The following is a 57,671-nucleotide window of genomic DNA, read 5'->3' on the forward strand; positions in this document are numbered from 1 at the left end:
CCAGACATGGGCCGTCTTGCTGATCTGCCCCAGGCCGGTCAGTTGCGCGAAGACGTTCGCGATGTCCTGGGTGATCTCCGGATTGCAGGTCATCAGCCCGAAATCCGTATAGAAGCGCGTGGTCTGGCTGTGATAGTTGCCGGTGCCGAGATGCGCATAGTGCCGCAGGCGGCCGCTCTCGCGCCGCACGACCAGCACCATCTTGGCGTGCGCCTTGTAGCCCACCACGCCATAGACAACATGGGCCCCGGCCTCTTCCAGCTGCGCCGCCCAGCCGATATTGGCTTCTTCATCAAACCGCGCCAGCAGCTCCACGACCGCGGTGACTTCCTTGCCTTTGCGCGCCGCTTCGGTCAGCGCTGACAGCAGCACCGAATCGTGCCCCGCCCGGTAGACGGTCTGGCGGATTGCCACGACATCCGGATCCTGCGCAGCCTGCCGGACAAAGTCCACCACGGGGGCAAACGACTGGAACGGGTGATGCAACAGGATGTCGCCGTCGCCGATGGCACGGAACATGTCGGATTGCTGCTGTAGGCACTTGGGCAAGCCGGGGCGGAAAGGCGGGTACTTGAGATCGGGCCGGTCGACCTGCTCGGGCACCTGCAGCATCCGCACCAGGTTGACGGGCCCGTTGACCGAGAACACCTCCGTCGCGGACAAGCCGAACTGCTGCTGCAGGAACAGGGTCACGGCAGGCGGGCAGTTGTCCGCCACCTCCAGCCGCAAGGCATCGCCAAAATGCCGCTGCGGTAGTTCGCCCTGCAGGGCTTCGCGCAGGTTCTTGATTTCTTCCTCGTCCACGAACAGTTCGCTGTTGCGCGTCACGCGGAACTGGTAGCAGCCACGCACGGTCATGCCGTTGAACAACTCGCACACGTGCGCATGCAGGATGGATGACAGGAAGACAAAACCGTGCCGGCAGCCCGCCACCTCCGGCGGCAAGGCAATGACGCGCGGCAAGGCGCGAGGCGCCTGGACGATGGCGTTGCCCGAGCGGCGGCCGAATGCGTCCTTGCCTTCGAGCTCCACGGCAAAATTCAGGCTCTTGTTGAGCACGCGCGGGAACGGGTGCGCCGGATCCAGCCCGATCGGCGTCAACACGGGCATCAGCTCATTGAAGAAATACTCGCGGATCCATTCCGCCTGCGCCGCGTTCCAGGACGGCCGCCGCAGGAAGCAGACCTGCTCGGCGGCGAGCGCGGGAATCAGGACGTCATTGAACATCTGGTACTGCAGCGCGACCAGTTCGCGGACCCTGGCGTTCACCAGGTCGTAGAGCGTCTGCGGGGAAAGGCCATCCGGTCCGCTGACCGGCGACTGGACCAGGCATTGCTCCTTCAGGCCCGCCACGCGGATCTCGTAGAACTCGTCCAGGTTGCTGCTGAAGATGCACAGGAAACGCAGGCGTTCCAGCAACGGCGTGTCGGGGTCGGCGGCCTGCATCAGCACGCGCCGGTTGAACTCGAGCTGGCTCAGCTCGCGATTGACGAACAAGGCGTTGCCGTTCGGTGATGCGGACAACGACTCCGGCGCCTGCGGCGCTTCGGCTTCAGACAATAGGGACAGCGTGCTCCGTGATGAAATCGAGTCGTCTTCCATTTGGCATCCGATCAGAAGTTTCGGCCGCACGCACGCCGTCCGCTGCTGGCTCTGGTACTAGGTTCGTCAAAAACTCTCACTCCACACGTGAGCGCCTGCCGGCGCGAGCCTGCCTGCAAATTCTAGTCCACCGTGCCTGAGAAATCGCATTCCCCTGCAGTCCCCGCAGTCTGCCAAATTATTCAAATATTTTGATTGACTGATTTCATTGCCCACCACCAATGACGGCATCAGCCCGCCTATTCTTCCATCAGTACTGGGAGGCAATGAATTCAATCAATTTCATGTAATCCCTGCGACCCCTATCTACTTTGGAGCATGCCATGACCCCCAGCATTTCCCGACTGTACCCCGCCGGCCGCGCCCTGCTCGGCGTCCTTTTCCTGATTTCCGGGATCCTCAAGATTGGTGGCTTCGCCGGCACTGCGGCCTGGATGGCGAGTGCCGGACTGCCGTTGGCCAGCGTCCTGCTCGTGCTGACCATCGTGATCGAGATCGGCGGCGGCCTGACCCTCATCACCGGCTGGAACGCCCGGTGGGGTGCACTGGCGCTGGCGGTGTTCCTGGTGCCGGTGAGCCTGGTCTTCCACGGCTTCTGGAGCGCGGATGCCGCAACGTTCCAGAATCAGCTCAACCACTTCCTGAAGAACATCTCGATCCTGGGCGGCATGCTGGTGGTGTTTGCGCTGGAGTCGGAGATTCGGGCAAGCCAGGCCAAGGCGCGGTAAGCGCATGGCGGCGGCCCGGCGCGCAGAAGAAAAAAGCCCGCGCTCCATGATGGAGCGCGGGCTTTTTCATGCACCGAGGCGGCCTTGCCTTTCCATCTGCCCGACAATGCCGCGGCGGGCTTCCGTCACGCTGCCCGACGTGCGCCTTCGCGATACTGCCCAAGCAGCGCCTCGCGACGGGCAGCCACTGCTTGCATATTGCCTTCCTTCACATGGCCGAAGCCGCGGATATCGTCGGGCAACGTCGCCAGCGCGATCGCGGTGTCAAGCCGGTCGTGGCTCAGCGACTGCGCGAACTCGCCGACCATCGCCAGGTAATCGGCGATCAGCTGCCGTTCGGCGCGGCGCTCGGCCGTGCGGCCGAACACGTCGAGCGCGGTGCCGCGCAGCCCCTTCAGCCGGGCCAGCAGGCGGAACGCCGACAGGGTGCGCGGGCCGAAGCGGCGCTTGAGCAGGCGACCCTTGTCGTCGCTCTTGGCCAGCAGCGGCGGCGCGAGCCAGAAGTTGAGCTGGTAGTCGCGGCCGGGCTCGCCTTCGAACTGCGCGCGCAGCTTGTCGAGGAAGGCGGGATCGGCGTAGAGACGGGCGACTTCGTACTCGTCCTTGTATGCCATGAGCTTGGCGAGGTTGCGCGCCACGGCCTCGGTCAGCGCCAGCTTGCGGCCGGCGCCGAGCTTCTGCTCCGCAGTGCGGATGCGTTCGACTGCGTCGCGGTAGCGGCCGGCATAGGCGGCGTTCTGGTAATCAGTCAGCATGGCTTCACCCTGGCGGATCAGGTTGTCGAGCGTCTGCGGCATGGCGACCACCTGCTCGCGCGGCGCGGACGGCAGCATTGCCCTGACGGCCGCTTCGCCATGATGGGCGAGATAGCGGCCCCATTCGAACGCGAGGCGGTTCTTTTCCACAGACACGCCGTTGAGTTCGATCGCGCGCAGCAGGCTGTCGCGCAGCAGCGGAACCCAGCCCTTCTGCCAGGCAAAGCCAAGCAGCAGCGGGTTGGAGTAAATCGCATCGGCCAGCAGCGTGACGGCCCAGGCGCTGGCATCGACGAAGGCGCAGGCATCGCCCGCGCTGGCGCGCAGGTCCTGTTCCGCGCTGGCGCCCGGGAACTTCCACTTCGGGTTCTTGATGAAGTCGGCGGTCGGCGTGTTGGCGCTGTTGACGACGGCCGCGGTCACGCCGTGGCGGACCTTGGACAGCACTTCCGCCGATGCCGAGACGATCGCGTCGCCGCCAATCACGAGCCGCGCGTCGCCGGTGGCGATGCGCGTCGCATGCAGCGCGGCCGGGCTCGGGGCGATCTGCACGTGGCTGATCACCGCTCCGCCCTTCTGCGCCAGGCCCGCCATGTCCAGCACCGTCACGCCCTTGCGTTCGAGATGCGCGGCCATGCCGAGCAGGCCGCCAATGGTGACCACACCGGTGCCGCCCACGCCGGTCACCAGCACGCCATAGGGTCGCTCCAGCGCCGGCAGCACGGGCAGCGGCAGCGCGTCGAAATCAGCGCCCGTGCCCTTGCCGCCCGCGGCGCCCGGCTTGCGCACCTGCGCACCCTCGGCCGTGACAAAGCTCGGGCAGAAGCCGTTGACGCACGAGAAGTCCTTGTTGCAGGAGGACTGGTTGATCCTGCGCTTGGTGCCCAGGTCGGTTTCCAGCGGTTCGACGGACAGGCAGTTCGACTTGGCCGAGCAATCGCCGCAGCCTTCGCAGACCGCGTCGTTGATGAACGCGCGCCGGGCCGGGTCCGGATAGGTGCCGCGCTTGCGGCGGCGGCGCTTTTCCGTGGCGCAGGTCTGGTCGTAGATCAGGACCGTGACGCCCGCGGTGTCGCGCAGATCGACCTGGACCTGATCGAGCTGGTCCCGGTGGAACACCGTCACGCCGGCCGGCAGCATGCCGCCATTGCCGTACTTCTCGGGCTCGTCGGTGACGACCACGAGCTTCTTCGCACCTTCGGCCAGGACCTGGTGGGCGATCTGCGGCACGGTCAGCACGCCGTCGATCGGCTGCCCGCCGGTCATCGCGACGGCGTCGTTGAACAGGATCTTGTAGGTGATATTGGCGCTGGCGGCAATCGACGCGCGAATGGCGAGCAGGCCCGAGTGGAAGTACGTGCCGTCGCCAAGGTTGGCGAACACGTGCTTGTCGTTCGTGAAGTGCATCTGGCCCGTCCACGCCACGCCTTCGCCGCCCATCTGGCTGAAGGTGTCGGTATTGCGGTCCATCCACAGCGTCATGTAGTGGCAGCCGATGCCAGCCAGCGCGCGCGAGCCTTCGGGCACGCGCGTGGAAGTGTTATGCGGGCAGCCCGAGCAGAACCACGGCTTGCGCTCGACGGCGAGCCGCGGCTGGGCGGCCTCGCGCTCCTTGGCCTCGATCAGCGCCACGCGCGCCGCGATGCGCGCGCGCACCTCTTCGGGCAGATCGAAGCGCTCCAGGCGCCGGGCGATGGCCTTGGCGATCAGCGCCGGCGACAGTTCATAGTGCGCGGGCAGCAGCCAGTTGCCGCGCGGCACCGACCACTCGCCGCCGTCGTTGCCGCGCTGGTCGAACTTGCCATAGACCTTTGGCCGCACGTCCTCGCGCCAGTTGTACAACTCTTCCTTGAGCGCGTATTCGAGGATCTGGCGCTTCTCTTCGACCACCAGGATCTCTTCGAGGCCGGTTGCGAACTCGCGCGCGCCGTGCGCCTCCAGCGGCCACACGCAGCCGACCTTGTAGACGCGGATGCCGATGCGCTGGCAGGTGTCGTCGTCGAGGCCGAGGTCGGCCAGCGCCTGGCGCACGTCCAGGTAGGCCTTGCCGGCGGTCATGATGCCGAAGCGCGCGTTGGGCGAATCCAGCACGACGCGGTTGAGCCGGTTGGCCCGCACATAGGCCAGCGCGGCATACCACTTGTGGTCGAGCAGGCGGGCTTCCTGCTGCAGCGGCGTATCGGGCCAGCGGATATTGAGGCCGCCCTCGGGCATCGCGAAATCGTCCGGCAGGACGATCTGCACGCGCTCGGGGTCGATATCGACCGAGGCCGTGGATTCCACCACGTCCGTCACGCACTTCATCGACACCCACAGGCCCGAGTAACGGCTCATGGCCCAGCCATGGAGCCCGTAGTCGAGGTATTCCTGCACGTTGGACGGGTACAGCACCGGAATGCCCGCGGACAGCAGCACGTGTTCCGACTGGTGCGCCACGGTGGACGACTTGGCCGCATGGTCGTCGCCGGCCAGCAGCAGCACGCCGCCATGACGCGACGAACCGGCCGAGTTGGCGTGCTTGAGCACGTCCATGGAACGGTCCACGCCCGGCCCCTTGCCGTACCACATCGAGAACACGCCGTCACGCGTGGCGCCCGGGAACAGGTTGACCTGCTGGCTGCCCCAGACCGCGGTAGCGGCCAGGTCTTCGTTGACCCCGGGCTGGAACACCACGTCGCTGGCGGCCAGGTGCGGCTTGGCCTTCCACAGCGCCTGGTCGACGCCGCCCAGCGGCGAGCCCCGGTAGCCAGAGATGAAGCCCGCCGTATTGAGGCCGGCGGCGCGGTCGCGCGCCTTCTGCAGCATGGGCAGGCGCACCAGCGCCTGGGTGCCGCTCAGGTAGACGCGGCCTTTTTCCAGGGTGTACTTGTCGTCCAGGCTGGCGTTGGCCAGGGCCTCACGCAAAGCTTGTGGCAGCGGGGCATTCATGGGTGTCTCTCTCCGGGGGATGTCGAAGTTATTCGAGGGAGTGTAGGAAGCGCCATCGCTATCGTAAAATCATGAAATCCGAGAGCTGATATCCGATAAACGAATACCGGGAGGACGACCATGGCAAAGGCACGCGAGACGCCGGAACGGCTGGCCAAGGAAATCACGTTGCGGCAGTTCCGCTACTTTGTCGCGGCGGCGGAAACAGGCCAGTTCTCGATGGCCGCGACCGCCGAGCATGTGTCGCAATCGGCCATTACCAACGCCGTGCTGACACTGGAGCAGCGGCTGGCGGTGCGGCTCTTTGACCGCCTGCCCCACGGCGTGGCGCTGACCGCCGAAGGCCACCTGTTCCACCAGCATGCGCGGCAGATCCTCGATTCGGTCGAGGACGCCCTGCGCGAGCCCAGGTTCCAGGTCCATGGGCTGAAAGGCAGCGTGCGGCTGGCGGCGTCCTATACGGTGCTGGGCTATTTCCTGCCCGGCCTGCTGGCGCGCTTTCGCACCAACTACCCCGACATCGACCTCGACCTGCAGGACATGGACCGCCCCGAGATCGAGCGGGCCGTGCTGTCGGGGGATATCGAACTCGGCATCGGGCTGCTCTCCAACCTGGAGCGGCCGCAGCGCTTTGCCCGTCACACGCTGATCCGCTCGCGGCGACAGCTATGGACCTCGGCCACGCACCCGCTGCTGGCCATCGAACGCCCTTCGCTGCGCGATATCGCGGCCTACCCGTACATCCTCATCACGGTGGACGAGGCCGAGTCGTCGACGCTGCGGTACTGGCGCAGCCGCAAGCTGGCGCCCAACATCGCGTTCCGCACCAGTTCGATGGAGGGGTTGCGCGGGCTGGTCGCGCATGGCTTCGGCGTCACGGTGCTGTCCGACATGGTGTACCGCCCGTGGTCGCTGGAAGGCCGGCAGATCGCCGCACGGCCGATCGCCGACGCGGTGCCGGACATGGAAGTCGGCATGCTGTGGCAGCCCGGGCGCAAACTGGAAAAGCCGGCCGATGCACTGCGGGAGTTCCTGATCCACGCGTGCGGAAGCTGACTGGCCGGCGGCCCGCAGCCTCCTCCCTTTGGCTGGGGCTCAACCTTTCGTCGCATACCGCACTCCGGGCCCCGAAACCCGTTTCATCAGGAGAATGGCGGCCCCCTTGCGCCTGATGAAATGGGTTCTAAGCCCTTCAGCCAATGTTCGTCTTCGTACAGAACGCGCTTAATGTGCCCACGGGCCGGCACCAGACCGGCAAGAACCTTGCAACGTCGGATACGGGGAGCGCGGGATGGAAATTTCCAGGACAGGTGGCAACAACCTGCTGTTGCGACAGCTTCCGGAATCGGAATGGGCGGCACTCAAGCCTTGTCTGGAAGCCGTGGCGCTGCGTAGCGGGCAATTGCTCTGCGATGCCGGCCAGCGCGTGCGGCACGTCTATTTTCCGAAAGAGGGCGTGGTTTCGCTGCTGTCGCTCCATGCCGACGGCTCCAGCGTGGAACTGGCGGCGGTCGGCAACGAAGGCCTGGTCGGCCTGCCCGCGCTGACCGGCGCGGAATCCATGCCGCAGCGGTGCGAAGTCAGCCATCCGGGCACGAGCTGGCGCATAGCCGCCGGCGACCTGCGCGAGCTCTACCCGCGGCTGCCGCAGATGCAACGGCTGGTCATGCGGTACATGCAGCTGCTGCTGACGCAAGTCGGCCAGACCGCGGCATGCATCTGCCACCGGACCCTGATGGAGCAGCTTTGCCGCTGGATCCTGCAGACGCTGGACCGGCTCCAGAGCAACGAGCTGCGCATCACGCAGCAGCGCATCGCCGAGATGCTCGGCGTGCGCCGCGAGGGCGTCACGGAAGCCATGGGCAAGCTGCAGAACCTGCGGCTGATCGAGCATACGCGCGGCCGGATCATCGTGATCGACAGGACCGGACTGGAGTCCATCTCCGGCGAGGCTTATACGATCGTCTCGACGGAAGTGCGGCGACTGGTCGGTGATGCCAGGGAGATGGCGCGCTGATCCGCTGATAGTTCCGGATGAGCACCGAGATTTCCGTTCTCCATCAGGCATTTTGCCGCCGCTCAGCAGTTCCTTATTGCGGCGGCCCAGCCCCTTTGGCTGCGGGAATTGCCCCTGAACTCTCTTTGGCCGAAAAGTCCAACATTTCCGGATGGTGGGGGCGGGATTGTTGCCCCCTAACCGGCTTGTATCAGAGCACGCCCTTCTTCTTGTAGAAGTCCTCGGTAGCCTGGGCGAGTGGGATTGGGCAACTGGACAAGCACTCGGGGTGTGTTCAGCGTCGGGCCGTAGTCGGCCAGTTTCCGCCAGTCGCCATCTCCATCGCACGGTCATTCGAGCGACTGCTCCGCTCTAACAGTGGCAGTTCACGGGCGGACCGCTTCAGGCTCTCATCGGCCATTTCCGACGGATCCCAACCTGCTCGTCTGCCTGTGCGCGCCCCAGTAGCCCATCATTCCATGTGAGCTTCGAGAATATCGATCATGCGTTGGGCTAGCGGTGAAAGATAGGCTCCCGCGCGCGACATCACACCTACGCATCGGCCCAGGTCGAGCGCATCCGTCTGCAATGCAATGGGACGCAGGCCCGCGCTGTCGCCGGTGGATCCTGCGATGCTAAGCATTTCGGTGCCGCGCACCAGCTCGAACAGTGACGTGTTACCGAAATCGGTCTCAACGCGGAGGATCGGTCTGGGTAGGCCGAGGTCGGCAAATGCAGCGTCGATCTGCTGGCGGATCGGCAAGTGGGCGCTCGGCAGGAGCCACTGCTGGCCAACGAGATCCTCCAGCGTGAGATTGTGCTGACGCTGCAGGGGATGGTTCTCGTCAGCCACCACCGCCGGCCTGTCAGTAAACAGTTCGCGTGATGCCAGCGCCGGATTCACCTGGCGCGGCAGAGGGGCGACGGCAAGGTCGAGTTCCCCCGCCTCGAGCAGGTCCATCAACTCGCGTGCCATGCGCATCGTCAGGCGCAGCCGCGCCACGGGCCGCTCGCGTATCAGTTGCCGGCACGCACCCAGCACCAGCGCGTTGGGCATCGATGGCGAATAGCCAAGCCGGAGCACGCCCTGTTCGCCGGTCTGGATGCCGCGCATTTCCTTGATCGCATCCTCGTACTCGAGCCGGATGCGGCGCGCCCTATCCAGAAAGACAGCGCCTGCCTGCGTGACGCGCATGCCAAGCGCGGTGCGTTCGAACAGCGGCACGCCCAGTTGCGCCTCCACGCGCTGCACCGCCTTGGTCAGTGCCGGCTGGCTCATGTCCAGCGCCTCCGCCGCTCGCCCGATGCCGCCGTGGGTGCTCACGGCCAGCACGTACTCTATATCGCGAGTCTCCATTACTCATTCCTGTTGGTTATGCCCAGATTCCTATTGCGACATTGTGGCGATGATTCGCATCTTACAGACTGGGCACACCACCACCAGACAGGTTTGCAAGGAGACATCCATGACGTTCGCCTATTTCCTCAGGCGCTCCGCCCGCTATTGGGGCAACCATCCAGCCGTGCTGTACCGGGACCGCGTGCTGACCTATCGTGAGCTCGATGAGCGTTCCACGCGGCTGGCCAACGCCCTGCTGGCGTTGGGATTGCGCACGGGAGACCGCGTGGCGATACAGTCGCGCAACTGCCCGGAAGTCGTGGAGATCGAATGCGCGCTGTACAAGGCCGGACTGGTCAAGGCCGCGCTGAATCCACGCTTCACGGCAAGCGAGGCATCCGATGTCGTCGAAAACTGCACCCCGCGCGTAATGATCGCGGGCCCCGGCTATACGGATTACTCGCGCGAATCGCGTGGATTTGGCTGCGTCGAGCACTTCTTTGCGATCTCGGGCGCGCCAGCCGGCTACGGGACCTACGAAGCGCTGATCGAGGGTGGCGCCACCACGGCCATCGACTACGTGCCAAAGCCTGATGACCTGGCCGTGCTTCACTTCTCGTCAGGTTCCACCGGCAAGATCAAGGCGGCGATGCAGAGCTACGGCAACAGGCTGGCATCGATGCGCAAGATGATCCTGAGCATGGACCATCCGGCACGGCCCGGCGACCGCCTGGCGCTGATCGGGCCGATCACGCATGCGTCCGGGATGCTGATGCAGCCGTACCTGTTTCTTGGTGCAACGCTGGTGCTGTTCGAGAAATTCGAGCCGGCCCACTTCCTGGCCGAGGTGCCGCGCCTGAGGCTGACCCACGTGTTCATGGTACCCGCCATGATCAACATGCTGCTGGCCGAGCCCGCGCTGGCCACGGCGGACCTGGGCAGCCTCAGGACGCTGGCCTACGGTGCCGCGCCGATGGCGCCCGCGCGCATTCGCGAAGCGTGGGAACGCATCGGCCCGATCCTCTCACAGGGCTATGGCGCCAGCGAATCCACATCGGGCGTCACGCGCTTGTCCACGGCCGACCACGCCGACGCCATCGCACGGCACCCCGGGCGGCTCGCGTCGTGCGGCCGTGCGCTGGGCGAAACCGAAGTACGCGTCGTCGACGAACGCGGCGAGGAAGTCAGCGGCGACGACATCGGCGAACTCGTGATTCGCGGTGCGGACGTCTTCCAGGGCTACTGGGGCGAACCCGATCTCACGCATGAGGTGCTGGTCGACGGCTGGCTGCGCACAGGCGACCTCGCGCGCGTGGATACCGACGGCTACCTGTACCTCGTCGATCGCAAGAAGGACATGATCATCTCGGGCGGCTTCAACGTGTATCCGACCGAAGTGGAAGCCACGCTGTACCAGCATCCCGACGTGATGGAGGCATGCGTGATCAGCGTGCCCGATGAAACCTGGGGCGAGAGCGTCAAGGCCGTGGTAGCGCTGCGGCCTGGCCGGAAAGCCAGCGCCGCCGAGCTGATCGGCCACTGCCGCGCGCGCATTGCCGACTACAAGTCGCCGCGCTCGGTGGACTTCGTCGCGGAGCTGCCCAAGAACGCCAGTGGCAAGGTCGCGCGCAAGCTTGTGCGCGAGCAGTACTGGCTGGGCGCCAGCCGACGCGTCAACTGAGGAGCCACCATGTTCGACCATCTGCCCAATCCTGTACTGATCGAGACGCGTGCGGCCATCCGGCGCTTTGTCGAAAACGAACTGCTGCCGATCGAACGCGAGCTGAACCTAGGCGCCGAAGACCCATGGCCACGCGAAGTGTTGCGCAAGGTCTGGCGCCGTTCCAGCGAACTCGGGCTCTATGCGGCCTGCCTGCCCGTGGAACTGGGCGGCAAGGGCCTCAATATCGCGGAACAATGTGCGCTGAAGGCCGACCTCGCCGCCAGCGGCGCGGTCCTGGCGCCGCATGTGCTTGGCGACCTCGGAGGGCCGCCGCGCGTGGGCAACATGCTCAAGTACGCGACGCCCGACCAGCTTGCGCGCTACTTCCAGCCCGTGATCCGCGGCGAGAAGTCGACGTGCTTCGCGCTGACCGAGCCGCATTCGGGCTCCGACGCGCAGAGCATCCGTACGAGTGCCGTTTCCGATGGCGACGACCTGATTGTCAACGGGCAGAAGCACTACATCAGCGGGGCACCGTTCGCCGACTTTGCCATCGTCATGTGCGTAACCGATGCCACCACCACGCCACCGTCGATCACGGCCGTGCTGGTCGATCTCGATCTGCCTGGCGTGACCGTCAGTACGGAATACGTGCCCATGTCAGGCCAGCATATCGACGGCGATATCCGCTTCGACAATGTACGCGTGCCACGCGCGAACATCTTCGGCGGCGAGGGCCAGGGCTTCAGGCTCGGCATGTCTCGCATCAACGTGAACCGCTTGCTGCATTGCCCTTCGATGCTCGGCCTCGCCATGCGTGCCTACCAGGCGTCGGTGGAATACGCAGGCATGCGCCGCCAGTTTGGCGGGCCGATCGCGCGCTTCCAGGCCATCCAGCACATGCTGGCCGATATGGCCGCCGCGCTTTGGGCGTGCGAAAGCATGATCGCACAGACGGCAATGCTGGCCGATGCCGGTGCCGACCTGCGCATGAAGGCGGCCGCGTGCAAGCTGTTCGTGTCCGAACGCTGCTTCGAGGTGGCCGACAAGGCCGTGCAGATTCACGGCAACGTGGGCGTAACGCGCGGCCATCCAGTGGAGCAGACCTGGCGCAAGTTGCGGATGTTCCGCATCTTCACGGGCACCAGCGAAATCCAGCGCAATACGATCGCCAGGGCGATCCTCGATCCGGGCACGGCGTGATCGCCTGCCCGAACAGCTGCCACAACAAACCGCGGCGGTGGTGCCGGAAACAGGCATGCCGCCGTATCACAGGAGACAACCATGAATCGTCGACAGTGGCTTGCCACGGCAGGCGCTGCGGCCGGTGCCGCGACATTGAATGGCGTAATGAGCCGCGTCGCCAGCGCGGCGGCACCCTATCCGTCGCGTCCGATCCGGCTGATCGTGCCATTCATCGCGGGAACAGCGCCCGATGCGACGGCACGCTCGATTGCCGCCGAGCTGGCCCCCATACTAGGCCAGCCGCTGGTGGTGGAAAACGTCGGGGGCGCGGGCGGCATCATCGGCGCGCGCGCGCTCAAGCGTGCCGAACCTGATGGCTACACACTAGGGGTGCTGGCCAACCAGCATGTGATCAACGTGCATTTGTATCGCCAGCAGCCATATGACGCGGTCCGGGATTTCACGGCGATCTCCGCGCTGTCAGGCGGCCCCGTCGTGCTGGCCGTTCCATCCTCGTCGCCATACAGGACGGCGCGCGAACTGATCGACGCGATACGCAGGCAGCCCGCGGGGCTGAACTACGGCTCCGGCGGCAAGGGCAGCGTGTCCCACCTGGCGGTGGAAATGCTGTTCCACCAGACGCGGACCAGCGCCGTCCATATTCCCTACAAGGGCGCCAGCGAGATCGTGACGGCCATGATGAGCGGACAGACGCAGTTTGGCATGCCCGTGCTGGCCACTGCCGTCCCGTTCCTGCGCAACGGTCAGATCCGTGCACTGGCGGTGTCCTCGGCCGCGCGGTCGATCTACTTTCCCGAGGTACCGACGCTGGCGGAATCCCTGCCATCGGGCTTCGTGCTCGACAACTGGAGCGGACTGTTCGCCCCGGCCGGCTTGCCGGCGCCGCTGACGAAGAAGCTGTTCGACGCCATGGCCGCGCTGCAGGCAAGCGGAAAACTCGATGCGTCGGTGAAGGCGAACGGAGGGGAGATTCGCAGGAGCGCGTCGTCCGCCGAGTTCGCGCACCTGGTGGCAGCCGAGAACTTGCGCTACGGAAAGCTGATCGGCGAGATCGGGATGCGGGGCGAGGCGGGATAGTACGCCTGTCAGGCACAAAGCCGGAAGGTCCGGGAAGCTGTACTGCACCCTGAAGGTTGAACACCCGTTCAATCTTCAGGGTGTTTTTTATGACGAAGTACAGTGAGAGCTTCAGCCTGGTTGCCTCACGGACGACAAGACCGAACCGGCGACTCGTTCATTCCCGACGGCTATGGCTTTATGCCTGCCACGCAATTGCCGGGTATCCGCCACACCCCGCATCCTCCTGGCAACGCGCTGGTCGAAGCGCGGGCAACGGAGGAGACAAGGTGCGGTTCCCATTTCCCATCGGCAGGACCGGCGCTCGGCGCCATTGTGCAATCACCGCTGCGGCATTGCTGGCCGCGTCGTCGGCGGCAACATCAGCGCAGCCGCAAGCTGCCATATCGGCAGCAGACGCGACGTCGATTGCGACGCCAGACCCCGCAGCCGGAATCATGCAAGGTTTTCCGCCATCCGCCGACAGACAGGTCAACAATACCAACGCGTTTCACTACCCATACATGCGCTGGGCCTTCCGGCACACGCGCGAACTGTCGCCCACGGCAGGCATCCGGCGTTCGGCACGGCCCCAGCCCATGCCGGTGCAATCAGTTAAGGGCCTGGACCTGGTCAGCTTTGAGCTCGATGGCAAGACCATCCGGATTGACGAATATTTGCGCCAGACCCACACCGATGGCTTCATCGTGCTGCACGAAGGGCGCATCGTCTATGAGCGCTACTTCGACGGTTTCGGCGTTGACCAGTTGCACATCTGGGCATCGATGACCAAATCGCTGACCGGACTGCTGGCCGCCATGCTTGTCGACGAGGGCAAGCTCGATCCGCAAGCCACATTGTCCACATACGTGCCCGAACTGGCTGGCACCCCATTCGGAGACGCCACCGTCCAGCAGAACCTCGATATGGAGGTAGCCGTCGCCTATCCGGAGCACCTTCCACCGGATCTTGCCTTGTTCGGCGCGGTGGGTATCCTGCCGCGCCGTGAAGGTGCTCCGGACAGTATCTATGCCTTCCTGAAGGTCCCCATCCCGGCCGCTGACAAGACAGGCGGCGATGTCTGGTACTACCAGAACGGCTCGCCCGAAGCCGTGGCCTGGGCCCTGCGCCGCATCACCGGCAAGTCGTGGGCGCAGCTCGTCTCCGAACGCATCTGGTCTCACTTTGCCGAGGATGACGCGAGTGTCCAGATCGACCGCCTTGGCACCGAGATGGCCAGCGGCGGGTTCAGCAGCACGCTGCGCGATGCGGCCCGTTTTGCCGAGTTCGTCAGACTGGCACAGGCGCAGCGCTTGCCAGGCCATGTTGCCGATGCCGTTCGCATCGCTCTGCAGCCCGGCCGCAACCAGGCCCGGTTCGCGCGAGGCAACCTGGCGGCCGGCCGGCAGGGCTACGCCTATCGCGACTACTGGTACCAACGTAACGATGGCGATGGTTCGGTGGAAGCCGGCGGCCGTTTTGGCCAGAAGATCTATATCAACCCGCGCCGGGCACTGACCATCGTCAAGTTCTCGTCGAACCCTGACACCGCGCCACGTGCTACCAGCGCTGGCGACAACCGGCAGGCGGCAGCACCGCGCCGGCTGCTCGAATCCTCCGAGACGTTCGCCCTGGCCGCGCAGGCCATCTACGGCGCCATCGCGCGCTGACCCTGGACGACATACCACCTGGCGGCCTTGCGTGCACCCGCGCCGGGCACACGCTTCGCGTGCGGTGCCGCCTGCCGCGCCATCCACAAATAAATCGACAAAGAGGAGACCAGCAGAATGAAGACGCCACTATTGATGTTGTCCGCCGCCTGCGGCGCGCTGTCCGGCGCGGCGCAGGCGAGTGTCACGCTGTACGGCGTGACCGACGCCAACATCGAGTACGTGAACCATCTCTCGCCGAAGCTGCCCACGCAGCCCGGCTTTCCCGGGCCGGGGGAAACACGCATGGGTCTGACTTCGGGCGGCCTGTCCGGATCGCGATGGGGCCTGCGTGGCACCGAGGACCTGGACGGCGGGCTGAAGGCGTTGTTCGTGCTGGAAAATGGCTTCGGCCTCGACGATGGCAAGGCCACCCAATCTGGACGCCTGTTTGGCCGCCAGGCGTTCGTCGGCCTGCAGAGCGACCGCGTCGGCCGAATGACATTCGGACGCCAGTATACGGCGATCTTCGACGCGTTCTCCAACTTCTCACCGTCCGGCTATTCGACTCAATATGAACCGATTGCCGCACAGTTGGGCCTGGATTTCCGCTCGGACAATATGGCGAAGTACACCGGCACCTTCGGCGCATTGACGGCCATTGCCGACTGGTCGTTCGGAAACGGCGTGTTCGGCAACGGCGAAACACCCGGCCAGTTCCGCCGCGACACCGGCTACGGCATGGGCCTGAACTACTTCTCCGGCGCCTTTGGTCTGGCGTTTGCGTTCAACCGTTATGACCCCACCATCCCGACCAGTGGCGGCGTCGGCAACTTCCGCAAGGCCGGGGTGGCTGCCAGCTACAGCACGGGCCCGGTCAAGCTGATGGCCGGTTATCGCTGGGGCCTGAACAAAGGCGGCAACGGCGCCACCATCGTAAGGGACGACTATTACTGGGCCGGCATCAACTACCAGCCCACCGGTGCGCTGGGGCTGACACTCGGCTACTACTATGACGATGTCAAGGCACTTGGCGGCGCCAATGTGCCCAACCCCTGGCAAGTGAGCTTCATCGCCGACTACAACCTGTCAAAGCGTACGGACATCTATCTGACCATGGCCTACGTCCGCAATGCAGGCATCAACTTCGATACTTCGGCGGTCAGCTTTGCCAACGGTTACTTTCTGGGGGCGGACCACAGCACTATGACGGCGATCGCCGTTGGCATCCGGCACAAGTTCTGACGGGAGCGGCCGCCCGACGCGTATCCGTGGGTGCGGCCAATTCTTCGTTGGCAAGGTGATGTCGCTGTGCACAGAATACATACCAATGTCTGAATTGAACGAAACATCGGTCTTTCAATGAAAGTGTTGTAAATGACTGAGTGGGGTCGCCTGCCGCCCTTCGCTCGCGACTGCAATGCGATTCCGGCCAAGAGCACTGCGTCGGCGTCTACGTGCTCGTTTGTGTGGACAGACAGGCGGAGGGGTGACCTGTGTGCGTGGACCTCGCAAAGGTTGCGAGCAGGTTAGATTGAAGATGTGAAGCGGGAAAAGTTTGCTTGGGTTCCCGCAAAATTGCGGTAAGCGGAGCCGCCCGACGTAGGATGCAACAGTTACGGATATGCCTTGTCAGCGTTGGCTTTGCGGATGCGGACATGCGCGCAATCCGAAACTAATAGGGTGACAAAATCCATAACTGTTCGACCTCGCCAGCCTGATGATGGACACGATTCGCGACATCGCTACATCATCAGGCCCCGGCAGAGCACCGAGACGCCGCTGGCCGCCAGGAACAGCAGCAGTACCCGCCTCACCGCGTCGGCGGAGAAGCGCCTGCGCAATCGCGACCCGGCCGCCAGGCCGGCAAGGCTGAACGGCACCGCGAACGCCGCGCTGCGCAACAGGTCCGCCTGCTGCAGCAGTCCACTGCCGGCGAATGCCACCAGACGCATGCCCGCACTGACCAGGATCACGGCTGCGATCGTGGCGCGGAACTCGTCGATGTGCGGCAGGCGCCTGGACAGGTACATGGTGTAGATCGGGCCGCCTGTCCCGAACAACGCGCTGAACACCCCGCCCACGATACCCGCCGGCGCCGACCATGCCGTGCCGGCCGCCTGCGCGCTGGCGGCCGGGCGAACCAGCGCGCGGCCCGTCATGCCGAGCACGAACACGCCAAGGCCGACCAGCAGCCAGCGCGACTCGACCCTGGCCAGCACGGTGGTGCCAAGCGCCACCCCGCCGACCATGAACGGCACCAGCCGCAGCAGCTCGGAGCGCGCAATGGAGGCGCGGTTGCGCAAGCCGACCATGGTGGTCGTGACAAGGTCCAGCAGCAGCAGCATGGGCACCACGAACTGCAGCGGAATGAACTGGACCAGCACGGGCACCGCCACCATCGCCGCGCCAAAGCCGGTCAGCCCGAATACCGTGTAGGCGGCGGCAATGGTCGCCCCCAGGACCGCGTAGTGCTCGGTTCCCATGCTGTCAGCCCGTTGTTCCCGTCGTCGCCACGCTATTGCACCTTGATGCCGACGCTGCGGGCCAGGGACTGGTATGTCGCGAAGCTTTCCGATACATAGCGGGCGGTCTCTTCGGGCGTCAGGATGCGCGGTATGCCCCCATACGTCGCGTTGGCCGAGATCCAGCGTGCGTCGCCCGACGCCACCTTCAGTATGCCGGCCCACTTCCTGACGATGTCCGGCGACAGTTTCGGCGGTCCGTACAGCGCGCTCCAGCCGATCACCGCCTCAAGCTTCGGGAAGCCGGCCTCGCGCACGGTCGGCACGTCCGGAAGCTGCTTCAGCCGTTCCGGTGTGGTGGTCACCAGCGCGCGCAGCTTTCCGCCGGAGAGTTGCCCGCTCACGGAGCTGAGGTTGGGACAGCTGAAATCCACTTCCTTCGACACCACGGCGAGCGCCGCCTCGCTGCCGCCCTTGTAATTCACGCTCACGGCATCGGCCGGCTTGAGGTTCAGGCTTTGCAGCAGCAATTGCGGCGCAAGGTTCAGCACGGTGGCCGGGCCCGATGCGCTGTAGTTCAGCTTGCCGGGATGCGCCTGGAGGTCGGCCGCGAGGTCCGCGATGGTCTTGTACTTCGACTCCGGATGCACGACACAGACCACGGGATTCAGCTCGAGCAGTCCGATGAACGTGAAGTCGTTCCACTTGTACTGAAGCCCCGAATCCTGGATGGCGGGGAGCAGCACCTGCGAGCCGACCCTGGCCAGCAGCAGCGTGTAGCCGTCCGGCGCCGCGTCCTTCGCCACCTGCGAGCCAATCGCGCCGTTCGCGCCGGGCCGGTTCATCACCACCACCGGTTGCCCGAGCATGGCGGAGGCCGTGACGGACAGGTTGCGCGCGGACTGGTCCGCGTCGCCACCCGCGCTGAATGGCACGACGATCGTGACCGGCCGGCTCGGGTACGTCGGCGCGGTCTGCGCGGTCTGCGCGGCGGCGGGCAGCACCGCGACAGCCATGGCCGTTGCCATGCCGAGCGTGGCAACCCGCGTGAGCCTGCAAAACATTCGCTCCATGACGCTTGTCTCCGTTTCCGGACGGCGGCGGCTCTGGCGCCACCTCCCAGCCGGCTGTGGGTACGCTCTTTATCGGGCACCCGGGACACCGGTGCACTTCAACGCCCCGTCAGGTGTCCCGCTATGGACCGGTTAGTTGGCGGAGATCTTCCGCCTTGCCACCAGCACCTTCCAGCGGCCCGATTCCTGCGCGATTTCCTCGACCAGGCGGCCATTCGGCGAGAGCGTCTTCGTCATGCCCTGTGCGGCAAGGTAGCGCTGCATGCCTGGCTCCGATACGGCATGTTCGAGATCGGCATACATCTTTGCGGTCAGGTCCTTCGGGGTTCCCGCGGGCGCCATCAGCGCGAACCAGCCGTAGAAGCTGAATCCCGGCAGTCCGGCTTCCGCCACCGTCGGCACGTCAGGCAGCAGCGGCGAGCGCTCCTTGCCCGTTACGGCCAGCGCGCGCAGGCGGCCACCCTTGAGCAGTGGCGAGATGCCATTGATGTTGCCTACCGTCATGTCGATCACGCCGGCCATCAGGTCTGCGTAGGCCGGGCCGTCGCCCTTGTACGGCACGTGCACGACTTCCATGCCCGCGGCCTCGGCAAATGCCTCGCTGGCGATATGGACCTGGCTGCCGTTGCCCGCCGAGCCGAAGGTGAGCTTGCCGGGATTGGCCTTTGCGTAGCTGATGAGTTCCGCTACGGTCCTGGCAGGCACCTTGGTGTTGACCGTGACGACCATCGGGCCGCTGGCCACCTTGCTGATCATCTCGAAGCTCTGCGTGGAGTACGGCAGCCTCTGATAGATGTAGGGGTTCACCGTGAACATGCTGCCCGAGGCGAGCAGCAGCGTGTAGCCATCGGCGGCCGACTTGGCGACGACCTCCGCGCCGACGGCGCCACCGGCGCCGGGACGGTTGTCCACCACCACGGGCTGCTTCCATTGCTTGCCCAACTCCAGGGCCAGTGCGCGCGCAAGCAGATCGGTGGCACCGCCCGAAGAGAATGGCACCACCAGGCGGACCGGCTTGCCGGGCCACTCCTCGGCATGCGCGGGCGTCATGTACAACGGCGCGATCGCGAAGGCAAACATGGCCACCGCGGTCGAACCCGCGTAGCGCCTGGCGTCCGCGTCGCCACACAGCTCCTTCACGACGGGATTCGCCCGCACGCGGCACAGCCATTGCCGTGCCCGTCCCTGCCAGTGCCCGAGCGCCTTTCCAATGCCAAGTGGTGTCATCGCTGTCTCCTTTGTGGTGCCGCTGTCTGCCGCGGCTATCGTGTGCAGGAATCCTGCCTTAATTGATGCTAATGACTGATTTCCTTTAATGGAAACGGAATATTGAAGTCAATATCACCAATGAAACTGGTTAATAAAATTCAGATAAACACACCGCATCGCGCATTTAAATAAAATGCACGATCCCTGTCTTATTCCGTTCTTGTTCTTCGACTATCCGCTTCGATGCAGCCCCAGGAACTGCGACATCGGCGCCGATATCGACCTTGCCGGATGCAACACGACCGACAACGGCCGCATCAGCCTTGGGAACCCGGTGCGCAACCGGACCAGCGCTCCCCGTTCAAGCATCGACTCCACCAGCAGCCGCGACAGGCAACTGATGCCCAGCCCCAGCGCTACCGCGTGCCGGATCGCTTCCGAGCTTCCCAGAACCATGTGCGGGCACAACGGGCCCAGATGTGGCTGCAGCGCCTTCCTGACCGCATCGCGCGTGCCGGAGCCTTCTTCACGGAACAACCACCTGGCATCGCGCAGTTGCTCGTCCGGCACGGGACCGCCACTCTCCCGCTGCGCGAGGGCAAGCGCGTCGCTCGGGGACGCGACGATCACCAGTTCGTCATCGCGCCACGGAAGGCTGACGAGGTCGGTGCCAGCGTCCGGCCCCTCGATGATGCCGATATCGACCTGCGCTTCCGCGACCACGCGGATGACTTCCTGCGTATTGCAGATATGCGTGTCGACGCGCCGGTCGGGGTACTGCTCCTGATAATCGGCAAGGATCCTCGGGATCAGGCAATTGCCGATGGTCGTGCTCGCCGCCACCTTGAGGTGGCACGGCGGACTGCCCCCTGAAAACTCGCGCTCGATCGACCTGGCGTCGCGCACCAGGCGCGTCGCGCGCTCCTGCAGCGCGCGGCCGGCGTCGTTGAGGACCAGCCGCTTGGACACGCGGTCGAACAGCGTGACGCCGAGCAGCTGCTCCAGTTCGTTCACCGAGGCACTGACGGCCGATTGCGACAGCGCGGCCTCTTCCCCGGCGGCCGCCGTGGATCCTGTCCTGGCCACCGCCGAGAACAGTTCGAGTTGCCGCAGGGAGAATCGCACCGTCGCCATCGCTAACGCTTGCGCACCAGCCTGGGCCGGGTGTCGTCGGGCGCGCTGGCCGGCGCGGTGACGGCTGTCAGCGCATCGAGCAGCAGCCGCGACAGGTGGGCGCGCGGATTGTCGCGCGGCACCAGGATGCCGAGCCTGCGCATCAGCGGCGGCGCGCCGAACGGAATGGTGCGGATCGACGCGGGAAACTCGTTCTGCACGCCGCGCGCGGGGACCACCGAGGAGCCGAGGCCGTTCGCGACCATGGCGATGACGCCCTCCAGCGTGTCGATCTCCATGGTCGACCGCACCGCAATCTGCCGGCGCACCATTTCCTCCTGCACCAGCAGGCCCACGCGCGCCGTGCGGTTGAAACGCACATAAGGCGTGGTCTCGAGCACCCCCTTGTCCGAGTCGCCGCGCGTCGTCACATGCGTGATGACCACGAACTCTTCGTTGAAGAACGGCGTGAACTCCAGGTCCAGGCGCGGCACCTCGGGCTCGGTGACCACGGCGACATCGAGCTGGCGCCGCTGCACGGCACGTTCAAGATCGTGGGTCAGTCCCGTGGTCAGGTGGATGTCGATGCGATGTCCCTGCTGCTGCAGCCGCTTCAGTGCGAGCGGAAGCAGCCCGGAGACGCACGTATGCACGGAGCCAAGCTTGAGCACACCACCTGCCGCTTCGCGCTTGAGCGCCGCGCTCATGCTTTCCCAGTGGGTCAGCAGGTCGCGCGCGCGGTGGGTGAAGGCGAGCCCGGCGTCCGTGAGGATCGGCGGCCTGCGGCTGCGGTCGAAGATGGTCATGCCCAGCTCTTCTTCCAGCGCGCGCATCTGCATGCTCACGGCGGACAGCGACAGGCCGATCGCATTGCCCGCTTCGGCAAAGCTGCCGCGATCCGCGATGGCGACCAGGGTGTAGAGCGTCTTGACGTCCATATTCGACTCGGTATCAGGGGGTTCGGTGCGCCGTCATTGTGCCGCATGGGCACGTGCAGCGCCCTACAGCCCCAGCAGGCGGCGTGCATTCCCGCCCATGACCTTCTCCATGTTCTCCGCACGGATCGGCAGGGTCTCGAACCACTGCCTGTAGTCGCGCACCGGACAGAACGGGAACGAGCTTGCGTACAGCATCCGGTCGGCCAGGAAGGTATCGGCCGCTTTCACGTACTCCTCCCAGCCGGGCATCCTGGAGAAGTACATGTCCGGCGACAGGTACAGGTTCGGCCGGCGGAAGGCGATGTGGAGAATCTCCGTGACCCACGGCCAGCCGCCGTGTACCACCACGACCTTCAGCTTCGGGAAATCGGTGAGCACGCGGTCCGTGCGTATCGGGTCGGAGTAGCTCAGGTCGGGACCGGCGGTGCCGCCCACCATCAGGATCACCGGCACGTCCAGGTCTTCGCAATGCGCGTAGATCGGGTACAGGCGGCGGTCGTCGGCGTACATCGGGATCGGGTACGAACCGGGCTCGATGTTGATGGCCTTGAAGCCGCCGGCGACGGCATCCGAGATCGTTTTGCAGGCCGCGACGCGACTGGTCGGATCGATCGACGCCGCCCCGATGAACCGCCCCGGATAGTCGCGCACGATGCGCGCCACATCGTCATTCGAGACACTGCCCAGCGTGCCGGCAAGGCGCCCCACGACCACGCCCTTGTCGACGCCGGCAGCGTCCATCTCCTGCATCAGCAGGTCCATCGACTGCTGCTGCGCGGCCGGCGAGGGCTCGAAGCCCACCGTGCGCGTGAAGCCGTCGCGGCGCTCGCCGGCCGAATACATCAGGGTGTTCAGGAAGCCGCCGAGTGGCGGCCGCAGTCGGAAATCGATGATCATGTCCGTTCCTTGCCGGTGCCTGTGTGTTGGGAGTGCGGGAGTTACATCACTTCGTTCTTGCGGTCGTCGGTCTCGCCGTAGCGATGCAGCGCGGGCGGCTTGAGCCCGGCGTAGAGCTTCTCGATACCGGCGTTGATGACCTCGGCATGCTGCGCAAAGAGCGAGTTGCCTTCAAGATCGCTCTCGACGATGAACGGGCCGAAGTTCTCGACCTCGAACATCCACATCGCCTGCGCGATGCCAAGCTCGTCGAGCCAGAACACATCGCGCACGCGCTTGATGCCGCGGCCCAGCAGCGCGCCCGTGCCGTATCCCACTGTCGTCAGGTAGACCGCGCCGCCGGGCGCCAGCACGCGCTTGTAGTCGTCGGCGGGCATGCCGCCCTTGCCGATGAAGATCCGGCAGCCGGTCTGTTCCATCCACTTCGGAATCCACTTCGAGAAGCGGAAGCTCGCGGTGGCGGTCACCGCGCCGACGTTGTAGCCGCCCTTGCCATCGGGTGCGGCCGCAGGCGAACAGTGGAAGTTGACGTTGCTGAGCCCGCGCAGCTCGACCGGCGGCTCGCGGCCTTCATCGAGCACCTTCTTGTAGACGCCCTCGCGCGCGGTGTAGATCACGCCGTTCAGGTAGACGGCAGCGCCCAGCTCCAGGCTGGCAATGTCTTGCGTCGTCGCAGGGAGGTTGATGTGGAAGACCTTCAGGTCATCGTCTTGCGGGCTTACCATTCGACTGTCTCCCTGCGCAGGTATGGGGTGAACCACTGCGGGTCCGTGCGGTATTCGATCTCGCCGCCCGCGTGGATGCGTGCCGTGGCACGCCGCGACGACAGGCAGAACGTATGCAGGCTGATCGGCATGCCGCCGGTGTGGGTATGGCCGACCTCGATGTGGCAATCGACCACCATCGAGGAACCGACAAAGCCCATGGCCCCCATGCCGATGGAATTGCCGAGCTTCATCAGTTCCAGCTCCAGTTCGGCGATCTTCGGGTCGGGATTGCGGTCGCCGACCACGCGCAGGCAGGCCGCCTGCTTGCCGAGCTGCATGCATGTATCCTTGGAGCCCCCCAGCCCGATGCCGACGATGGCCGGCTGGCACGCCAGGCCGCGCTTGCCGAACGCGATCAGCGTATCGAGCACGAAGCGCTTGATGCCGTCGATGCCGTCACCGGGGAACAGCATGCGGTAGTCGGTGCCGAACAGGCCGCCCTTGTGCACCGTGGTGATCTCGACCCAGTCGGCATCCGGCTCGAACGACCATTCGATCTCCGGCGCGTTGATGCCGACGTTGTTATTGTTGTCGGTGCGCCAGAGCGGATGCACGCGGTTCGGCCGCAGCGGCACGGCCAGCGTCGCGTCGGCGGTCGCCTTGCGCAGCGCCCGTTCGACGGCGACAAAGCCGCGCTGGACCGCTGCCTCATTGCCGACCTTCACGTAGTAGCGCGGCAGGCCGGTGTCCGCGCACATCGGGCGGCGGTCCTCGTCGGCAGCTTCCCAGTTGTCCTGCATCGCGTGGATGACGAAGCGCGGCAGCTTGCCGGTCTCGGTCTTCTGCAAGGCCTGGATGCCTTGCTTGTAGTCCTTGGGGATCTCGATCGCGGCGCGTTTCATGATCTCGAACGCGGCTTCCTCGACCCGATCGATGGAAATGGTCATCGTAGCGGTCCTCTATGCGGCAACTTTCGGGGGTTGGCCGGCTTCGCCGCTGATCAGCGACGTGCCGGGCCGGACAATATCGAACTTGACGGGGACCATCTCCAGGCGGAGATCGTCGCCATCGGCGCTCACGCGGGTGTAGCGGCTGCCGTGCAGGTCGCCCGTCTCGGGGAAGTCTTCGCGGAAATGCGCGCCGCGGCTGTCCTCGCGCGCCAGCGCGGACACCGTGATGACGCGCGACATGTCCACCAGGCTCTGCAGGTTCAGCCAGTCATGCCACGTCACGTTGTAGCGCCGGTCGCCGTCGGGCACACCCATAGCCATCAACGCGCGCTGGTGCGACGCGATCGATTCGAGCCCCCGCTGCATCGCCGCTTCATGGCGCAGCACGCCGACGTCGTCCCACATCGTTTGCGCGAGCGCGTCGCGCAGTTCGTGGATCGCGCCCGCCGGCTTCGAGAACGGATACTCGGCGCGCGCGATGCCACGCTCGATCACGCGGCGGTCCGGCTCCTTCCATTGCCGCACGCCCGGGACATAGGCCGCCATGGCGTCGCCCGCGATGCCGCCGAACACCGTCGAGTTCGCCACGCCGTTGCCGCCGAGGCGGTTCGCGCCATGGACGCCGCCGCAGTCCTCGCCGGCGGCGAACAGTCCTGGCGACGCGGTGCTGCAGTCCACATTGAACTCGACACCGCCCATGAGGTAGTGCGCCGTCGGCACCACCTCGACCCGGCCGCCCGCCAGGTCGAAGCCGCAGTCGCTGCAGCGGTTGACCATGCCCGGGAAGGTCTTGGCGACCTTCTCCGGCCCGAGGTGGCTCATCTGGATGTAGACCCCGCCCATCGGTCCGGTCCGGCCGGCCCGCATCTCGGCGTAGATGCCGCGGCTGACCACGTCGCGCGTCGCGCGCTCGCCGCGTGCGTCGTAGTTGGTCATGAAGCGGTCGCCGTCGCCATTGAGCAGCCAGCCGCCGGCTCCGCGCAGGCCTTCTTCGAGCACCGTGCCGGTCATGCGGGTATCGGGGCCGCCGAGCAGGCCGGTCGGATGGAACTGCACCATCTCCATGTCGCGCAGGCTCAGGCCGTAGCGCATCGCCATGGCCAGGCCGTCGCAGGTCTTGTCGCCCGACGGCGTGTGATAGCGATACATGGTCGGGCCCGCGCCGGTCGCGAGCAGCACGGCTTTGGCCTGCACGAAGCGGTAGGTGCCGCGGCGCATGTCGATGAACAGCACGCCCGCGATGCCGGAACCGTCCGCGGCGGGGATCAACTCGATCGCGCGATGCTCTTCCATCTCTTCCACGTCGAGCGCGCGCACCTGCTCCATCAGCCGGTTGATGATCTCGATGCCGGTCAGGTCGGCCTTGTGCACGGTCCGGTCGAAGCTCTGGCCCGCGAATGCCTTCTGGTGCAGCGTGCCGTCGGGATTGCGGTCGAAGAAGCAGCCGATCTCGTTCTCGAGTTCGCGCACGCGCTCGACCGCGCCTTCCACGAGCCGCCAGGCCAGGTCCTGCCGGGGCAGCCACTTGCCGCCCTCGATCGTGTCCATGAAGTGGCGTTCGACCGAATCGCCGGAGGACAGCGCCACGTTGTAGCCGCCCTGCACCATGCGCGTACAGCCGCATTTGCCGAGCAGGCCCTTGACCGCCACCGACACCTTCAGCGCCGGGTTGGCCTTCTTGGCGTGCAGCGCTGCGAACAGGCCGGCCCCGCCGGTCCCGAGGATCAGGATGTCCGTCTTGTGATTTTCGATTTGCATTCAGATTACCCCCAGGGCAAAGACCACGCCGACGAGCAGCGACAGCGCACCGCCCCAGCCGATCCACGACAGCCGGGCGTCGCGCGTGGAACTCCACGGCAGCAGTTCCAGCGCCAGCAGCCGCAGGCCGAAGCACATGTGAATGGACAGCAGCAGCACCAGCCCCCATTCCCCGAACTTGACCGCGCCCATGTCGGCGAACTTCAGGAACGCGTCCATGCGGGCACGCTGGTCCAGCGCGAGGCCGAGGACATAGAAATGCGCGGGAAGAAAGATGCCGAGCGCGAGCCCCGAGAGCCGATGGCCCAGGAACGCCCAGTACGCGCGATGGTTGCGTGGTGACTTCATGACCAGAGCCCTCCGACCGCCGCCACCGCGCGCAGCCCCATGGCCAGCAGCACCAGGCCGAACAGCAGGCACACCACCGATGCGCCGCTGCGGCTCAGCCGCGCCCATTCGATGAGGATGTTGCGCAGGCCGATCGGCACGTGGACCGCCACGCTGAGCACGAACAGCGAATAGAACGGAATCCAGATCCAGCTACCCTGCGTGCGCGAGAGGATCTCGGCCGCCGTCAGCCCGCCGCGCACCGCGTAGAGGATGACGCCCAGGTGCACCAGCACGAACGGCGCCATGACCATGGCCGTAAGACGCTGGAGGGCGAAGAGACGCTGCTCCATGGTCAGCCCCCTCCCTTCAGGAACTGCAGCAGCGCATTCTTCTTCAGGCCCGCGATGCTGCCCGTCGGGCTCAGGCTGACCGGGCAGTGCGTCATGCAGTTGCCCTGCGTATGGCAGGCATTGCAGCCGCTGCCGGAGGTCGCCTTGCGCAGCACGTCCTTGGGGTCCGCGTGGCGCTCGTCGTTGAACAGCGTCCAGGCGCGGTTCAGCGCGGCCGGGCCGAGGTACTCCTTGTCCCACGACACCACATCGCAGGCCGCATAGCAGACCCCGCAGTTGATGCATTCGATCGCGGCGTCGGCCATCTTGCGCTTGCGGCTGGCCGGCGACACGGCCGCCGGCGGGTCGTCGCGCGTGGCCGTGCCGACGAAGGTGTTGCCGGCCTTCTTCCACTTGTCGAAGAACTCCGACATGTCGACCACGAGATCCTTGATGCGCGGCATATTGCGCAGCGGCTCGATCACGATCACGCCGTCCTCTTCCACGCGGCTCACGTGCGTGCGGCAGGTCCAGCGCGGACGGCCGTTGACGGTCATCGCGCAGGAGCCGCACACGCCCACGCGGCACGCGAAGCGGTAGGACAGCGTCGGATCGAGGCGGCGCTGCACCTCGGTGACCACATCCAGCACGGTCTGGTTCTCGCGCCATGGCACCTCGTAGGTGGTGAAACTCCCCTCTTCGGTGCCGCGTGCAATGCGCACCGTGAGCATGCGCTGCGCGGCCTTTGTCGCCTCCATCACTGTCTCCCCCCTTGTGTCGTTCAATGCGCCGATGCACCGGCCTGGTTGCGCGCGAACACCGGCGCGGGCTCGCCTTCCATCCGGACGTTGATGCAGGCAGGCTTGCCGCTGCCGAGCGCCGCCTGCAGCGCCGGCGCCAGGGCATCGATGCGCTCGACGAACGCACCGAATCCGCCCAGTCCGGCCACCGCGGCGTCATAGCGCGCCGTGGCGCTCAGCCCGCAGCCGATCAGCCGGTCTTCGCCGTAGGTGCGCTGCTGGATGACGTGTTCCGCGTTCCAGCGCAGGTCGTTGCCGATCACCGCAATGACGCCGGCCTGTTCGCGTACCGCGGTGTCGAACTCGGAAAGGTGGAAGCCGGCGGTGCCATCGCCCATCAGCAGGACGACCGTGGCCCCGGGCCGGGCGATCTTCGCGGCGATGGCATAGCAGATGCCGCCGCCGATCGCGCCGGACACCCCGTTGATGATGCGCGTCGGCGCGGTGCAGAACGCCTGCGCCCACTGGCCGAACTCGCCGCCGTCGCAGACCAGGATCGGTTCGGGTACACCGCCGAGGAATTGATTGACGGATTCGCACAAGGCACGCGGATGGATATCCCGTTTCGATCCGGCCGGGGCCGTGCCGCGTTCGAGACGGGCGGATGCAACACGCTCGATCCACGCGACGCGATCGTGCCCGGGCGGTCGCGACGCTTGCTCAAGCCGCTCGAGCGCGACCGACACATCCGACACGCAGCGCGCGGCAAGGCGGTCGCCGAGCAGCCTTTCCGCGCGGCGCAGCATGTCCACGTCCGGGTCGATCGCCACGACACGCGCCGTCTTGCCAAAGACGCTCTCGCGGCCAAACCCGACCGTAAAGTCGAGGCGCTTGCCGAGCAGGACGATCAGGTCGGCTTCCGCGACGACCTCGGCGATCGCGCCCAGCGACGGGTCGCGCAATCCGCGCGGACTTTCCATCGGCACGATCGGCGCGTTCAGGGCCTGGCTGTGTGCCGGCAGGGCCCGGCGAATCCGGTCCCGGCACAGCGAGGGCCCGGCGAGGATCAGCGGCCGGCGTGCCTGGCCCAGCAACTGCGCGATGGTCTCGATGGTGTTCGCGGCCGGCTCCGCCGGCTTTGCATCGGGCATCTGCGCGGGCAAGGCATCGAGGCCGGATTCGCGCGTCATCAGGTCGAACGGCAGTGCAAGGTGAACCGGGCCGCGGCGGTCGGCTAGTGCCGTCGACACGGCGGTGTCCAGGGTGGACACCAGCGACCTGGCATCGGTCACGCGCCTGGACCATTTGGTCAGCGGCGCGGTCATGGCAGCCTGGTCCAGCTCCTGGAACGCACCCATGCCGTCTTCGGCCACGGACGAGTCGCCCGACAACACCAGCACGGCGCTTTCCGCCTGCGCAGCCGAGAACAGCGGCGCAATGCCGTTGGCGATGCCCGGCGCGGCGGTCAGCAGCGCCACGCCGAGTTCGCCCGTCACCTGCGACCAAGCGTCCGCCATGAAGACGGCCGCGGCTTCATGGCGGACATGGACGATGCGGATCCCGGCATCGATGCACGCATCGTAGAGCGGCATGATCTGGTTGCCGGACAGGCTGAAGATGGTGGTCACACCCCGGCGTGCCAGCGCACGAATGACGAGTTCCGAACCGAGCATCTGTCTCCGTACCCGACCGTTCTTTTCCGGCCGTGGTCTTCTGTGGTTGGGTTGAATAAAGTTTAAGTAATCGATATTTCTGAATCAATTGGATATAAGTTGATATTTTTTGAAGTTAAGCTCGCAATGTGACTTACAGATACCTCATTGCGCCGGACTGTCAGACCTGGGCCGGTGGACGGAACGCGAATCCCTGCGAGAACGACTCCCTCAGATACTCGACGAACACCTGCGAGACGCGCGACGCGTGTGCGGAATACGGCCGGATGGCATAGAGCCAGTCCCCGAATGCCCCGGTCGCACGCCACTGCGGCAGCAGTTCGACGAGCCTCCCGCTTGCCAGCGCCGACTGGGCACTGAAGTCCGGCAGCAGCGCGATGCCGAGGCCTTCGATCGCGGCATCGCGCAATGCCTCGCTGTTATTGACCGCCAGCGGGCCGGCAACGGGGACCGTGACCGGATCGGCATGCCCCGCGCCCGCGTCCCCCGCATCCTGCGCCTCCGGCACAAAGGTCCACGTGGCGGTGCCTTGCCGGCGGGGATAGTGCAGGCAGGCATGATCGGCCAGTGCCTCGGGCGATTCGGGCGCGCTTCGCGTCCTGAGGTAGGACCGGCTGGCCACCAGCACCGTGCGCGTGGCCGCCAGCGTCCAGGCGACATGGGTTTCGGGCGGCGCGGACGTATGCCGCACGGCAATGTCAAAGCCTTCCTGCGCGAGCGGGCGCAGGCGGTCGGACATGTCCAGCTCGACTTGGATCTGTGGATAGCGGCGCAGGAACCCGGGCAGCAGCGGCACCAGTTGCTGCCTGGAAAACGCCACCGGCGCGGTGACGCGCAGGAAGCCGCGCGGGGCGCCCGCCAGGTCGCGGACATTGGCGTAGCCGGAGGCGATCTGCTCGAAGGCGCCCCGCATCGAATCGACCAGTTGCCGGCCGGCATCCGTCAGCGTGGCGCTGCGCGTGGTGCGCTGCACGAGCGTGATGCCGGCGGCCTTCTCCAGGTCGGCGATGTGCTGGCTCATCGAAGCCTTGCTCACACCGAGCCGCGCGGCAGCCTTGCTGAAACTGCCCTGCTGCTGCAGCACTACCAGCCAGTGCAGGTGCTCCCAAAGCTCCTCTACGTTGGTTTTTGTCATGTTCTGGCTCCTTTCGCATCACATGCAGCGCCTATAGTTCGCATCTATAGCATGCCAGTATCAAAAAATCCTGAACAGTGAGTTCGGCGCCGGGTGGCTAGCGGTGTATCCCCCGCCTTCCTACACTCGCCTCATTCCCAGACAGGCGGCCTTAGCAGGCCCGCCAGACCCGCACAGGAGATTTCCATGACCGCGCCCTACAGCGATTCCGCAGACGTTATCCACTTCGTTTCCGGCGAACGCTTCGCGGGTTCAGGCACGCGCTCGCAGGCCGTGTTCAATCCGGCGACCGGCGCGGTGGCGCGGCAGGTCCGGCTCGGCACGGTGGAGGACATCGATGCCGCGGTGGCCAGCGGGCTGGCGGCATTCCCCAGGTGGGCCGACACGCCGCCGATCCGCCGCGCCCGCGTCATGCTGAAGTTCCTGGAGCTGATGAACCAGCACAAGGACGAGCTGGCCGCCATCATCACGGCCGAGCACGGCAAGGTCTTGAGCGACGCCGCCGGTGAAGTCAGCCGCGGCATCGACATCATCGAGTTCGCCTGCGGCATCCCGCAGTTGCTCAAGGGTGATTTCACGGATCAGGTCTCGACCGGCATGGACAACTGGACGCTGCGCCAGCCGTTGGGCGTGGTGGCCGGCATCACGCCGTTCAACTTCCCGTGCATGGTGCCGTGCTGGATGTTCCCGGTGGCGATCGCCGCCGGCAACTGCTTCATCCTGAAGCCGAGCGAACGCGACCCGTCGGCGTCGCTGTTCATGGCCCGGCTGCTCAAGCAGGCCGGCCTGCCCGACGGCGTGTTCAACGTCGTGCAGGGCGACAAGACCGTGGTCGACGCATTGCTTCATCACGCCGATGTCAAGGCGGTGAGCTTCGTCGGCTCCACGCCGATCGCCAACTACATCTACGAGACCGGCGCGCGTCTGGGCAAGCGCGTGCAGGCGCTGGGCGGCGCCAAGAACCACATGGTGGTGATGCCGGACGCCGACATCGACCAGGCCGTGGACGGCCTGATCGGCGCGGCATACGGTTCCGCCGGCGAGCGTTGCATGGCGATCTCGGTCGCGGTGCTGGTCGGGGACGTCGCCGACAAGATCATGCCGAAGCTGGAGGCACGCGCGCGCGAACTGGTAATCCGCAACGGCATGGATGCCGCCGCCGAGATGGGCCCGGTCGTCACCGGCCAGGCGCTCGAACGCATCGAGAACTACATTGCGCTCGGCGTGGAGGAAGGCGCGAAGCTGGTGGTCGACGGCCGCAACTACAAGGTGCCGGGACACGAGCAAGGCTTCTTTACCGGTGGCACGCTGTTCGACAACGTCACCCCCGAGATGCGCATCTACAAGGAAGAGATCTTCGGCCCCGTACTGTCTTGCGTGCGCGTGGGCGATTTCGCGCAGGCCGTGAAGCTGGTCAATGACCATGAGTTCGGCAACGGCGTGGCCTGCTACACGCGCGACGGCCAGGTTGCGCGCGAGTTCGCGCGCCGCATCGAGGTCGGCATGGTCGGCATCAACGTGCCGATCCCCGTGCCGATGGCCTGGCATGGCTTTGGCGGCTGGAAGCGCTCGCTGTTCGGCGACATGCACGCCTATGGCGAGGAAGGCGTGCGGTTCTACACGCGCCAGAAGAGCGTCATGCAGCGCTGGCCCGACGATACGACGCGGGGGGCGGAGTTCGCGATGCCTACGGCGAAGTAAAGGTTCTTGGGCTGTTGTTCTTGGCAGGCGCCGCTGGTTCGCTGGCGTAGCCGGCGGGGGGGCTCGTCGTGCTTGGCATGCGCTGTTGTTTCGCCGGCGTAGCCGGTAGGGTTTTGATTGGTGTGTCGTTCTTGGCAGACTCTGCCGTTTCGCCGGCGTAGCCGGCGACCTACTTCTTGTCCGAGCGACAAGAAGTAGGCAAGAAACGCGTCGCCTGAGCGGCTGGCTATCAACGAGGCGCTTCTATGGTTCCTGCGGCGTTGGTCTCGCGAAACGTGATCGCCGTTCGAACCTGCTACGCCTAGTGAGTCAGAACCTGTGCCTCCGATAACCGGCTTTTGTACGATCCCCAAGTTGGACTCGGGTACAGCGTTCCAACAGCGCCAGCGGTCGGACGCCTTCGGCTGCGCTGCGCGCGCGTCCTAGTCGGGATGCGGGCGGCATCAACGTTGCCGGCGCGGTGCTTCCCACCCCCTCTCGCCACTTCCCCATATCGCCCTTACTGTTTTCCTCCGAGCCGCGCGCAGCGCAGCGTAGAAAACTGTTACCTATGTGCTTGAACTGTTCTGTTACCTATGTGGGTGAACCGTACCCGAAGACGCGTTTTTGCCTCCTTTTGCCGCTCGGGCAAAAGGAGGTCGCCGGCTACGCCGGCGAAACGGCAGCGTCGGCCAAGGTCGACGACCGGTCAAATCAAGACTCCCCGGCCAGAAGCACCAACTCCCGCTCAAATCAAAACCCTGCGGGCTACGCCTGCGAAACAGCGACGCCAGCTACCTTACCCCCGCGCCGAGCTTGAACTCTGCAACGGCCTCCGCCAGCGTGTGGGCCTGCTCGTTCAACAGCGAGGAGGCCGCGGTCGCCTGCTCCACCAAGGCGGCGTTCTGCTGCGTTGCCTGCTCCATCTCTTCAACAGCCTGGTTGATCTGGCTGATACCCGTGGCCTGTTCGCCCATGGACGTGCTGATTTCACCAATCAGCGCAGTGACCCGGCGAATACCATCGTCGATCTCTTTCATCGCCTCGCCCGCCGCCTGGACACGTTGAGCGCCCGACTGGACGCTGACATCGGATGCCTCGATCAGCGCCTTGATCTCCTTGGCGGCGGTCGCGCATCGATGGGCCAGGCCACGCACTTCGCTCGCCACCACTGCAAAGCCCTTCCCATGCTCGCCTGCGCGCGCCGCTTCAACGGCCGCATTCAGTGCCAGGATATTGGTCTGGAAGGCGATGCCATCGATGACACCGATGATCTCCACGATCTTCGCGGAAGACTGCGCGATGTCCTCCATGGTCGCCACCACATCGGAAACCACCGTACCCCCTCTTGCCGCGGCCTCGCTGGCGGATGAGGCAAGACGTGTGGCCTGCACCGTCGCCTCGGCGGATCGTCTCACCGAGCCAGTCAATTCGGACAGCGAAGCGACAGTCTCCTCCAGATTGCTGGCCGCCATTTCGGTCCGGCGCGACAGATCCTGATTGCCGGCTTCAATTTCTCTGGTCGCAATCTTCACGGACTCGCTGCCATGGCGGATCCGCAACAGCACGCCCCCGAGTTTTTCGACGAAGGTATTGAAGGAGACCGCGATCTGCGTCACCTCGTCGCGGCCTGCGGCGGGCAGGCGTTGCGTCAGGTCCCCGTCGCCGGATCCGATCTCGTTCATCGCATCCCGAACGCCGGATAGCCGGCTGAATGCCTGCGCGGTGAGCACGCCACTCAGCACCGCGGCAATGGCCGCCAACAGCACGATGGCGATGGTCGAGGCCTTGACCACACTGTCCAGGGCCGCCGTGGCTTCTGTCTTGTCGAGCGCCACTACCAGTTGCCAGTTGGTGCCATGGATGGGCTTGGCGCGCAGCAGCTTTGACGCGCCGTCCAGCTCCACCTCAAGCGGTGTCGTCTCTTTCGTCAGCGAGGCCAGAGTCTGCGGCGTCAGTGCCGGCGACAGCTCGATCGCCGGCTTCCGGAGGTACTTGTCCTGCGGGTGTGCCAGGATGTTTCCGTCCTTGTCCACCACAAAGCCCAGGCTCTGCGGGGTCGGATGCACCGCGGCAACGACGGCGCGAACGCCATCCAGAGACACGACCGCCGATACCACGCCCTCCAATGCGCCGTTGCGCACGATCGGTGCGGCGAACGAGACAAAGGGCTTGCCGCTCGCGGCATCGGCGTAGGGCGTGGACACGATCTGCTTCCCGGCCGCCACGGTTTCCTTGTACCAGGGGCGCGCGGTCGGATCAAAGCCTTCCGGCATCCGGTCCTTGCTGGCGACAAAGGACTTGTCCTTCCAGCCAGCCGTGGTAATCGGGAATGCGCCGGCCCTCTGCAACTGGCGGACAATGCCCTGCGGATCGCCAGGGGCAATCTGTTCGGCCGCGGCACTCACCATCGTGGCCTTTGCCGCGACCCACTCATCGAGCGCCAGGGCATGGCCTGTCGCGATGGCGTCGAGGTTCTGCTGAATCGTTTCGAGATTGCTGTTGCGAACGATGACATACGTCACGCCGGCAGTCAGTGCCAGGGCAGTCACGACGATGCCGGTGGAAATGGCCTGAATCTTTGAGCGAATGGATGGAAGCATGCGAAGGTAAGGATCTCTGGTAGGCGGTCAGGGCTCTGGTGATCGATGCGAACTTGTCCATCTGAATCCGCACTTCCAATCGGCATCACGCGGATCGGAGATGGAGCAAAAAAAGCCCGGAAGAACCGGGCTGATTGCGCAAACTTGCGAGCGCTCAGAACTTGTGGCGAACGCCGACCACAGCGCCGAACTGATTCTTGCCTGGCACCACTTGCTCGCTTGACGATGCACCCAGCACATCGTTGAAGCCGTTCACGCCCAGCGCCGAGCGTGCATTGCTGTTCACCGCGTAAGCCATGGATGCGTACACGTCGGTACGCTTGGACAAGACATAGTCGGCGGTCGCAACGAATTGCCAAGGGTTGCCGACGTGAGCGTTGGCGAGGTTCTGGTAGTACGCCGCTCCGGTCAGCGAGAACGACGGTGTCAGCTGATAACCCAGGCCAGCCCAGGCGAGGTTGGCATAGGTATTCGCCGCACCGGCAGTACCTGGCAGGGAAGCGCCGTTGAACGAGCGCGCATAACGGTAGCCGGCATAGAGTTTGGCCGGGCCAAACGCATAGGTGCCGGCAAGCGCCGCGCGACGGATCAGCTGGTTGCTTGACAGTGCGGCGGCGGACGACTGGTTGGTCTGGTCGTACACGGCACCGATCGAGAACGGGCCTGCGGCATAGACGGCCATCACCGAGTACTCGCGGCCATTGGTGAAGTTGCCGGGGACTTCCGCGTTGTTGTAGTTGAAGCTGTACAGGCCGGTCACCGTCAGGCCACCGAAGTTGCCGACATACTTGGCCGAGTTGTCTGCGCGCTGGCCAAGCATGAACGGGTCCTGTGCGCCGATTGCGAAGCGACCCGCGTTGCCCATCGGGTCGAATGCGCCAGAGAAATCCCAGAACGGAGCCGTGTGGCGACCCAGGGTCAACTGGCCCCACCGGCTTTGCAAGCCTACGTATGCGGCGCGGCCGAACAGCCGACCGCCCTGGGCCATCTTTCCGTCATCCGTGCTGAAGCCGCTCTCCAGCGTGAAGATGCCCTTCAGCCCGCCGCCCAGATCCTCTACGCCGCGCAGGCCCCAGCGCGAACCCGACTGGTTGCCCGATTGCATGGCCACCAGACTGGAACTGGCCTTGGCCGCGTTCGGGACGCTATTCAGGTATTCGATCCCGACGTCAACCACGCCGTAAAGCGTCACGCTGGATTGGGCATGGGCGCCAGCCGATGCGAGCAGGCCGGCGGAAATGGCGATTAGTTTGAGCCTCATGTTTTCCTTGTTTGAAAGTTCTTCAGAAATGCGCTAATGGAGGCTATTGGCCCGGTGCGGCTTTTGCTGGCCGATGCGCAGCCTCCCCTACGCAAAGGACATGGCCGACCGGTATCTGCGGTATTCCAGACGCAATCAGTCCGGCGGCAGCACCAACGACGGCGGCAGCATGCCGAGGCGAAACCATCCGACCTGACGGCTTGAAAGAGCGGGAAATGCGGGCACCGCGCCGAATGCGGTGCCCATTGATCGCGTGACGCCCTGGTGCTTGCCGGATTCCGGCCGTCAGACCGGGATCTTCTTCTCGTAGTCGATGCTGGTGGACGCGAGCAGCAGGCCGACACCGCAGGCGGCAAAGAACATCAGCGCCAGGAAGTAGGAGCCGGTGGCCTGGACGATCAGGCCGACGATGATCGGCACGCTGATGCCGGCGATGTTGCCGCCCAGGTTCATCACGCCGCCGAGGAAGCCGACCTTGTTACGGGTGCCCAGCATCGACGGCACGGACCAGAACAGGCCGCACCAGCGCAGGAAGAACAGGGTCGAGGACAGCAGCACGACAACCAGCACGGGATCGGTGACATAGGCCACCGAGAAGATCGACACCGTGGCCACCACGGCGGCGATGCCGAACAGCGTGCGCATGACGATGTTGGGACGTCCCCCGGCTTCTTTCCACTTGTCGGCAATCCAGCCGCCGATCAGTTCGCCGACGAAGCCCGCGAAGAAGATGAGGAAGCTGGCGCCGCCCATCTGCTTGAGGTCGAAGCCGCGCGCCTTGCTCAGGTAGGTGGGCATCCAGGTCAACAGGCCGTAGAACACGGCGTTGAAGCACATCCAGCTGACGGCCATGCACCAGACCGAGCGGTACTTGAAGAAGTCCAGCGAACGGCCGCTCAGATTGGCCGGCTCCTCGCTGTGCTCCAGGGCAAGCGCGTCCTCGATATGACGGGCTTCCTGTTCATTGACGCCACGGTGTTCGCGCGGCGAATTGCGGATGTACCACCATGCCACGAAGCCGGCCAGCACCGTGCCCACACCCGCCACCACGAACGACAGGCGCCACGACCCAAGTTCGCTGATCAGCCCGGCGATGATGAGCGAGCCGAGCGCCGCGCCCAGCGGTGCGCCGCCGTCCAGCAGCGTGGCGCCGCGGCCGCGTTCGTTCCTGGTCATCCAGATGGCATTGAGCTTGCCGCCGGCCGGGTAGATCGGCGCTTCGGCGGCGCCGAGCCCGAGCCGGGTCAGCATCAGCGAGGTGGCGTTGGTGCAGGCCGCCGCGATCGCCTGGAAGAAGCCCCAGAACACGGTGGCGCAGGCAATCACGATGCGCGGCTTGTACTTGTCGGCCAGCATGCCGCCCGGCACCTGCATGAATGCGTAGGTCCAGAAGAATGAACTGAGGATCAGCCCCTGCATGGCAGGGCTCAGGTCGAACTCCTTCGCGATCAACGGCATGGCCACCGACAGCGACGCACGGTCGATGTAGTTGATGGCGACCAGCAGCAGCATCATCAGGAAGATTTTCCAGCGCACGCTGCTGCGCGGAATCGCCATCGTCGTGGCGGTGCTTGTCGATTGCATGACGGGGTCTCCTTGTCCTTGTGTCCTTCGATTTGAGGCGTTTTGATTAAGGTGTCGCGCAACCGGGCGGAGTATAAGATACGTAATCTGTAATTACAATTGCTGTAAGTGCATGATTTGTATGTAGTGTTTATAGGGTATGTCACGATATCGGGGGATTCCCGGTGATCGCGCGGAGGCTGCCCGCCGCAAGTCGGGAACACGCTGATTGCATATTTCCGCCAGCGCCGGATCACTGTATATTCATACAGCCCCGCAATCCTCTGCCCGTTCCGCGCCTTGTCCGCCACGCCAACCGATCCGCCCCGCTATACCGTCGCCGTTCGCACGCTGTGCGAATTCACGGCCAAGGCGGGCGACCTCGACCTGCGCTTCACGCCCTCGCCCACCGGGCAGGAAGGCGTGGCGGGCCACGGCGTGGTCACCAGCCGCCGCGGGCCTGGCTATGAGTCCGAGGTGGCGTTGTCGGGCCAGTTCGAAGGCCTGCGCGTGCGCGGCCGCGCCGATGGCTACGATCCCGTGGCCAACCGCGTCGAAGAAATCAAGACCGTGCGCGGCGACAAGGCCGCGATTCCGCAGAACCACCAGGCGCTGCACTGGGCGCAGGCGAAGATCTACGGCTGGCTGCTGTGCGAAGCGCGCAACCTCGCGCAGATCGACGTGGCGCTGGTGTATTTCGACATCCTGAGCCAGCGCGAGCGCGTGCTGAAGGAACGCTGCGACGCGGCGACGCTGCGTGCGTTCTTCGAGGACAGCTGCCGCCGCTTCATGCAATGGGCCGAGCGGGAAGTTGCTCATCGCAGCGATCGCGATGCGGGGCTGCAGGCACTGCGCTTTCCCCACGCCACCTTCCGCGACGGGCAGCGCCTGCTGGCCGAATCGGTCTACAAGGCCAACGCCGGCGCCCGCACGCTGCTGGCACAGGCGCCGACCGGCATCGGCAAATCGATTGGCACCGTGTTCCCGGCGCTGAAGGCCATGCCCACGCAGCGCATCGACAAGATCTTCTTCCTGTCGGCGCGTTCGACGGGCCGCGCCGTCGCGCTGCAGGCCACCACGCAATTGCGCCGCCAGCCCGGTGACGCGCCGCTGCGTGTGCTGGAACTGGTGGCGCGCGACAAGGCGTGCGAGCATCCGGACCTGGCCTGCCACGGCGACTCGTGTCCGCTGGCAAAAGGCTTCTACGACCGGCTGCCCGCCGCGCGCGACGCCGCCAGCCGCGCGGCGCTGCTCGATGGCCACACCGTGCGCGAGATCGCGCGCACGCACGAGGTCTGTCCCTACTACCTTGCCCAGGAGATGATCCGCTGGAGCGACCTGGTGGTGGCCGACTATAACTATTATTTCGACCGCAGCGCCATGCTGTATGCGCTGGCCGCGCTGAACGAATGGCGCGTCAGCGTGCTGGTGGACGAAGCGCACAACCTGGTCGAACGCGGCCGGGCCATGTACACGGTCACGCTCGACCATGCCGTCTTCCGCGGCGTGCGGCTGTCCGCGCCGGGCACGCTGAAGCGCGAGATGAACCGCGTCTACCGGCAATGGAACACGCTCGCCAGCTCCGGCGAGGCCGCCTACGAAACCCGCGATGAGGAACCCGCCGCGTTCATCGAGGCGCTGGCCCGGCTATGCACCGCCATCATCGACGACATGAGCGAGCAACCGCAGCGGCACGACGCCACGCTCGAGCGCTTCTATTTCGATGCGATGCACTTCCTGCGCCTGTCCGAACAGATGACCGAGTACGGCGGCAAGCATTCGCTGTTCGATATCACGCGCACGCCGCGCCACCGCAGCGGCGTGGATGCCGCGCTGTGCGTGCGCAACCTGTTGCCCGCGCCGTACCTTGCACCGCGCTTCGCGGGCGCGCATTCGACCACGCTGTTCTCGGCCACGCTGCAGCCGGCCGACTACTACGGCAACCTGCTGGGCGTGCCGGGCAGTGCCGTGTGGGTGGAGGTGCCGTCGCCATTCCAGGCGGAGCAGCTCGACGTGCACGTCGCGCGCCATATCTCCACGCGCTATGCCCACCGGCAACGTTCGCTGCCGGCCATCGTCGCACTGATGGCCGAACAGTTCGCGCAGCGCCCCGGCAACTACCTGGCTTTCTTCAGCAGCCATGACTATCTCCAGCAGGCCGCCGCCATGCTGGCCGAACGCCATCCCGATATTCCGACCTGGTCGCAGGCACGCGGCATGACCGAGGCCGGGCAGTCGGCATTCCTGGATGCGTTCGCGCCAGGCGGCCAGGGCATTGGCTTCGCGGTGCTGGGCGGCGTGTTCTCGGAAGGCGTCGATCTTCCCGGCGATCGGCTGATTGGCGCATTCGTGGCCACGCTGGGCCTGCCGCAGGTGAACCCGGTCAACGAACAGCTGCGCGAGCGGATGGAAGCCGCCTTCGGCCAGGGCTATGGCTACGACTACGCTTACCTGTATCCGGGCCTGCGCAAGGTGGTGCAGGCGGCCGGCCGCGTGATCCGCACCCGGCAGGACCGCGGCGTGGTCTGGCTGATCGATGACCGCTACACGCGCCCCGAGGTGCAGGACATGTTGCCGTCATGGTGGGATGTTCCGGCAAGCGGTCCGCCAAGGCCGCGGCCCGGCGCTGCTGCCGATTGACCGCTCCGGCGCTGCGCGGGCGGCCAGCTTTCATGCCGGATTACGGCGTATGCGGTGTTGGCCTCGGACGCGGCGAAGGATAAGGAGGCCTCGGCCCGCCACCGGGCACCTCGATGTACGGCGCGACCACGAGCGGATACTGCGCGGCCTCCGGTGCCATGGCCGGCTGCGATCCCGCGCCGCGTTGCGCCTGCGGTGTGGTCCGGAGCTCGGCGCCGCCGCGCTTGCCGTCGCTGATGCCGCCCTGGGTATCCAGCACCATGGGCCGGCTATCCGCGGGCGGCGCGGCGAACGCTGCCGATGATGCCGCGGCCAGCAGCATCGCGATCGCCGCGGCGGCGCTCAGCGCGCGGATCATGGGTAAAAGCATGAACGCTCCTGTCGGTCGTGTCGAAGCTGGCCGCCACCGGAGCCATGGGTCTGGCGGCGCGTTTCGCCTCCGCAGTATAGGCCGTGCCGATGGCTATGCCATCGCATGGCGTACGTCACGCTACACCGGGCATGATGTCGCGATCAGGGCTCGAAGGGCGGGCGCCAGCGCTCAGGGGCTGAGCGGACTGGCTGCCCCGCCCTGTTCCGGTCCGTCAGTATGGCGGGCTGACCACCATATACTGCGATCCCTGCGGCGCGTACCAGGTAGCGCCGCATTGCTGGTACACCATGCCGCCATAGTTCACCGGCACGCAGCCCGTCGGCACGGTTCGGACCATGGAGCCCACCACTGCCGACGTGACCGCCACGGTGGCCGTCACGGCCGCGGCCGTTGCCACCGGATGGTAGCCGTTGTCCCAGCCGCAACATCCGCTGTTGTTGTTGACGTTCACGTTCACGTTGCGATTGGAGTTGACGTTGGTGTTGCGGCTGGTATTGACGTTGTTCACGCTGGTGCTGCGGACATTGTTGGTCCGCGCGTCGGCGCGCTGGTTGTCGACCTGCCGCGCGCCGCGCGCCTCACCACCACCACCACCACCACCACCACCACCACCCCGTGCGCCGCCGGCATGAGCGCCGCCGCCACGCTCGCCGCCCTGTCGCGCCTGCGCCGGGAGCGTCCACCCGGCCGTCGCCAGCCCCAGGACGGCCAGACTTACCACGAATCGCTTGCAGGATATGTATGTCATGGCATCGCTCCTTTACCGGGGCTTGACGGGAACGAATTCCGCCACCTTGGCGTCCTGCGGCGGCTTGAACGCGAAGACATCGTTGCCGAACTTCGCATTCGGCTTCCACTTGTAGAGCGTGACCGACTGAGGCCGGGCCTCGTCGGCGCGATTGGTGATGACCAGCTTGCGTGGCAGCGGCCGGGCTCCGGTGGCGATCCAGATCTGCCAGTCGATCTGGCCCTGCCGGAACACGTAGTGGTCGCAGACATCGCCGCCGACGAAGTCCTGGCCGGCGTTCATCGCCGATTGCATGTTGTCGAGCGGCGCGGCGTCGGTGCCCCACAGGAACAGGTCGGCCGAAGGGAGTTCAACCCCGTAGCGATCGCGCAGGCGGTGGGCAAGCACGCCCAGGTTGTCATCGAACTTGGCCTGCGAATAGTACTTCTGCGCAGGCGCGTAGAGCGTCACGGTCTTCCCGTCATAGATGAGATCGCGACTCGAGTTGGCGGTGCGCATCTGGGCACGGATCTTGTTCGGCCGCTGCACGTCGAGATCCGCGTTCGCGCTGTGCTGAAGCTTCTGGCCGTCCGCCAGCACTCTCTCGCCCGACAGTTCGATCATCACCTCGAACTGCTTCAGCGTTTGCAGGTACTTGCCCATGTTGTCCAGTGCCTGGATGGCCGCGGGATCGACGGCTTTGGCATCGGCCGGCGCGGTGCCTGCCGGCGTCTGCGCCGGGGCGGCGGCCTGCGCCGGAGGACTCGCCGGCGGGTTGGAAGACTGCGGCGGCGTGGTGCTGCACGCTGCCAGCGTGACAACAAGCAAGCTCAGAGCTTTGATGCGTGCCATGAAGTTCTCCGTTGGAACGGCCCTTGGTTTCACCGGACACCAACGCGCAATGTCCACCTCATCCACCTCGGTCCGGCGGACGCGCGCGATCAGGCGTTGCATGGAAGGCCAGCTTGCGCGTACTGACTGCCCCGCCCGAATGCCCGTCTTGTGGCACAGCCGCAGCCACAGTGAATGCCATTCTCCACGACAGCGACGCGAGGCGAAGTGAAACTTTTGCTAGCGGGCATTTATTCGATTCGATGCCACAGGTGCTGCAAGGGATACAAACCCCTCTGCGACGCCCGGGAAATGGCCCCGTGATTCGATGCGTTGTCAGATAGCTCACCAGCTCACTTGTCTTGCCACGTGACCAGATAGGTACCTTGTCCGTTTTGACGCAGCCCCTTCTCCACATTATTTCTCAATATATGAGAGTTAATCTTACATATTGATATTTAAGAATCCGAGGAGTAATCTTGCGTCGCAGCGCAGGCGCATTCCCGTCCCCCGACGGCAATGTCCTGGCCTGCGACACACAGCACTTCACAGAAAGGGGGTTCGCCGCCAAGGCGGCCCCGAGGACGGAGGCTCCATTGGCAAATCGAAAACTGAAGGCCGCGATCATCGGATCGGGCAATATCGGCACGGACTTGATGATCAAGATCCTGCGCCACGGCAAACACCTGGAAATGGGCGCCATGGTCGGCATCGACCCCGCGTCGGACGGCCTCGCGCGCGCCGCCCGCATGGGCGTGGCCACCACGCATGACGGCGTGGAAGGCTTGCTGAACCTTCCCGTATTCCAGGACATCGACGTGGTGTTCGACGCCACCAGCGCGGGCGCCCACATCAGGAACGACGCGCGGCTGCGCGAGGTGAAGCCGGACATCCGCATGATCGACCTGACGCCGGCGGCCATTGGCCCGTACTGCGTGCCGGTGGTCAACCTGGAAGCCCGTCTCGACGCGCGCAACGTGAACATGGTCACCTGCGGCGGACAGGCCACCATTCCGATGGTCGCCGCGGTGTCGCGCGTGGCGAAGGTGCACTACGCGGAGATCGTCGCGTCGATCAGCAGCAAGTCGGCCGGACCGGGCACGCGCGCCAACATCGACGAATTCACCGAGACCACGTCGAAGGCCATCGAGGTCATCGGTGGCGCGGCCAAGGGCAAGGCCATCATCGTGCTGAACCCGGCGGAACCGCCGCTGATCATGCGCGACACCGTCTACGTGCTGAGCGATGCCGCCAACCAGACCGAAGTCGAAGCCTCGATCAACGACATGGCCGCCGCCGTGCAGGCGTATGTGCCGGGCTACCGGCTCAAGCAGCGCGTGCAGTTCGACGTGATCGCACCCGACGCACCGCTGAACATTCCGGGCCTGGGCCGCTTCAGCGGCCTCAAGACCTCGGTGTTCCTGGAGGTGGAAGGCGCGGCGCACTACCTGCCCGCCTACGCCGGCAATCTCGACATCATGACTTCCGCCGCGCTCGCCACCGCCGAGCGCATGGCGCAATGCGCACTGAACGCCTGAGGAGACACGCCATGGCTTTCAACCCCGGCAAGAACCTTTATATCTCCGACGTGACGCTGCGCGATGGCAGCCACGCCATCCGTCACCAGTACTCGATCCAGAACGTCAAGGACATCGCCCGCGCGCTGGACCAGGCACGGGTGGATTCGATCGAAGTGGCACACGGCGACGGCCTGCAGGGCTCCAGCTTCAACTACGGCTTCGGCGCCCACACCGATCTCGAATGGATCGAGGCGGTCGCCGGCGAGATCGAACACGCGCAGATCGCCACGCTGCTGCTGCCCGGCATCGGCACGATCCACGATCTTGAAAATGCCTACAAGGCCGGCGCGCGCATCGTCCGCGTCGCCACGCATTGCACGGAAGCCGATGTGTCGCGCCAGCACATCGAACGCGCGCGCGAGCTCGGCATGGACACCGTGGGCTTCCTGATGATGAGCCACATGACCACGCCGGAAAACCTCGCCGTCGAAGCGAAGAAGATGGAAGCGTACGGCGCCACCACCATCTACGTGGTGGACTCGGGCGGCGCGCTGGGCATGCAGGACGTGCGCGACCGGTTCCGTGCGCTGAAGGCGGTACTCGATCCGGACACGCACACGGGCATCCATGCCCATCACAACCTGTCGCTGGGCGTGGCCAACTCGATCGTGGCCGTGGAAGAGGGCTGCGATCGCATCGACGCATCGCTGGCCGGCATGGGCGCCGGCGCCGGCAACGCACCGCTGGAAGTGTTCATCGCCGCCATCGAGCGCCTGGGCTGGGAGCACGGTACGGACCTGTACAAGCTGATGGACGCCGCCGACGACATCGTGCGCCCGCTGCAGGACCGCCCGGTCCGCGTGGATCGGGAAACGCTGGCGCTCGGCTATGCCGGCGTGTATTCCAGCTTCCTGCGCCACTCCGAAGTCGCCGCGAACAAGTACGGCCTGAAGGCCGTGGACATCCTCGTCGAACTGGGCAAGCGCCGCATGGTGGGCGGCCAGGAAGACATGATCGTCGACGTTGCGCTGGATCTGCTCAAGAACGGGTAAGGCAGGGCCGCCCGGGCATCACAAGATGCCCCGGGCATGCGAACAAGCAGAGGAAGACAATGAGACAAAGTGAGACCAGCCCGCAAGTGGGCGGATTTACAGCATCGCAGGCATCCAGGGACAGCCTGATCTCCGGCAGCGACCGCCGCCGCGCGCTGATGGGCAGCGCCGTCGGCAGCACCATCGAGTGGTACGACTATTTTCTCTATGGGACGATGTCGGCCACGGTGTTCGGCAAGCTGTTTTTCCCGTCCGACGATCCGGTCACCAGCCAGTTGCTGGCACTGGCATCGTTCGCGCTCGCGTTCCTGATCCGGCCGCTGGGCGGCATCGTGTTTGCCCACATCGGCGACCGCATCGGCCGCAAGAAGACGCTGGCGGTGACGCTGGCCATCATGGGGTTGTCAACGGTGCTGATTGGCCTGACGCCGACCTATGAAAGCGTCGGCATCTGGTCGCCGATCCTGCTGACGCTGCTGCGCCTGCTGCAAGGCCTGGCGCTTGGCGGCGAATGGGGCGGCGGCCTGCTGCTGGCCGTGGAGTACTCGCCACCCAACCGGCGCGGCTTCTACGGTGCCGTGCCGCAGATCGGCGCGCTGATCGGCCTGGCACTCGGCAACCTGATCACCGCCGCGCTCAGCACGGCGTTCTCGGAAACGACGTTCCTCGCCTACGGCTGGCGCATTCCGTTCGTGCTGTCCATCGTGCTCGTGATGCTCGGCATGTGGATCCGCAATAACGTCGATGAAACGCCGTCGTTCAAGCGTGTCATGGCGACCCGCACCGAGAAGAAGGTCCCGCTGGCCGAAACGCTGACCCGCCACTGGCGTGCCGTGCTGATCGTGATCGGCGCCAAGTTCATCGAGACCTCGACGTTCTTCCTGTTCGCCACGTTCACCGTGTCCTACCTCGTCGGGCTGCACTATGCGCGCGTCGATGCGCTGAACATGGTGCTGGCCGCCGCCATCGTCGGCTCGCCGATGATGCTGGTGTACGGCGGACTGTCGGATCGCATCGGCCGCAAAAAGCTGTTCCTGATCGGCACGGTGGCGGCCATGGTCTACGTGCTGCCCTTCTTCTGGCTGATGAACCAGGGATCGGTCTGGCTGAGCGCCCTCGCGGTGATCGTCGGCTTTGCGCTGGTGTGGCCGATCTACGGATCGGTGCTCGGCACCTTCTTCGCCGAGAGCTTCCCGCCCGATGTGCGCTATACGGGCGTGTCGCTCGGCTATCAGGTGGGTGCCGCGATTGTCGGCGGCCCAATGCCGCTGATTGCCACGGCGCTGCTGGCCCATTACAGCGGCAGCTACCTGCCGGTGGGCCTGTTCATCATCGCCTGCGGCGTGATCTCGCTGATTGCCGTCAGCGCCACGAAGGATCGCAGCGGCGAGGCCCTTGACGACTAAGCAGCAGCGTTGCGCCGCTGGTGGGCCACCCGCCGGCGGCGTTACACTTCATGCCATGTCAAGAACGCCAAACCCCACTCGAACCCTGGCCAGCCAGACGCTGTTTCGCGGACTGGATGTGGTCGACGCCGTTGCCGACGGCTGCCAGTCCGTGCAGGAAATCGCCGACCGCACCGGTGTGGCGTTCAGCACCACCCATCGCCTGGCCTCGGCACTGGTGCAGGCCCGCTACCTGCAATTCGAACCCCGGCGTGGCTATCGCCTGGGCACCCGCCTGCTGGAGCTTGGCTTCGCCGCTTACCGCGATTCCGACATTGCGCGCAGCGCAAGGCAGAACATCGAACAGCTTGCCGGCGAGACGCGCGATACCGTTCACCTCGCCATGCTCGACGGCGACGAGATCATCTATCTCGACAAGATCGACGCCCAGCGTCCGATCGGCGTCAATTCGCGCATCGGTGGACGCAAGCCTGTCTGCTGCACTGGCGTGGGCAAGGCGCTGATCCTCGACGAAGGCGAGGCGTCGTGGCGCACCCGCTACCAGTACGATGCCGAGCGCGGCAACATCCACTTGCCGCTTGAGACCTGGCTGGCCGGCATGCACGCCTACGCGCAAGGCGGCTACGCGTTCGACCTGGAAGAGAACGCACCGGGCATCCGCTGCGTCGCGGTACCGATCCGCGATGCCAGCGGCAAGACCGTGGCAGCCGTCAGCGTCACGGGCACCACCGATTCCACCGATGAGGCGCGCCTGCGCTCACTGATTCCCACGGTACGTGGAGCGGCCCAGGCGATCAGCGCCAAGCTCGGCGGCACGCTCGGGTGAAGTCTGCGCCCCGCCACCGCAAGGAAGCACGACCGCCACTCCGCAAGCCTGATCCGCCGTTTGCCGGAATCAATGCTCCTCGGACGCACTGAAACGCCGCCTGTAGTCACCGGGACTGGTTCCAAGCCGGGTGCGGAAATGATTGCGCAATGTGGCTGCGGCGCCGAAGCCCACCTGCACCGCGATATCGTCCAGCGATAGGCCGGTTTCTTCGAGCAACACCCTGGCCCGGCCTACCCGTTCGATCAGCAGCCATTCCCCGGGGGGCATGGCCATCATGTTGACGAAGTGGCGCTGGAAGGTGCGGGCACTCATTGCCGCCTGCTCCGCCATCCTGACAATCGGCCAGTCTTCTCCTAGGGTTGCGCGCACCGCGTCCAGCAGGGGGGCGAGCGACGCGCTGCTGCGCCTCGAGACCGGCTCCGCAATGTACTGGGCCTGACCGCCTTCACGGTGTGGGGGCATGACCAGCCGACGCGCGACCTGATTGGCAGCGCGAGGACCAAAGTCCCGGCGAATCAGGTGCAGGCACAGGTCGATTCCCGCGGCGCTTCCGGCCGAGGTCAGGACATCGCCGGCATCGACGTAGAGCACGTCTGCCTCCACCCGCACTTCCGGATACCGCTGCGCGAGGGCTGCCGCATGACGCCAGTGCGTAGTCGCCCGCTTGCCGTCGAGCAATCCCGCGGCGGCCAATACAAAGGCGCCGGTGCAGATCGACATGACTCTCGCCCCGCGCCTGTTCGCCTTGCGCAAGGCGCGGCAAAGCGCATCCGGCACATCGGCTTCGATCCCGCGCCACCCGGGGATGATGATCGTCTTCGCCTTCGACAGCAGCTCCAGGCCGCTGTCGGCCTGCACCTGGATGCCACCCGCCCCGCGCAATGTCCCGGAATCGGCCGAGCAGGTCGCAAAGCGATACCACTCGTCGCCCATTTCCGGCCTGGGCAGGCCGAATACTTCAACGGCGCAGCCATATTCAAAAAGGCTCAGGCCATCGTAGACGACGACGGCTACCAGCCCGCCATTGGCATTGGATTGCGCTTTGTTCTTCGGCACGAAAGAGATCGATTGAAACAGCTGTTGGGGCCATCCGGCGAGGAGGCTTGACGCGCCATCTTTCACGCGACTCACCATGCGGCCGATTTTGGCATGATCCGGACGTTAATTGTCGTTCGTGCCACTAGTGGGTTTACCTAGCCGCCCCTATCCTTTGTCCGGTGGTTCGCGGCCCGGCAAGCAAAGAGAAGGACGTACACCACCCACTTCAACCATCAACCCATAGTGAGAGACAACGTGAAAGACAAGCTACTGATGCTCCGCCCCGGCTTCTATCAGGGCGCGGAAGGCCCCTTCTACTGCGGCGATGCCATTGCTGTCGAAGGCCTGCTCAGCTTCTTCCCGCAACTGCGCAGCGAGATCGACGTCGAGTACATCGATGCGCCGCGACCGCGCCAGGCGATTGTCGAACTGATCGGCGAAGCCAACCAGTCCGCCCCCGTGCTGGTGCTCGGCGCCGGACGAGCGCCGGTCGACAACAGCGTGGAGGTCCGCGCGTACGGCCAGACCCGGTTCATCGATTCTCCCGACCAGATCCGTCGATACCTGTCGTCGCAATATGGCGTAGCGCGTCCGGCTTCCTGAGCATTACCCGACCGGTCAGCTCATGGCCACGACTGAAGCCAGGAGCCGGGCCAGCGATGTGCGCGGCGGCGGCCCCAAGCCACGCCGCGCCGGTTGGCGTGTCCCGATGGCCCGGCTAGCGAAGCCAATGCCAGCGGGAGAGGCTCCTTGCGCTTCATGCCGGATATCCAGAACGCCGTTGCCATTAACCCGATACGTGGAGAAAAAAATTCTACGAAAGGGCTTCACCTTATGACCTTTTGAAAGTTTTTTCCTCAGACGGATCACTACGATTTCCCTCACGGCCAGGACGACCCGTCGTCACGACGAGACGACGATCTCGAGGCCGGCGAAGGTTCCATCACCGATCAGGAAAGCCGTTGCACGGAACCTGGCGGGCACTGATTCGACCCTTCGACAAAACCTATAACCACATTGGAGACAAGGCATGAAGCTTCTGCAATCGCTGTTGCAAGGCGCGCTGCTCGCGACCGTCCTCGGTTTCACCGCACCGGCCGTGCAGGCTGAAGACCTGCTGGACACCGTCAAGGCCAGCGGCGTCCTGAAGGTCGGCATGGAGGGCACGTACCCTCCGTTTGGCTACCGAAACAGCCAGGGCCAGCTCGATGGCTTTGATGTCGCGGTGGCCAGGGCGGTGGCGGACAAGATGGGCCTCAAGGCTCAGTTCGTCACCACCGAGTGGAGCGGCATCATCGCGGGCCTGCAGGCCGGCAAGTTCGACATCATCGTCAACCAGGTCAGCATGACGCCGGCACGCAGGCAGGCGCTCGATTTCACGCAGCCCTACGTCTATTCCGCCGTGCAGGTGCTTCAGCGCAGCGACGACAAGCGCGAGTTCGGGTCGCTGGAAGCGTTGAAGGGCAAATCCGTCGGCGTCACGCTGGGCAGCAACTATGCCGAGCTGGCGAAATCGGTGTCCGGCATCCAGGTGCAGACCTATCCGGGCACCTCGGAAAACCTGCGTGACCTCGCGGCCGGCCGCATCGATGCCGCGCTCAATGATCGCCTGATGCTGCCATACCTGATCAAGAACGCGAACCTGCCGCTACGTACCGGCGCGCTGCTGGCCGGCACCAAGCTCGAGATGGGAATTCCCTACCGCAAGGGCAATCCCAGGTTCGCCAAGGCGATCGACGACGCCCTGAACACGCTGCAGCAGGACGGCACCTTGCGCAAGCTGTCCATCCAGTGGCTTGGCACCGATGCCAGCCAACCCCTCGCACAGTAATCACCGCCACGCCTGACAACACGCCCGTCCCGCCAGGTGCGGGCATGCCTGGCCACAGCAATGGATCGCATCATGAGCCCTTTTGATCTGATAATTCATGCCTCGCCGGTGCTCCTGCAAGGCGCCGCGATCACCGTGAAGTTTGCCCTGGCCTCGATGATCTTCGGCCTGCTGGTCGGGATCGTCGTCGCCATCATGGGCATCAGTGCCAGCCCTGTCCTCAGTGGCATGGCGCGCGCCTATGTCAGCGTCATGCGCGGTACGCCGCTGCTGGTGCAGATGTTCGTCGTCTACTATGGCCTGCCGGACCTTGGCATCTCCCTCGACCCGACCAGCGCGGGCATCCTGACCCTCACGGCCAATGCCGGCGCTTACCTCTCGGAGAGCATGCGCGGCGCGATCCTGGGCATCAGCCGCGGGCAATGGAGCGCGGCGCACAGCCTCGGGCTGAGCCATCTGCAGACGCTGCGTTACATCGTCTGCCCCCAGGCCTTGCGGCTGGCCGTGCCGAGCCTCGGCAATACGCTCATCAGCCTGATCAAGGACACCTCGCTGGTGTCGGTCATCACCGTGACCGAGCTGCTGAGATCGTCGCAGGAGATCATTGCCTCCACCTTCCAGCCGCTTCCCTTGTACCTGTCGGTGGCGGCCATCTACTGGCTGCTCAGCACGGGATTGTCGTGGGTGCAGCGGCGCGTCGAGGCGCGGCTGACGCTGCGCGTGACACGCTGATCCGGCGATCCGGCAAAGCGCTGCAAGAACCAAATGCAAGCAGGAGACAAAACAATGATTGCCCTCGAAGGCGTATCGAAATGGTACGGTCAGTTCAAGGTGCTGGATGCATGCAGCACGCGTGTGGAGAAAGGCGAGGTCGTGGTCATCTGCGGCCCGTCGGGGTCCGGGAAGTCGACGCTGATCAAGACGGTGAACGGGCTTGAATCGTTCCAGCAGGGCCGGATCAGTGTGGACGGCGTCAGCGTCGGAGATCCGAAGATCAACCTTGCCCGGTTGTGCTCGCGGGTCGGCATGGTGTTCCAGCATTTCGAGCTGTTCCCGCACCTGAGCATTCTCGACAACCTTTCGCTGGCGCAGGTCAAGGTGCTGAAGCGCGGCAAGGACGAGGCCCGTGAGAAGGGCTTGAGGCTGCTGGAGCGCGTCGGGCTGAAGACGCATGCCGCCAAGTTCCCCGCGCAGCTTTCCGGCGGACAGCAACAGCGCGTTGCCATCGCGCGCGCCTTGTCGATGGATCCTGTCGCCATGCTGTTCGATGAACCCACGTCGGCCCTCGACCCGGAAATGATCAACGAGGTGCTCGACGTCATGACCGGACTGGCCCGCGAAGGCATGACGATGATCTGCGTCACCCACGAGATGGGGTTCGCGAAGAAGGTCGCCAACCGCGTGATCTTCATGGATGGCGGCGCCATCGTTGAAGACGCTGGCAAGGAAGCCTTTTTCGGCGACCCGAAGTCGGCCCGTGCAAAGGAATTCCTGGCGAAAATCCTGCACTGATGCAGGCGCGCTGGCTGGCATGAAGACAGAAGTCGGGGGTAACTCCCCGACGGCACCTGCCTTGCCTGTTACCTCCTCAGAGTCCAAACCCATGAAAATCTCGGATCGCATTGCTGATCGCATTGCTTCATTCCCCCGCCTCGATCTGGTTGGCGCGGTCACACCCCTGCAGAAGCTCGATCGCTTGTCCCGCATGCTCGGCCGCGATGTCTATATCAAGCGCGATGACACCACGCCGCTCGCCTTTGGCGGAAACAAGCTGCGCAAGCTCGAATTCCTGGCGGCCGATGCCTTGCGCCGCGGTGCCGATACGCTGGTGACAGCCGGCGCGATTCAGTCGAATCATGTCCGGCAGACCGCCGCCGTCGCAGCCCGTCTCGGACTGCGTTGCCACGCGTTGCTGGAAAACCCCACCGGCACCGCCGACGTCGACTACCTGCACAGCGGCAACCGCCTGCTGCTCGACCTGTTCGACGCGCACGGTGAACCGGTTGCTACGCTCGACAACGCCGATGCGCAGCTGCAATCGCTGGCCGAACGACTGCATGGCGACGGATACAAGCCCTACATCGTTCCGATCGGCGGGTCCAATCCGCTTGGCGCATTGGGTTATGTGCATGCCGGCCTGGAACTTGCGCAGCAAGCCGAGGCGATGGGCATTTCATTCTCGGCCGTGGTGCTGGCGTCAGGCAGTGCCGGAACCCACGGCGGGCTCGCGTTGGCACTCGCCCATGCCATGCCCGATACGCAGGTCATCGGTGTCACCGTTTCGCGAACCGTCGAAGCGCAGGCGCCCAAGGTGACAGGGCTGATCGACGGAACGGCGGATCTGCTCGACGTCGAAGTGCCGGCTGATCTGCGGGTCGAACTGTGGGACGAATACTTCCTGCCGCGCTATGGCGAACCTGACCAGGCTGCGCTCGATGCCATCCGCTTGCTCGCCCGCACGGAAGGGGTGCTGCTCGACCCCGTCTATACGGGGAAAGCGATGGCTGGTTTGCTCGACGGCGCGAAGCGCAAACGCTTCGATGGCGACGGCCCTCTGCTGTTCCTGCATACCGGCGGCGCACCGGCGCTGTTCGCCTATCGCGACTCGCTCCAGGCGGCCTCCCGTTAGCCATCTGCCGGCTTGTCAGATATCCCGGCGGCACACGCAAACGCGGATGCCGCATCGTATTGCCAAGGAGATCCCATGAAGGAAAGCACCCAACTCGTTTGTGCCGGCCGCCATCCGGAGCGTTTCGGCGGCGTCGTGAATACCCCGATCTTCCGGGCATCGACCATCCTCGCGGGGTCGATGGCCGAATGGGAAGAGATGAAGCGCGCGCGCGCCGCGGAAGAGCCGGGAGCCACGACCTACGGCCGCTATGGCACGCCCACCACGCATGCGTTCGAAGAAGCCATTGCCGCCCTCGAAGGCGGGTATCGATCGCTGGTGTTTCCTTCGGGCCTTGCCGCGATCAGTACGGCGCTGACTGCCCTGCTGTCGGCAGGCGACCACGTCCTCGTGAGCGACAGCGCCTATTCGCCGACACGCGCCTTCCTGGAGCGCGTCATGGCGCGCTTCGGCGTCGAAGTCGAGACCTATGATCCGGTTGACGGCAAGCCGATCGAGTCGATGTTCCGGCCCAATACTCGCGTCGTCTATGTGGAATCGCCGGGTTCCGAGACCCTCGACATCCAGGACATTCCCGCCATCTGCGCAGCGGCGCACAAGCACGGTGCCTATGTCGTCATGGATAACACCTGGGGGACGCCGCTCTACTTCAAGCCGTTCGCGCATGGCGTCGACGTCTCGATCCAGGCCGCCACGAAATACATCGTGGGACATTCCGACGCCATGCTCGGCGTGGTGACCTGCAATCGGGACACCTGGCCTCTGGTCAGGCAGACGACGCATGACGTGGGGCAGACCGCGGGCCCCGATGATATCTACCTGGCCCTGCGCGGCCTGCGTACCCTGGCCGTCAGGTTGCAGCGCCACTGGCAATCCGGCCTGCATGTCGCCCAATGGCTGGAGCGGCAGCCGCAGGTCGAGGCCGTCCTGCATCCCGCATTGCCATCCCACCCGGGACACGCACTATGGAAGCGCGACTTTACCGGCGCCTGCGGCCTCTTCTCGGTGGTGCTGCGTACGAACGCGAAGGCGTCGCTCGCGGCCTTCATCGACGCGCTCGAGCATTTCGGCCTGGGTGTTTCCTGGGGTGGCTATGAAAGCCTCGCGATCCCGTTCACGCCGGGCAAGGGATGCACCGGCTCACGCTGGCCGTACCACGGACAGGCAGTGCGTCTGCATGTGGGGCTGGAGGACCCGCAGGACCTGATCGACGATCTGCAGCGGGGTCTGCAGGCGCTCTCGATGCATGAGTCCCTGACGGAGAAAACGGACAAAGCGGAAAATGAAGACGCGGGCGCCGAGCAAGTCTGCGCGACCTGAGCCACCGCACGTGCATGACAAGGTGGCAGGTCGCAGGCCCGGCCGGGCCTGATCACCCGCGCATGCGCAGCAGGTCAGTGTAGGAAACCAGCTTGCGTTTCTCCCTGGCAAGCGTCTTTCGTTTTGACGCCGGGCGGGCGGGCTGGCCGCGCTCGAACTTGGCGGCAGCGCGTTCGTCCTCCCGCGCGAAGGTCCGCTCGGTCTTCGCATTGGCCTTCAGGCGATCGGCTTCCAGCCGCGCGGCAACGCGCTCCTCACGCGCGATATCGCGCGCGGCCGACATGATTTCGGCCTTCAGCAGCTGGCGCCTCTGCCTGGCAGCGGCACGGGCAGCCTGCAATTGCTCCTTCCTTTGCCGCAGCCACTCTTTCCGGCTGACCGGCGCAGGCCTGGCCTCCTGCGGCACGCTCAGGCGCAATGCCCTGCTGTTTTCGACTTTCTCGGCCCGCTGCGTGCGCCGCGGGTCCTGTTTTGCATCACTCACGCTGCGTCATTCTCCAAACAGCAAATAAGTGCCGCCCATGTATCACCATGATTGCCATGAGCTTGTCTCGCCAACCTTACCATAGGGCTCTGTCGCGCGCCCGGGTGACGGCGGCCGGACTCCGGCCTTATTCCCGCCCAGGCGCCACCCCGACGTAGCGCCCCCGCGGACGGATGACCTGCCCGACGGTCAACTGCTCCAGGCTGTGCGCAAGCAGCCCCACACTGCGCGCCGTCGCAAACATGCCGAATGCGGCATCCTCCGGCAGTCCGTAGTGCGTCACCAGGGCCGCCAGCGCCACGTCGATGTTCGGCTGCAGGCCGGTCAGGCGCGTCGCCTTTTCGATAAAGCGCGCGATCACCGGCGGTGGTTCGAACAAATTCAGGAGCGCCTTCGCACGGGGGTCGCCTTCGGGATAAAGGTGATGGCCGAAGCCGGCAAGCGGCAGGCCGGTCGACAGGTGATGGGCGATGACCTCGTCCTCGCCTTGCCGCTCCAGTTCGCTGAACAGCGCCTTCACTCGTCCCGACGCATCGCCGTGCAAGGGGCCGGACAGCGTGGTCAGGCCGGACAGAAGGCAGGCCGGCAGCGAGGCGCCGGTGGACGCGGCGATGCGCGCGGCAAACGCGGAACTCGTCAGCTCGTGGTCGGCCAGCAGGACCATGGCGGTCCGCAGCAGTTCGGCCACCGGCGCCGGCTGTCCCCAACCCTGCGCGAGCCGGATATGCAGCGGCGGCTGCCCCGGCTGCGCGCCGAATGCGTTGGCAAGCTGCCCCACCAGGCTCTGGCACTCGCCATGCAGCACGCGCGTCATGCGGCCGTGCGTGGAATGGCCCGTGGCAGCCAGTTCAGCCAGGGTCTTGAACGCCACCACGCGTCCGGGCCGTGCGACCCGCGCCGACGATGAAAAATCCGCCAGCCGGTCCGCGTCCCACAGCAGATGCGCGGCCTCCTCCAGCGTGGCCGATCCGGCCAGCGCCACCGCATCCTGGCCGCGGTAATACAGCCGTTCCCGCACGAAGGTGGAGATGGCCGTCGGAATGCTGGGCTCCGAGCCGAACAGCGTGTTGGTTGCCAAGGTCTCGTGCTTGCGGCCGGCCTGCTTGCGCCTGGCCAGTGTCGCCACGTCTTCGGCGCGGTACAGGCTGCGGCGCGTATCGGCCGGATCGGACATGACCTCGATCTTGCCGCGGCTGACATAGGCATACACGGTCTGCGGCCGCACCCCCAGGCGCGTGCACGCCTCGTCCATCGATATCCAGGCGCCCATCGATCACTCGCTCGAACTGATTTATATTGATTTTATATATCAATATTGCGTACTCAATCAACTATTGCCTACGATGTCCCTACTCTTCCAAGCCTCAAGACACCGCACATGAAGCCGCAGATCCTGCAACTGAACCCGATCCTGATCCCCGCCACCAATGAAAAGCTTGCCGCCCGCTACGAGGTCCACAAGTACTTCGAGATTCAAGACCAGGCCGCATGGCTGCGCGAGCATGGCTCGTCCATCGAGGCCGTCATCACCGGCGGCCACACCGGGGTTTCACGCGCGATGCTGGAGCAGTTGCCGGCGCTGAAGGTAGTGGCCGTCAACGGCGTGGGCACCGACGCGGTGGACCTGGCCTATTGCCGCGAGCGCGGCCTGCCCGTCACCGCCACGCTCGGCGCGCTGACCGAGGATGTGGCCGACCTGGCCATCGGCCTGCTGATCGCGGCCTGCCGCAACCTCTGCGCGGGCGACCGCTTTGTCCGCGACGGCCAGTGGGAACTTCACCCGTCCCCGTCCGCCATTCCGCTGGCGCGCCGGTTCAGCGGCATGCGCGTCGGTATCGTCGGCATGGGCCGCGTGGGCCGCGCCGTTGCCACGCGTGCGGCCGCGTTCGGTTGTCCGATCCGCTATACGGACCTGCGCGCCATGGACGACGTGCCTCATGCATTCGTGGCCGACCTGCTGGAACTGGCGCGCGAGAGCGACGCGCTGGTGCTGTGCGCGGCAGCCGACAAGGCCGAGGGCCTCATCGATGCAGCGGTGCTGGATGCGCTCGGCCCGCATGGCTACCTGGTCAACGTGGCACGCGGCCGGCTGGTCAACGAGACCGACCTCGCGCGGGCCATCGAAGCGGGCCGCATCGCTGGTGCCGGGCTCGACGTCTTCGTCGATGAACCGCGCGTGCCGTTGGCGCTGCGCCAGTCGGACCGCACCACGCTGCAGGCCCACCGCGCCAGCGCCACATGGGAAACGCGCGGCGCCATGGCGCAGATGGTGCTGGACAGCGTGGCGCAGGCGCTGGCTGGCGAGCGCCCTGCCATGAGCCTGACAACCTGAGCCGACGTGCCCTGCACCACCGGCAGACAATATCCATTGGAGACCAACTTGACCGCATCCCGAAAGATCGCCCTGGTAACCGGTGCCGGCAGCGGCGTAGGCCGCCGCACCGCGCTCGCGCTGCTTGAAGACGGCTGGACCGTCGTGCTGGCCGGCCGGCGTGCCGATCCGCTGCAGGCACTGGCAGCCGAAGCCGCCGCACGCGGGCAGGCCGCGATGGCCGTGCCCGCCGACGTGACCGATCCCGCCAGCGTGCAGGCACTGTTCGATACGATCGAGCGCGAGTTCGGCCGGCTGGACCTGCTGTTCAACAACGCCGGCGTCAACGCGCCCGCCGTGCCGATGGACGAACTGCCGCTGGATAAGTGGTTCGCCGTCATCAACACCAATGTCACCGGCGTGTTCCTGTGCGCCCGTGCGGCGTTCGCGCTGATGCGCCGCCAGTCGCCGCAGGGCGGTCGCATCATCAACAACGGCTCGATCTCCGCGCACACGCCGCGCCCGTTCACCGCGCCCTACACGGCCAGCAAGCATGCTGTCACGGGACTGACCAAGGCGCTGGCGCTCGATGGCCGCGCCTTCAACATCGCCGCTGGCCAGGTGGACATCGGCAATGCGCTGACCGAGCTGTCCGAGCGCATGACGCGCGGCGTGCTGCAGGCCAACGGCACGGTCGCGCCGGAACCGATGATGGACGCGAGCCACGTTGCCAATGCCGTGCGCCACATGGCATCGCTGCCGCTGGACACCAACGTCCTGAACATGACCGTCATGGCCAGCGCCATGCCGTTCGTCGGCCGCGGCTGACCTCGACGACCACGTTCCCACGGCCTCGCATCCGTGGGACGCCACCAGAGTTGACTGAAGTTGACCAGCATCCAGACGGAGACACCCCATGCGATTCACCCCCGGCAGACTCGCCACCCTGATCGGCCCGATGGCCGGTTGCGCCGCCATGATGATGGCGCCCGCCGTGGCCTGTGCCCAAGGCAACTATCCAGCGCGTCCGGTCACCATCATCGTCCCGGCACCGGCCGGCGGCGGCATTGACCTGATCGCCCGCGTCGTCGGCGAGAAGCTGTCGGTCAAGCTCGGCCAGCCGTTCATCGTCGAGAACCGCCCCGGCGCATCCAACAACCTGGGCACCGCGTTGCTGGCCAACGCCAAGCCCGATGGCTATACGATCGGCATCGTCGGCGGCAGCCACAACATCAACAAGTTCCTGTTCAAGAACCTGGGCTGGGACCCCGAGAAAAGCTTCGAGCCGATCGTCTACACGCACGAGATCCCGCTGGTGTTCGCGGCCTACCCCA

At 65.4% G+C, this 57,671-nt stretch carries 49 protein-coding genes (2 of these 49 only partly in view); 23 read left to right on the forward strand and 26 right to left on the reverse strand.

Annotated features, from left to right (window positions below; genetic code table 11):
• On the reverse strand, positions 1-1,602 hold the 5' portion of the coding sequence (gene ppk1, locus KHO22_RS13280; RefSeq protein WP_230426863.1) for a polyphosphate kinase 1. It extends 534 nt beyond the left edge of the window; 1,602 of the gene's 2,136 nt are visible here — the first part of the coding sequence; it begins with the start codon at positions 1,600-1,602; its stop codon lies off the left edge, out of view.
• Positions 1,603-1,925: 323 nt separating this feature from the next.
• On the opposite strand from ppk1, the gene KHO22_RS13285 reads away from it, so the two are divergent.
• Entirely contained in the window at positions 1,926-2,330 is a 405-nt protein-coding gene (locus KHO22_RS13285; protein ID WP_211947596.1) for a DoxX family protein, read from the forward strand.
• Between the two features lie 125 nt (positions 2,331-2,455).
• On the opposite strand, the gene KHO22_RS13290 is transcribed toward KHO22_RS13285, so the two are convergent.
• Positions 2,456-6,013, reverse strand: coding sequence for an indolepyruvate ferredoxin oxidoreductase family protein (locus KHO22_RS13290; protein WP_211947597.1), 3,558 nt, complete (start codon positions 6,011-6,013; stop codon positions 2,456-2,458).
• A gap of 120 nt (positions 6,014-6,133) precedes the next feature.
• Between KHO22_RS13290 and KHO22_RS13295 the strand changes: the two genes are divergently transcribed.
• Both KHO22_RS13295 and KHO22_RS13300 read left to right on the forward strand, forming a co-directional pair.
• The gene (locus KHO22_RS13295; RefSeq protein ID WP_211947598.1) at positions 6,134-7,069 is read left to right on the forward strand and encodes a LysR family transcriptional regulator; all 936 of its coding nucleotides are present in this window, start codon (positions 6,134-6,136) and stop codon (positions 7,067-7,069) included.
• A gap of 235 nt (positions 7,070-7,304) precedes the next feature.
• Positions 7,305-8,030, forward strand: a complete 726-nt coding sequence (locus tag KHO22_RS13300) for a Crp/Fnr family transcriptional regulator (protein ID WP_211947599.1) — start codon at positions 7,305-7,307, stop codon at positions 8,028-8,030.
• A gap of 451 nt (positions 8,031-8,481) precedes the next feature.
• On the opposite strand, the gene KHO22_RS13305 is transcribed toward KHO22_RS13300, so the two are convergent.
• Positions 8,482-9,366: a LysR family transcriptional regulator gene (locus KHO22_RS13305; protein ID WP_211947600.1), complete on the reverse strand. Its 885-nt coding sequence runs from the start codon at positions 9,364-9,366 to the stop codon at positions 8,482-8,484.
• 109 nt (positions 9,367-9,475) lie between these two features.
• Here KHO22_RS13305 and KHO22_RS13310 point away from each other — a divergent pair, with 109 nt between their 5' ends.
• From KHO22_RS13310 to KHO22_RS13330, 5 genes are all read left to right on the forward strand, one after another.
• Positions 9,476-11,029: an AMP-binding protein gene (locus tag KHO22_RS13310; RefSeq protein ID WP_211947601.1), complete on the forward strand. Its 1,554-nt coding sequence runs from the start codon at positions 9,476-9,478 to the stop codon at positions 11,027-11,029.
• Positions 11,030-11,038: 9 nt separating this feature from the next.
• A complete protein-coding gene (locus KHO22_RS13315) occupies positions 11,039-12,214 on the forward strand; it encodes an acyl-CoA dehydrogenase family protein (protein ID WP_211947602.1) in 1,176 nt (391 codons plus the stop codon).
• An 81-nt stretch (positions 12,215-12,295) separates the two neighbouring features.
• On the forward strand, positions 12,296-13,294 hold the full coding sequence (locus KHO22_RS13320; RefSeq protein ID WP_211947603.1) for a tripartite tricarboxylate transporter substrate-binding protein: 999 nt from the start codon (positions 12,296-12,298) through the stop codon (positions 13,292-13,294).
• A 56-nt stretch (positions 13,295-13,350) separates the two neighbouring features.
• Complete coding sequence (locus KHO22_RS13325; RefSeq protein ID WP_230426864.1) at positions 13,351-14,943, forward strand: serine hydrolase domain-containing protein; 1,593 nt, start codon at positions 13,351-13,353, stop codon at positions 14,941-14,943.
• A gap of 117 nt (positions 14,944-15,060) precedes the next feature.
• On the forward strand, positions 15,061-16,167 hold the full coding sequence (locus KHO22_RS13330) for a porin (RefSeq protein WP_211947604.1): 1,107 nt from the start codon (positions 15,061-15,063) through the stop codon (positions 16,165-16,167).
• Between the two features lie 500 nt (positions 16,168-16,667).
• Here the strand turns inward: KHO22_RS13330 and KHO22_RS13335 are convergent, their stop codons facing one another.
• From KHO22_RS13335 to KHO22_RS13400, 14 genes are all read right to left on the reverse strand, one after another.
• Positions 16,668-17,408 (reverse strand): sulfite exporter TauE/SafE family protein, encoded by a 741-nt coding sequence (locus tag KHO22_RS13335; RefSeq protein ID WP_211947605.1) that lies wholly within the window; start codon positions 17,406-17,408, stop codon positions 16,668-16,670.
• Positions 17,409-17,440: 32 nt separating this feature from the next.
• The gene (locus KHO22_RS13340) at positions 17,441-18,460 is read right to left on the reverse strand and encodes a Bug family tripartite tricarboxylate transporter substrate binding protein (protein WP_230426865.1); all 1,020 of its coding nucleotides are present in this window, start codon (positions 18,458-18,460) and stop codon (positions 17,441-17,443) included.
• A 132-nt stretch (positions 18,461-18,592) separates the two neighbouring features.
• Positions 18,593-19,687 (reverse strand): Bug family tripartite tricarboxylate transporter substrate binding protein, encoded by a 1,095-nt coding sequence (locus KHO22_RS13345; protein ID WP_230426866.1) that lies wholly within the window; start codon positions 19,685-19,687, stop codon positions 18,593-18,595.
• Between the two features lie 213 nt (positions 19,688-19,900).
• On the reverse strand, positions 19,901-20,803 hold the full coding sequence (locus KHO22_RS13350; protein ID WP_211947606.1) for a LysR family transcriptional regulator: 903 nt from the start codon (positions 20,801-20,803) through the stop codon (positions 19,901-19,903).
• Between the two features lie 2 nt (positions 20,804-20,805).
• The gene (locus KHO22_RS13355) at positions 20,806-21,720 is read right to left on the reverse strand and encodes a LysR family transcriptional regulator (RefSeq protein ID WP_211947607.1); all 915 of its coding nucleotides are present in this window, start codon (positions 21,718-21,720) and stop codon (positions 20,806-20,808) included.
• 63 nt (positions 21,721-21,783) lie between these two features.
• Positions 21,784-22,617: an amidohydrolase family protein gene (locus KHO22_RS13360; RefSeq protein WP_211947608.1), complete on the reverse strand. Its 834-nt coding sequence runs from the start codon at positions 22,615-22,617 to the stop codon at positions 21,784-21,786.
• Between the two features lie 41 nt (positions 22,618-22,658).
• Positions 22,659-23,342 (reverse strand): fumarate hydratase C-terminal domain-containing protein, encoded by a 684-nt coding sequence (locus KHO22_RS13365; protein ID WP_211947609.1) that lies wholly within the window; start codon positions 23,340-23,342, stop codon positions 22,659-22,661.
• Positions 23,336-24,271 carry a fumarate hydratase gene (locus KHO22_RS13370; RefSeq protein ID WP_211947610.1) on the reverse strand — a complete coding sequence of 312 codons (936 nt, stop codon included), beginning with the start codon at positions 24,269-24,271 and terminating at the stop codon, positions 23,336-23,338. Before KHO22_RS13370 ends, KHO22_RS13365 begins: the two co-directional genes overlap by 7 nt.
• 12 nt (positions 24,272-24,283) lie before the next feature.
• Positions 24,284-26,032 carry an L-aspartate oxidase gene (locus tag KHO22_RS13375; RefSeq protein WP_211947611.1) on the reverse strand — a complete coding sequence of 583 codons (1,749 nt, stop codon included), beginning with the start codon at positions 26,030-26,032 and terminating at the stop codon, positions 24,284-24,286.
• Positions 26,033-26,380 (reverse strand): succinate dehydrogenase/fumarate reductase transmembrane subunit, encoded by a 348-nt coding sequence (locus KHO22_RS13380; protein ID WP_211947612.1) that lies wholly within the window; start codon positions 26,378-26,380, stop codon positions 26,033-26,035. It lies immediately after the preceding gene.
• Positions 26,377-26,712 (reverse strand): succinate dehydrogenase/fumarate reductase transmembrane subunit, encoded by a 336-nt coding sequence (locus KHO22_RS13385; protein ID WP_211947613.1) that lies wholly within the window; start codon positions 26,710-26,712, stop codon positions 26,377-26,379. The genes KHO22_RS13380 and KHO22_RS13385 overlap by 4 nt, the downstream gene beginning before the upstream one ends.
• Before the next feature lie 2 nt (positions 26,713-26,714).
• On the reverse strand, positions 26,715-27,449 hold the full coding sequence (locus tag KHO22_RS13390) for a succinate dehydrogenase/fumarate reductase iron-sulfur subunit (protein ID WP_211947614.1): 735 nt from the start codon (positions 27,447-27,449) through the stop codon (positions 26,715-26,717).
• A 23-nt stretch (positions 27,450-27,472) separates the two neighbouring features.
• A complete protein-coding gene (locus KHO22_RS13395) occupies positions 27,473-29,104 on the reverse strand; it encodes a thiamine pyrophosphate-binding protein (protein ID WP_211947615.1) in 1,632 nt (543 codons plus the stop codon).
• A 160-nt stretch (positions 29,105-29,264) separates the two neighbouring features.
• Entirely contained in the window at positions 29,265-30,239 is a 975-nt protein-coding gene (locus tag KHO22_RS13400) for a LysR family transcriptional regulator (RefSeq protein ID WP_211947616.1), read from the reverse strand.
• Positions 30,240-30,425: 186 nt separating this feature from the next.
• On the opposite strand from KHO22_RS13400, the gene KHO22_RS13405 reads away from it, so the two are divergent.
• Positions 30,426-31,940 carry a CoA-acylating methylmalonate-semialdehyde dehydrogenase gene (locus tag KHO22_RS13405; RefSeq protein ID WP_211947617.1) on the forward strand — a complete coding sequence of 505 codons (1,515 nt, stop codon included), beginning with the start codon at positions 30,426-30,428 and terminating at the stop codon, positions 31,938-31,940.
• A gap of 773 nt (positions 31,941-32,713) precedes the next feature.
• On the opposite strand, the gene KHO22_RS13410 is transcribed toward KHO22_RS13405, so the two are convergent.
• The 3 genes from KHO22_RS13410 to KHO22_RS13420 form a co-directional block, all read right to left on the reverse strand.
• Positions 32,714-34,522, reverse strand: coding sequence for a methyl-accepting chemotaxis protein (locus KHO22_RS13410; protein ID WP_211947618.1), 1,809 nt, complete (start codon positions 34,520-34,522; stop codon positions 32,714-32,716).
• A 154-nt stretch (positions 34,523-34,676) separates the two neighbouring features.
• On the reverse strand, positions 34,677-35,783 hold the full coding sequence (locus KHO22_RS13415; protein WP_211947619.1) for a porin: 1,107 nt from the start codon (positions 35,781-35,783) through the stop codon (positions 34,677-34,679).
• 285 nt (positions 35,784-36,068) lie between these two features.
• Positions 36,069-37,367 (reverse strand): MFS transporter, encoded by a 1,299-nt coding sequence (locus KHO22_RS13420; protein WP_211947620.1) that lies wholly within the window; start codon positions 37,365-37,367, stop codon positions 36,069-36,071.
• 279 nt (positions 37,368-37,646) lie between these two features.
• Between KHO22_RS13420 and KHO22_RS13425 the strand changes: the two genes are divergently transcribed.
• The gene (locus KHO22_RS13425) at positions 37,647-39,986 is read left to right on the forward strand and encodes an ATP-dependent DNA helicase (RefSeq protein ID WP_211947621.1); all 2,340 of its coding nucleotides are present in this window, start codon (positions 37,647-37,649) and stop codon (positions 39,984-39,986) included.
• A 40-nt stretch (positions 39,987-40,026) separates the two neighbouring features.
• Here the strand turns inward: KHO22_RS13425 and KHO22_RS13430 are convergent, their stop codons facing one another.
• The 3 genes from KHO22_RS13430 to KHO22_RS13440 form a co-directional block, all read right to left on the reverse strand.
• The gene (locus tag KHO22_RS13430; RefSeq protein ID WP_211947622.1) at positions 40,027-40,356 is read right to left on the reverse strand and encodes a hypothetical protein; all 330 of its coding nucleotides are present in this window, start codon (positions 40,354-40,356) and stop codon (positions 40,027-40,029) included.
• A 214-nt stretch (positions 40,357-40,570) separates the two neighbouring features.
• Positions 40,571-41,107, reverse strand: a complete 537-nt coding sequence (locus tag KHO22_RS13435) for a hypothetical protein (RefSeq protein WP_211947623.1) — start codon at positions 41,105-41,107, stop codon at positions 40,571-40,573.
• A 12-nt stretch (positions 41,108-41,119) separates the two neighbouring features.
• Positions 41,120-41,938: a DUF2092 domain-containing protein gene (locus tag KHO22_RS13440; protein ID WP_211947624.1), complete on the reverse strand. Its 819-nt coding sequence runs from the start codon at positions 41,936-41,938 to the stop codon at positions 41,120-41,122.
• 575 nt (positions 41,939-42,513) lie between these two features.
• Here KHO22_RS13440 and KHO22_RS13445 point away from each other — a divergent pair.
• From KHO22_RS13445 to KHO22_RS13460, 4 genes are read left to right on the forward strand one after another with little or no spacing between them, the layout of a single operon-like run.
• Entirely contained in the window at positions 42,514-43,455 is a 942-nt protein-coding gene (locus KHO22_RS13445) for an acetaldehyde dehydrogenase (acetylating) (RefSeq protein ID WP_211947625.1), read from the forward strand.
• An 11-nt stretch (positions 43,456-43,466) separates the two neighbouring features.
• On the forward strand, positions 43,467-44,489 hold the full coding sequence (gene dmpG, locus KHO22_RS13450; protein ID WP_211947626.1) for a 4-hydroxy-2-oxovalerate aldolase: 1,023 nt from the start codon (positions 43,467-43,469) through the stop codon (positions 44,487-44,489).
• A 59-nt stretch (positions 44,490-44,548) separates the two neighbouring features.
• Positions 44,549-45,895: an MFS transporter gene (locus KHO22_RS13455; protein ID WP_211947627.1), complete on the forward strand. Its 1,347-nt coding sequence runs from the start codon at positions 44,549-44,551 to the stop codon at positions 45,893-45,895.
• A 55-nt stretch (positions 45,896-45,950) separates the two neighbouring features.
• Positions 45,951-46,721: an IclR family transcriptional regulator gene (locus tag KHO22_RS13460; RefSeq protein ID WP_211947628.1), complete on the forward strand. Its 771-nt coding sequence runs from the start codon at positions 45,951-45,953 to the stop codon at positions 46,719-46,721.
• A gap of 69 nt (positions 46,722-46,790) precedes the next feature.
• On the opposite strand, the gene ftrA is transcribed toward KHO22_RS13460, so the two are convergent.
• On the reverse strand, positions 46,791-47,780 hold the full coding sequence (gene ftrA / locus KHO22_RS13465) for a transcriptional regulator FtrA (RefSeq protein WP_211947664.1): 990 nt from the start codon (positions 47,778-47,780) through the stop codon (positions 46,791-46,793).
• A gap of 237 nt (positions 47,781-48,017) precedes the next feature.
• Here ftrA and KHO22_RS13470 point away from each other — a divergent pair, with 237 nt between their 5' ends.
• The 6 genes from KHO22_RS13470 to metC all read left to right on the forward strand — a co-directional run bounded on the left by KHO22_RS13470 (position 48,018) and on the right by metC (position 53,542).
• Positions 48,018-48,365 carry a DUF3088 domain-containing protein gene (locus tag KHO22_RS13470; RefSeq protein ID WP_211947629.1) on the forward strand — a complete coding sequence of 116 codons (348 nt, stop codon included), beginning with the start codon at positions 48,018-48,020 and terminating at the stop codon, positions 48,363-48,365.
• 427 nt (positions 48,366-48,792) lie between these two features.
• Positions 48,793-49,593, forward strand: coding sequence for a transporter substrate-binding domain-containing protein (locus KHO22_RS13475; RefSeq protein ID WP_211947630.1), 801 nt, complete (start codon positions 48,793-48,795; stop codon positions 49,591-49,593).
• A 72-nt stretch (positions 49,594-49,665) separates the two neighbouring features.
• Entirely contained in the window at positions 49,666-50,325 is a 660-nt protein-coding gene (locus KHO22_RS13480) for an amino acid ABC transporter permease (protein ID WP_211947631.1), read from the forward strand.
• A gap of 54 nt (positions 50,326-50,379) precedes the next feature.
• A complete protein-coding gene (locus tag KHO22_RS13485) occupies positions 50,380-51,105 on the forward strand; it encodes an amino acid ABC transporter ATP-binding protein (RefSeq protein WP_211947632.1) in 726 nt (241 codons plus the stop codon).
• 91 nt (positions 51,106-51,196) lie between these two features.
• Complete coding sequence (locus KHO22_RS13490; RefSeq protein ID WP_211947665.1) at positions 51,197-52,222, forward strand: D-cysteine desulfhydrase; 1,026 nt, start codon at positions 51,197-51,199, stop codon at positions 52,220-52,222.
• A 75-nt stretch (positions 52,223-52,297) separates the two neighbouring features.
• A complete protein-coding gene (gene metC / locus KHO22_RS13495; RefSeq protein ID WP_211947633.1) occupies positions 52,298-53,542 on the forward strand; it encodes a cystathionine beta-lyase in 1,245 nt (414 codons plus the stop codon).
• 52 nt (positions 53,543-53,594) lie between these two features.
• Here the strand turns inward: metC and KHO22_RS13500 are convergent, their stop codons facing one another.
• Together KHO22_RS13500 and KHO22_RS13505 are read right to left on the reverse strand one after the other, a co-directional pair.
• On the reverse strand, positions 53,595-54,026 hold the full coding sequence (locus KHO22_RS13500; protein ID WP_211947634.1) for a hypothetical protein: 432 nt from the start codon (positions 54,024-54,026) through the stop codon (positions 53,595-53,597).
• Positions 54,027-54,153: 127 nt separating this feature from the next.
• On the reverse strand, positions 54,154-55,296 hold the full coding sequence (locus KHO22_RS13505) for a citrate/2-methylcitrate synthase (protein WP_211947635.1): 1,143 nt from the start codon (positions 55,294-55,296) through the stop codon (positions 54,154-54,156).
• Positions 55,297-55,404: 108 nt separating this feature from the next.
• Between KHO22_RS13505 and KHO22_RS13510 the strand changes: the two genes are divergently transcribed.
• From KHO22_RS13510 to KHO22_RS13520, 3 genes are all read left to right on the forward strand, one after another.
• The gene (locus KHO22_RS13510) at positions 55,405-56,358 is read left to right on the forward strand and encodes a 2-hydroxyacid dehydrogenase (RefSeq protein ID WP_211947636.1); all 954 of its coding nucleotides are present in this window, start codon (positions 55,405-55,407) and stop codon (positions 56,356-56,358) included.
• A 48-nt stretch (positions 56,359-56,406) separates the two neighbouring features.
• On the forward strand, positions 56,407-57,165 hold the full coding sequence (locus tag KHO22_RS13515) for an SDR family oxidoreductase (RefSeq protein WP_211947637.1): 759 nt from the start codon (positions 56,407-56,409) through the stop codon (positions 57,163-57,165).
• 130 nt (positions 57,166-57,295) lie between these two features.
• Positions 57,296-57,671, forward strand: the 5' end (the start) of a protein-coding gene (locus KHO22_RS13520) for a Bug family tripartite tricarboxylate transporter substrate binding protein (protein WP_420839600.1). Its footprint extends 575 nt past the window's final position; only the first 376 of its 951 coding nucleotides appear in the window; its start codon is at positions 57,296-57,298; the stop codon falls past the right edge of the window.

It is taken from the genome of Cupriavidus yeoncheonensis (genome assembly GCF_905397275.1).
Classification (GTDB): Bacteria; Pseudomonadota; Gammaproteobacteria; order Burkholderiales; family Burkholderiaceae; genus Cupriavidus; species Cupriavidus yeoncheonensis.

Excerpts from the sequence above, each read along its gene's own strand:
- KHO22_RS13285 (WP_211947596.1), top strand. The coding sequence starts at position 1,926 with ATGACCCCCAGCATTTCCCGACTGTACCCCGCCGGCCGCGCCCTGCTC.
- KHO22_RS13290 (WP_211947597.1), bottom strand. The coding sequence starts at position 6,013 with ATGAATGCCCCGCTGCCACAAGCTTTGCGTGAGGCCCTGGCCAACGCC.
- KHO22_RS13295 (WP_211947598.1), top strand. The coding sequence starts at position 6,134 with ATGGCAAAGGCACGCGAGACGCCGGAACGGCTGGCCAAGGAAATCACG.
- KHO22_RS13300 (WP_211947599.1), top strand. The coding sequence starts at position 7,305 with ATGGAAATTTCCAGGACAGGTGGCAACAACCTGCTGTTGCGACAGCTT.
- KHO22_RS13305 (WP_211947600.1), bottom strand. The coding sequence starts at position 9,366 with ATGGAGACTCGCGATATAGAGTACGTGCTGGCCGTGAGCACCCACGGC.
- KHO22_RS13310 (WP_211947601.1), top strand. The coding sequence starts at position 9,476 with ATGACGTTCGCCTATTTCCTCAGGCGCTCCGCCCGCTATTGGGGCAAC.
- KHO22_RS13315 (WP_211947602.1), top strand. The coding sequence starts at position 11,039 with ATGTTCGACCATCTGCCCAATCCTGTACTGATCGAGACGCGTGCGGCC.
- KHO22_RS13320 (WP_211947603.1), top strand. The coding sequence starts at position 12,296 with ATGAATCGTCGACAGTGGCTTGCCACGGCAGGCGCTGCGGCCGGTGCC.
- KHO22_RS13330 (WP_211947604.1), top strand. The coding sequence starts at position 15,061 with ATGAAGACGCCACTATTGATGTTGTCCGCCGCCTGCGGCGCGCTGTCC.
- KHO22_RS13335 (WP_211947605.1), bottom strand. The coding sequence starts at position 17,408 with ATGGGAACCGAGCACTACGCGGTCCTGGGGGCGACCATTGCCGCCGCC.
- KHO22_RS13340 (WP_230426865.1), bottom strand. The coding sequence starts at position 18,460 with ATGGAGCGAATGTTTTGCAGGCTCACGCGGGTTGCCACGCTCGGCATG.
- KHO22_RS13345 (WP_230426866.1), bottom strand. The coding sequence starts at position 19,687 with ATGACACCACTTGGCATTGGAAAGGCGCTCGGGCACTGGCAGGGACGG.
- KHO22_RS13350 (WP_211947606.1), bottom strand. The coding sequence starts at position 20,803 with ATGGCGACGGTGCGATTCTCCCTGCGGCAACTCGAACTGTTCTCGGCG.
- KHO22_RS13355 (WP_211947607.1), bottom strand. The coding sequence starts at position 21,720 with ATGGACGTCAAGACGCTCTACACCCTGGTCGCCATCGCGGATCGCGGC.
- KHO22_RS13360 (WP_211947608.1), bottom strand. The coding sequence starts at position 22,617 with ATGATCATCGATTTCCGACTGCGGCCGCCACTCGGCGGCTTCCTGAAC.
- KHO22_RS13365 (WP_211947609.1), bottom strand. The coding sequence starts at position 23,342 with ATGGTAAGCCCGCAAGACGATGACCTGAAGGTCTTCCACATCAACCTC.
- KHO22_RS13370 (WP_211947610.1), bottom strand. The coding sequence starts at position 24,271 with ATGACCATTTCCATCGATCGGGTCGAGGAAGCCGCGTTCGAGATCATG.
- KHO22_RS13375 (WP_211947611.1), bottom strand. The coding sequence starts at position 26,032 with ATGCAAATCGAAAATCACAAGACGGACATCCTGATCCTCGGGACCGGC.
- KHO22_RS13380 (WP_211947612.1), bottom strand. The coding sequence starts at position 26,380 with ATGAAGTCACCACGCAACCATCGCGCGTACTGGGCGTTCCTGGGCCAT.
- KHO22_RS13385 (WP_211947613.1), bottom strand. The coding sequence starts at position 26,712 with ATGGAGCAGCGTCTCTTCGCCCTCCAGCGTCTTACGGCCATGGTCATG.
- KHO22_RS13390 (WP_211947614.1), bottom strand. The coding sequence starts at position 27,449 with ATGGAGGCGACAAAGGCCGCGCAGCGCATGCTCACGGTGCGCATTGCA.
- KHO22_RS13395 (WP_211947615.1), bottom strand. The coding sequence starts at position 29,104 with ATGCTCGGTTCGGAACTCGTCATTCGTGCGCTGGCACGCCGGGGTGTG.
- KHO22_RS13400 (WP_211947616.1), bottom strand. The coding sequence starts at position 30,239 with ATGACAAAAACCAACGTAGAGGAGCTTTGGGAGCACCTGCACTGGCTG.
- KHO22_RS13405 (WP_211947617.1), top strand. The coding sequence starts at position 30,426 with ATGACCGCGCCCTACAGCGATTCCGCAGACGTTATCCACTTCGTTTCC.
- KHO22_RS13410 (WP_211947618.1), bottom strand. The coding sequence starts at position 34,522 with ATGCTTCCATCCATTCGCTCAAAGATTCAGGCCATTTCCACCGGCATC.
- KHO22_RS13415 (WP_211947619.1), bottom strand. The coding sequence starts at position 35,783 with ATGAGGCTCAAACTAATCGCCATTTCCGCCGGCCTGCTCGCATCGGCT.
- KHO22_RS13420 (WP_211947620.1), bottom strand. The coding sequence starts at position 37,367 with ATGCAATCGACAAGCACCGCCACGACGATGGCGATTCCGCGCAGCAGC.
- KHO22_RS13430 (WP_211947622.1), bottom strand. The coding sequence starts at position 40,356 with ATGCTTTTACCCATGATCCGCGCGCTGAGCGCCGCCGCGGCGATCGCG.
- KHO22_RS13435 (WP_211947623.1), bottom strand. The coding sequence starts at position 41,107 with ATGACATACATATCCTGCAAGCGATTCGTGGTAAGTCTGGCCGTCCTG.
- KHO22_RS13440 (WP_211947624.1), bottom strand. The coding sequence starts at position 41,938 with ATGGCACGCATCAAAGCTCTGAGCTTGCTTGTTGTCACGCTGGCAGCG.
- dmpG (WP_211947626.1), top strand. The coding sequence starts at position 43,467 with ATGGCTTTCAACCCCGGCAAGAACCTTTATATCTCCGACGTGACGCTG.
- KHO22_RS13455 (WP_211947627.1), top strand. The coding sequence starts at position 44,549 with ATGAGACAAAGTGAGACCAGCCCGCAAGTGGGCGGATTTACAGCATCG.
- KHO22_RS13460 (WP_211947628.1), top strand. The coding sequence starts at position 45,951 with ATGTCAAGAACGCCAAACCCCACTCGAACCCTGGCCAGCCAGACGCTG.
- KHO22_RS13475 (WP_211947630.1), top strand. The coding sequence starts at position 48,793 with ATGAAGCTTCTGCAATCGCTGTTGCAAGGCGCGCTGCTCGCGACCGTC.
- KHO22_RS13480 (WP_211947631.1), top strand. The coding sequence starts at position 49,666 with ATGAGCCCTTTTGATCTGATAATTCATGCCTCGCCGGTGCTCCTGCAA.
- KHO22_RS13485 (WP_211947632.1), top strand. The coding sequence starts at position 50,380 with ATGATTGCCCTCGAAGGCGTATCGAAATGGTACGGTCAGTTCAAGGTG.
- KHO22_RS13490 (WP_211947665.1), top strand. The coding sequence starts at position 51,197 with ATGAAAATCTCGGATCGCATTGCTGATCGCATTGCTTCATTCCCCCGC.
- metC (WP_211947633.1), top strand. The coding sequence starts at position 52,298 with ATGAAGGAAAGCACCCAACTCGTTTGTGCCGGCCGCCATCCGGAGCGT.
- KHO22_RS13505 (WP_211947635.1), bottom strand. The coding sequence starts at position 55,296 with ATGGGCGCCTGGATATCGATGGACGAGGCGTGCACGCGCCTGGGGGTG.
- KHO22_RS13510 (WP_211947636.1), top strand. The coding sequence starts at position 55,405 with ATGAAGCCGCAGATCCTGCAACTGAACCCGATCCTGATCCCCGCCACC.